Source organism: Nonomuraea sp. SBT364, assembly GCF_001083785.1.
In the GTDB taxonomy this organism is placed as follows: Bacteria; Actinomycetota; Actinomycetes; order Streptosporangiales; family Streptosporangiaceae; genus Nonomuraea.
In genome coordinates, this window is record NZ_LAVL01000058.1 from 1 (window position 1) to 48,529 (window position 48,529).

Annotated in this window: 42 protein-coding genes and 3 pseudogenes; 26 read left to right on the top strand and 19 right to left on the bottom strand. The window is 69.9% G+C overall.

Annotated features, from left to right (window positions below; translation table 11 throughout):
* Nucleotides 1-212 (bottom strand): hypothetical protein (locus tag ADY59_RS24475; RefSeq protein WP_156325703.1); only part of this gene is annotated, 212 nt, incomplete at its 3' end.
* A 222-nt stretch (nt 213-434) separates the two neighbouring features.
* Between ADY59_RS24475 and ADY59_RS24480 the strand changes: the two genes are divergently transcribed.
* Entirely contained in the window at nt 435-1,607 is a 1,173-nt protein-coding gene (locus ADY59_RS24480) for an alpha/beta hydrolase family protein (protein WP_049566068.1), read from the top strand.
* Between the two features lie 44 nt (nt 1,608-1,651).
* Here ADY59_RS24480 and ADY59_RS24485 read toward each other — a convergent pair whose 3' ends face one another.
* On the bottom strand, nt 1,652-2,965 hold the full coding sequence (locus ADY59_RS24485; protein WP_082310366.1) for a UDP-glucose dehydrogenase family protein: 1,314 nt from the start codon (nt 2,963-2,965) through the stop codon (nt 1,652-1,654).
* Nucleotides 2,966-3,091: 126 nt separating this feature from the next.
* Here ADY59_RS24485 and ADY59_RS24490 point away from each other — a divergent pair, with 126 nt between their 5' ends.
* Nucleotides 3,092-4,255 (top strand): acyl-CoA dehydrogenase family protein, encoded by a 1,164-nt coding sequence (locus tag ADY59_RS24490; RefSeq protein WP_049566071.1) that lies wholly within the window; start codon nt 3,092-3,094, stop codon nt 4,253-4,255.
* A 498-nt stretch (nt 4,256-4,753) separates the two neighbouring features.
* On the opposite strand, the gene ADY59_RS24495 is transcribed toward ADY59_RS24490, so the two are convergent.
* From ADY59_RS24495 to ADY59_RS54080, 3 genes and pseudogenes are all read right to left on the bottom strand, one after another.
* Nucleotides 4,754-5,083: a helix-turn-helix domain-containing protein gene (locus tag ADY59_RS24495; RefSeq protein WP_049566073.1), complete on the bottom strand. Its 330-nt coding sequence runs from the start codon at nt 5,081-5,083 to the stop codon at nt 4,754-4,756.
* Nucleotides 5,080-5,466: a type II toxin-antitoxin system RelE/ParE family toxin gene (locus ADY59_RS24500; RefSeq protein WP_049566076.1), complete on the bottom strand. Its 387-nt coding sequence runs from the start codon at nt 5,464-5,466 to the stop codon at nt 5,080-5,082. The genes ADY59_RS24495 and ADY59_RS24500 overlap by 4 nt, the downstream gene beginning before the upstream one ends.
* 715 nt (nt 5,467-6,181) lie before the next feature.
* Nucleotides 6,182-7,555: pseudogene (locus ADY59_RS54080) on the bottom strand (IS481 family transposase); the annotation flags it as partial.
* 170 nt (nt 7,556-7,725) lie between these two features.
* Here ADY59_RS54080 and ADY59_RS50235 point away from each other — a divergent pair.
* From ADY59_RS50235 to ADY59_RS54085, 4 genes are all read left to right on the top strand, one after another.
* On the top strand, nt 7,726-8,112 hold the full coding sequence (locus ADY59_RS50235; protein WP_156325704.1) for a hypothetical protein: 387 nt from the start codon (nt 7,726-7,728) through the stop codon (nt 8,110-8,112).
* Nucleotides 8,109-8,885, top strand: coding sequence for a hypothetical protein (locus ADY59_RS50240; protein WP_156325705.1), 777 nt, complete (start codon nt 8,109-8,111; stop codon nt 8,883-8,885). Before ADY59_RS50235 ends, ADY59_RS50240 begins: the two co-directional genes overlap by 4 nt.
* A gap of 600 nt (nt 8,886-9,485) precedes the next feature.
* Entirely contained in the window at nt 9,486-10,595 is a 1,110-nt protein-coding gene (locus ADY59_RS24510; RefSeq protein WP_049566081.1) for a DUF262 domain-containing protein, read from the top strand.
* 11 nt (nt 10,596-10,606) lie between these two features.
* Entirely contained in the window at nt 10,607-11,266 is a 660-nt protein-coding gene (locus ADY59_RS54085; protein WP_442937717.1) for an MAE_28990/MAE_18760 family HEPN-like nuclease, read from the top strand.
* A gap of 92 nt (nt 11,267-11,358) precedes the next feature.
* Here the strand turns inward: ADY59_RS54085 and ADY59_RS50245 are convergent, their stop codons facing one another.
* Entirely contained in the window at nt 11,359-12,189 is an 831-nt protein-coding gene (locus ADY59_RS50245) for a hypothetical protein (RefSeq protein ID WP_156325706.1), read from the bottom strand.
* Between the two features lie 539 nt (nt 12,190-12,728).
* Here ADY59_RS50245 and ADY59_RS54090 point away from each other — a divergent pair.
* From ADY59_RS54090 to ADY59_RS24530, 4 genes and pseudogenes are all read left to right on the top strand, one after another.
* A pseudogene (locus tag ADY59_RS54090) lies at nt 12,729-12,809 on the top strand (hypothetical protein); the annotation flags it as partial.
* Between the two features lie 495 nt (nt 12,810-13,304).
* Complete coding sequence (locus ADY59_RS24520) at nt 13,305-13,850, top strand: GNAT family N-acetyltransferase (RefSeq protein WP_049566086.1); 546 nt, start codon at nt 13,305-13,307, stop codon at nt 13,848-13,850.
* 122 nt (nt 13,851-13,972) lie between these two features.
* Nucleotides 13,973-17,005: an ABC transporter permease gene (locus tag ADY59_RS24525; RefSeq protein WP_049566088.1), complete on the top strand. Its 3,033-nt coding sequence runs from the start codon at nt 13,973-13,975 to the stop codon at nt 17,003-17,005.
* Nucleotides 17,002-19,584: an FtsX-like permease family protein gene (locus tag ADY59_RS24530; RefSeq protein WP_049566091.1), complete on the top strand. Its 2,583-nt coding sequence runs from the start codon at nt 17,002-17,004 to the stop codon at nt 19,582-19,584. Before ADY59_RS24525 ends, ADY59_RS24530 begins: the two co-directional genes overlap by 4 nt.
* Nucleotides 19,585-19,697: 113 nt before the next feature.
* On the opposite strand, the gene ADY59_RS24535 is transcribed toward ADY59_RS24530, so the two are convergent.
* Nucleotides 19,698-20,324 carry a hypothetical protein gene (locus tag ADY59_RS24535; protein WP_053175100.1) on the bottom strand — a complete coding sequence of 209 codons (627 nt, stop codon included), beginning with the start codon at nt 20,322-20,324 and terminating at the stop codon, nt 19,698-19,700.
* Between the two features lie 153 nt (nt 20,325-20,477).
* Here ADY59_RS24535 and ADY59_RS24540 point away from each other — a divergent pair, with 153 nt between their 5' ends.
* From ADY59_RS24540 to ADY59_RS24550, 3 genes are all read left to right on the top strand, one after another.
* Nucleotides 20,478-21,032: a hypothetical protein gene (locus tag ADY59_RS24540; protein WP_049566097.1), complete on the top strand. Its 555-nt coding sequence runs from the start codon at nt 20,478-20,480 to the stop codon at nt 21,030-21,032.
* A gap of 43 nt (nt 21,033-21,075) precedes the next feature.
* On the top strand, nt 21,076-21,726 hold the full coding sequence (locus ADY59_RS24545; protein ID WP_063780764.1) for an HNH endonuclease family protein: 651 nt from the start codon (nt 21,076-21,078) through the stop codon (nt 21,724-21,726).
* Nucleotides 21,727-21,787: 61 nt separating this feature from the next.
* Nucleotides 21,788-23,269: an AAA family ATPase gene (locus ADY59_RS24550; protein WP_049566102.1), complete on the top strand. Its 1,482-nt coding sequence runs from the start codon at nt 21,788-21,790 to the stop codon at nt 23,267-23,269.
* Between the two features lie 225 nt (nt 23,270-23,494).
* On the opposite strand, the gene ADY59_RS24555 is transcribed toward ADY59_RS24550, so the two are convergent.
* Nucleotides 23,495-24,160 (bottom strand): FadR/GntR family transcriptional regulator, encoded by a 666-nt coding sequence (locus tag ADY59_RS24555; RefSeq protein ID WP_231618860.1) that lies wholly within the window; start codon nt 24,158-24,160, stop codon nt 23,495-23,497.
* A gap of 66 nt (nt 24,161-24,226) precedes the next feature.
* Here ADY59_RS24555 and ADY59_RS24560 point away from each other — a divergent pair, with 66 nt between their 5' ends.
* The 5 genes from ADY59_RS24560 to ADY59_RS24575 all read left to right on the top strand — a co-directional run bounded on the left by ADY59_RS24560 (nt 24,227) and on the right by ADY59_RS24575 (nt 28,672).
* Complete coding sequence (locus tag ADY59_RS24560; RefSeq protein ID WP_049566108.1) at nt 24,227-25,087, top strand: dioxygenase family protein; 861 nt, start codon at nt 24,227-24,229, stop codon at nt 25,085-25,087.
* A complete protein-coding gene (locus ADY59_RS24565; RefSeq protein WP_053175106.1) occupies nt 25,084-25,914 on the top strand; it encodes a fumarylacetoacetate hydrolase family protein in 831 nt (276 codons plus the stop codon). Before ADY59_RS24560 ends, ADY59_RS24565 begins: the two co-directional genes overlap by 4 nt.
* Nucleotides 25,911-27,503, top strand: a complete 1,593-nt coding sequence (locus tag ADY59_RS24570) for an FAD-dependent monooxygenase (protein ID WP_049566111.1) — start codon at nt 25,911-25,913, stop codon at nt 27,501-27,503. Before ADY59_RS24565 ends, ADY59_RS24570 begins: the two co-directional genes overlap by 4 nt.
* Before the next feature lie 83 nt (nt 27,504-27,586).
* Nucleotides 27,587-27,745, top strand: a complete 159-nt coding sequence (locus tag ADY59_RS50255; RefSeq protein WP_156325707.1) for a hypothetical protein — start codon at nt 27,587-27,589, stop codon at nt 27,743-27,745.
* Between the two features lie 111 nt (nt 27,746-27,856).
* Nucleotides 27,857-28,672, top strand: coding sequence for a hypothetical protein (locus ADY59_RS24575; protein ID WP_049566116.1), 816 nt, complete (start codon nt 27,857-27,859; stop codon nt 28,670-28,672).
* Here ADY59_RS24575 and ADY59_RS24580 read toward each other — a convergent pair.
* The 5 genes from ADY59_RS24580 to ADY59_RS24600 form a co-directional block, all read right to left on the bottom strand.
* Nucleotides 28,662-29,381 (bottom strand): hypothetical protein, encoded by a 720-nt coding sequence (locus ADY59_RS24580; protein WP_049566118.1) that lies wholly within the window; start codon nt 29,379-29,381, stop codon nt 28,662-28,664. The two genes, ADY59_RS24575 and ADY59_RS24580, sit on opposite strands and share 11 nt — an antisense overlap.
* 60 nt (nt 29,382-29,441) lie before the next feature.
* Complete coding sequence (locus ADY59_RS24585; RefSeq protein ID WP_269433636.1) at nt 29,442-30,278, bottom strand: LLM class flavin-dependent oxidoreductase; 837 nt, start codon at nt 30,276-30,278, stop codon at nt 29,442-29,444.
* Nucleotides 30,275-31,105 carry a GNAT family N-acetyltransferase gene (locus ADY59_RS24590; protein WP_049566121.1) on the bottom strand — a complete coding sequence of 277 codons (831 nt, stop codon included), beginning with the start codon at nt 31,103-31,105 and terminating at the stop codon, nt 30,275-30,277. The genes ADY59_RS24585 and ADY59_RS24590 overlap by 4 nt, the downstream gene beginning before the upstream one ends.
* Before the next feature lie 62 nt (nt 31,106-31,167).
* Nucleotides 31,168-31,515: an STAS domain-containing protein gene (locus ADY59_RS24595; protein ID WP_049566124.1), complete on the bottom strand. Its 348-nt coding sequence runs from the start codon at nt 31,513-31,515 to the stop codon at nt 31,168-31,170.
* 34 nt (nt 31,516-31,549) lie between these two features.
* Nucleotides 31,550-32,995, bottom strand: a complete 1,446-nt coding sequence (locus tag ADY59_RS24600) for an LCP family protein (protein ID WP_049566126.1) — start codon at nt 32,993-32,995, stop codon at nt 31,550-31,552.
* A gap of 82 nt (nt 32,996-33,077) precedes the next feature.
* Here ADY59_RS24600 and ADY59_RS24605 point away from each other — a divergent pair, with 82 nt between their 5' ends.
* Complete coding sequence (locus tag ADY59_RS24605; protein WP_156325708.1) at nt 33,078-34,094, top strand: glycosyltransferase family 2 protein; 1,017 nt, start codon at nt 33,078-33,080, stop codon at nt 34,092-34,094.
* Between the two features lie 35 nt (nt 34,095-34,129).
* Here the strand turns inward: ADY59_RS24605 and ADY59_RS48940 are convergent, their stop codons facing one another.
* Nucleotides 34,130-35,308, bottom strand: coding sequence for a bifunctional cytidylyltransferase/SDR family oxidoreductase (locus ADY59_RS48940; protein ID WP_049566161.1), 1,179 nt, complete (start codon nt 35,306-35,308; stop codon nt 34,130-34,132).
* A 115-nt stretch (nt 35,309-35,423) separates the two neighbouring features.
* Here ADY59_RS48940 and ADY59_RS53435 point away from each other — a divergent pair, with 115 nt between their 5' ends.
* The 6 genes from ADY59_RS53435 to ADY59_RS24640 all read left to right on the top strand — a co-directional run bounded on the left by ADY59_RS53435 (nt 35,424) and on the right by ADY59_RS24640 (nt 41,173).
* Nucleotides 35,424-36,857, top strand: a complete 1,434-nt coding sequence (locus ADY59_RS53435) for a CDP-alcohol phosphatidyltransferase family protein (RefSeq protein ID WP_269433637.1) — start codon at nt 35,424-35,426, stop codon at nt 36,855-36,857.
* Nucleotides 36,858-36,868: 11 nt separating this feature from the next.
* Nucleotides 36,869-37,477: a DUF5941 domain-containing protein gene (locus ADY59_RS53440; RefSeq protein ID WP_269433638.1), complete on the top strand. Its 609-nt coding sequence runs from the start codon at nt 36,869-36,871 to the stop codon at nt 37,475-37,477.
* 76 nt (nt 37,478-37,553) lie between these two features.
* Complete coding sequence (locus ADY59_RS24625) at nt 37,554-38,288, top strand: phosphocholine cytidylyltransferase family protein (RefSeq protein WP_049566134.1); 735 nt, start codon at nt 37,554-37,556, stop codon at nt 38,286-38,288.
* Nucleotides 38,289-38,315: 27 nt separating this feature from the next.
* Complete coding sequence (locus ADY59_RS24630; protein ID WP_049566162.1) at nt 38,316-39,356, top strand: iron-containing alcohol dehydrogenase family protein; 1,041 nt, start codon at nt 38,316-38,318, stop codon at nt 39,354-39,356.
* Nucleotides 39,334-40,101 (top strand): CDP-alcohol phosphatidyltransferase family protein, encoded by a 768-nt coding sequence (locus ADY59_RS24635; RefSeq protein ID WP_049566137.1) that lies wholly within the window; start codon nt 39,334-39,336, stop codon nt 40,099-40,101. Before ADY59_RS24630 ends, ADY59_RS24635 begins: the two co-directional genes overlap by 23 nt.
* A 187-nt stretch (nt 40,102-40,288) precedes the next feature.
* Nucleotides 40,289-41,173: a glycosyltransferase family 2 protein gene (locus ADY59_RS24640; RefSeq protein ID WP_049566140.1), complete on the top strand. Its 885-nt coding sequence runs from the start codon at nt 40,289-40,291 to the stop codon at nt 41,171-41,173.
* A 6-nt stretch (nt 41,174-41,179) separates the two neighbouring features.
* Here the strand turns inward: ADY59_RS24640 and ADY59_RS24645 are convergent, their stop codons facing one another.
* From ADY59_RS24645 to ADY59_RS24665, 5 genes are all read right to left on the bottom strand, one after another.
* A complete protein-coding gene (locus ADY59_RS24645; RefSeq protein WP_049566142.1) occupies nt 41,180-41,866 on the bottom strand; it encodes an acetoacetate decarboxylase family protein in 687 nt (228 codons plus the stop codon).
* 51 nt (nt 41,867-41,917) lie between these two features.
* Nucleotides 41,918-42,913, bottom strand: a complete 996-nt coding sequence (locus ADY59_RS24650) for a glycosyltransferase (RefSeq protein ID WP_156325709.1) — start codon at nt 42,911-42,913, stop codon at nt 41,918-41,920.
* A 56-nt stretch (nt 42,914-42,969) separates the two neighbouring features.
* The gene (locus ADY59_RS24655; RefSeq protein ID WP_049566145.1) at nt 42,970-44,148 is read right to left on the bottom strand and encodes an acyltransferase family protein; all 1,179 of its coding nucleotides are present in this window, start codon (nt 44,146-44,148) and stop codon (nt 42,970-42,972) included.
* Between the two features lie 163 nt (nt 44,149-44,311).
* On the bottom strand, nt 44,312-45,955 hold the full coding sequence (locus tag ADY59_RS24660) for an LCP family protein (protein WP_049566146.1): 1,644 nt from the start codon (nt 45,953-45,955) through the stop codon (nt 44,312-44,314).
* A 157-nt stretch (nt 45,956-46,112) separates the two neighbouring features.
* On the bottom strand, nt 46,113-47,513 hold the full coding sequence (locus tag ADY59_RS24665) for an ArnT family glycosyltransferase (RefSeq protein WP_231618861.1): 1,401 nt from the start codon (nt 47,511-47,513) through the stop codon (nt 46,113-46,115).
* A gap of 65 nt (nt 47,514-47,578) precedes the next feature.
* Here ADY59_RS24665 and ADY59_RS24670 point away from each other — a divergent pair.
* Nucleotides 47,579-48,529 (top strand): annotated as a pseudogene (locus ADY59_RS24670) (glycosyltransferase family 39 protein); the annotation flags it as partial.

Genomic DNA, 48,529 nt, shown 5'->3' on the forward strand with positions numbered 1-48,529 from the left:
GTGGGAAGGGCGGGCGGCATCGGCAGATACAGGAGGCCCGGCACCGGGTGCGGCGTCTCGCCGTCCCCCGCGTACGCGCCGATCAGCGCGGCGATGGTCAGCACCGCGGCGAGCAGCGCGTCGCCGACGACGGCGCGGCGGGACGGCCGGTCGGTCCGCGCCCGTGGCCGCAGCAGATCGAGCAGGCGCTGCCATCGTGGATCCGCTGTCACCGGCCCATTGTCCCGTTCGGGCGATTCGTGGCGCATCGTGCTCAATGACCAGCCGGGTGACCGTCAGGAGTACATCGCAGGGATGACGTCGCGGCCGGTCGTCCCCGCGAAGCAGCAGATCTCGGCGCCACGGCCGACGCGCGGCGGGACCGGCCGCGCCTAGCTTCGTTCCCGCCAACAGGGCCGCCGAGGCGGCCGTGCCGAGCGAAGAACGGATGTTCCATGCGACGTGTGACAGAGCCGGCAGGTGTGGCCCGGCGGACCCTGATCGGGAGCGGCGGCCTGATAGCCGTCCTGGTAGCTGTGGCCCTCGTGCCCGCGCCCGCCGCCGCGCGGAGCGCCGCGCCCTACCTGCCCGAGCCCACCGGCTCCCACCCGGTCGGCACCACGTCCCTGTGGGTGAAGGACTCCTCGCGCCCCGACCCCTGGGTGCCCACCGTGAAGCACCGGGAGCTCATGGTCTCCCTGTGGTATCCGGCCAGGTCGCCGGGCCGGCTGCGGGCCCCGTACATGACGGCGAAGGAGTCCGGGCTGTTCCTCGGGGACGCGGGGATCACCGGCGTGCCGGCCGACGTGCTCAGCAGGACGCGCACCAACGCCTTCACGGACGCCAAGCCGGCGGGCCGCAAGCGCGGCCTGCCACTCGTGGTGCTCTCGCCCGGCTTCGGCAAGCCGCGCAGCACGCTGACCGCCCTGTCGGAGGAACTGGCGAGCAGGGGCTACGTCGTGGCCGCGATCGACCACACGTACGAGAGCGTCGCCACGACCTTCCCCGGCGGGCGGGTCACCACCTGCGTGCCCTGCGAGGGCGATCACGAGCCCAGCCTCTTCACGAAGGTGTCGAAGGTCCGGGCGGCCGACGTGTCCTTCGTGCTCGACCGGCTCACCGGGAAGCGCGCGGCGTGGAAGGGAGCCTCGCTGATCGACCCGTCGCGGATCGCGATGGCGGGCCACTCCGCGGGCGGCGCGAGCACGATCGCCGCCATGCTCGGCGACTCCCGGATCCGCGCCGGGATCGACGTCGACGGCACCACGCCCGACGGCATCCTCGACCGCGACCTGACGCGGCCGTTCATGTTCCTGGGCAAGCCCGAGACGTACACCCCGGGATCCGGCCATCCGGCGGCCGCCACCTGGGAGCGCGACTGGAAGCTCATGACCGGCTGGAAGCGCTGGCTGCTGGTGAAGGGCACGGTGCACGCGTCCTTCACCGACGTCCTGCCGCTGGCGGAGCAGCTCGGCATCGACGCCGGCGCGGAGCTGCCGGGAGCCCGCTCGCTGGCGATCACCCGCCGCTACGTGCGCGCCTTCCTCGACCTGCACCTGCTGAGGAAGCCGCAACCCCTGCTGGACCGGCCGTCACCGCGGTATCCCGAGGTCAGCCACCACGGATGAGGACCGCCGCCCGGTGCGCGCGCCGTCGCACCGGGCCCGCGGCCTCAGGGGCGCCCGAGCGCCCGGTAGTGCCACCCCGCCGAGCGCCACGCCTCGGCGTTGAGCGCGTTGCGCCCGTCGACGATCCGCCGCGTGGCCACGACCGCGCCGAGCTCCTCCGGGTCGAGCGCCACGAACTCCTCCCACTCGGTCAGCATCAGCACCACGTGCGCCCCGCGCACCGCCTCGACCGCCGACTCCCCGTAGTGGAGCTCCGGGTGCGCCTTGCGCGCGTTGTCCAGCGCGATCGGGTCGTAGACCGTGACCTGGCCGCCCTGGTGCCCGATCGTCACCGCGACGTCGAGCGCGGGGGAGTCGCGGATGTCGTCGGAGTTGGGCTTGAACGCCGCGCCGAGCACCCCGACGGTGCAGCCCCGGAACGACCCGCCGGCCAGTTCCCTGGCCAGGTCGACCATCCGGGCCCGGCGGCGCATGTTGATCGCGTCGACCTCGCGCAGGAACGTCAGCGCCTGGTCCGCGCCCAGCTCGCCGGCCCGCGCCATGAACGCCCTGATGTCCTTGGGCAGGCAGCCGCCGCCGAACCCGAGCCCCGGGTTGAGGTAGCGCCCGCCGATGCGGTCGTCGTAGGACAGCGCCAGGGAGAGCTGCTGCACGTCGGCGTGGGCGGCCTCGCACACCTCGGCCATGGCGTTGATGAAGGAGATCTTGGTGGCCAGGAACGAGTTGGCCGCGGTCTTGACGAGCTCGGCCGTCGGGAAGTCGGTGACGACCATCGGCACGTCGCCCAGCGGCTCGTACACCTCGCGCAGCACCTTCTCGGCACGCTCGCTGCGCACGCCGAGCACGATCCGGTCCGGGTTGAGGGTGTCCTGGACGGCGAACCCCTCGCGCAGGAACTCGGGGTTCCAGGCCAGCTCGGCCTGAGTCCCGGCCGGGGCCAGCAGAGCCAGCTTGTCGGCCAGCCGCTCCGCCGTGCCCACCGGCACGGTCGACTTGCCGACGACCATGCACTCACGGTCGAGGTAGGGGGCCAGGGATTCGATCGCGGCGTCCATGTAGGACACGTCCGCGGCGTACTCACCGCGTTTCTGCGGCGTCCCCACGCACACGAAGTGCACGTCGCCGAAAGCGCCCACCTCCTCGTAGGAGGTGGTGAACCGAAGCCGGCCGGATTCGAGCCCCCGGCGCAGCACGGGCTCCAGGCCCGGCTCGTGGATCGGGAGCTCACCGTTGTTGAGACGGCGGATCTTGTCGGCGTCGATGTCGAGGCCAAGGACGTCGAATCCGAGGTCAGCCATGCAGGCCGCATGGGTGATGCCCAGATATCCGGTCCCGATCACCGTGAGGCGATATGGCACGAGTGAACTCCTTTCGATCGCCGTGGCATGCTACCGGCTCTTGGCTACCTCCTTCGTGCCACCTGGGCATACCCCGCAAACCGTACCGACTAGTAACAAGATGCTCGGACGTCCTAGTATCTGAGCATGGACTTTCCTCTGTACGCGCCCGCCGAAGAGCACGACATGCTCAGGGACACGGTCAGGGCCCTCGCCGAAGAGAAGATCGCCCCGCGTGCCGCCGAGGCGGACGAGAACGAGGAGTTCCCCTGGGACGTCTACAAAGCCCTGGTCGCCGCCGACCTGCACGCCGTCCACGTCCCTGAGTCGTACGGGGGAGCGGGGGCCGACGCGCTCGCCGCGGTCATCGTCATCGAGGAGGTCGCCCGCGCGTGCGCCTCGTCCTCGCTGATCCCGGCCGTCAACAAACTGGGTACGGTGCCGCTGCTGCTGTCGGCGTCCGAGGAGCTGAAGTCGACCTACCTGCGGCCGGTCGCCACCGGCGAGGCGATGTTCTCCTACGCGCTCTCCGAGCCGGAGGCCGGATCGGACGCCGCCGCCATGAAGACGCGGGCGGTCAAGGACGGCGACCACTACGTCCTCAACGGGACGAAGATGTGGATCACCAACGCCGGCGTGTCCGAGTACTACACGGTCATGGCCGTGACCGACCCGTCGGCCGGAGGGCGGGGGATCTCCGCCTTCGTGGTGGAGAAGTCCGACGAAGGCGTCTCCTTCGGGCCCAAGGAGCGGAAGCTCGGCATCAAGGCGTCGCCGACCCGGCAGGTGATCCTGGAGAACGTCCGCATCCCCGAGTCCCGGATGATCGGCGAGCCGGGGACCGGGTTCAAGACCGCCCTCGCGACCCTCGACCACACCCGCGTCACGATCGCCGCCCAGGCGCTCGGCATCGCCCAGGGGGCGCTGGACTACGCCGTGGGGTACGTCAAGGAGCGCAAGCAGTTCGGCCGGCCGGTGGCGGACTTCCAGGGGCTGCAGTTCATGCTGGCCGACATGGCCATGAAGCTGGAGGCGGCCCGGCAGCTCACCTACCACGCGGCGGCCAAGTCGGAGCTGGCCATGCACGGACAGCCGCAGAAGGACCTCACGTTCCTGTCCAGCGCCGCCAAGTGCGCGGCCTCGGACGCCGCCATGGAGATCACCACGGACGCGGTGCAGATGCTGGGCGGGTACGGGTACACGAAGGACTTCCCGGTCGAGCGCATGATGCGCGACGCCAAGATCACCCAGATCTACGAAGGGACGAATCAGATCCAGCGCATGGTCATGGCCCGGCAGCTCCTCAAGTAGGCGTCCAAAGGCATCGCCTTCGCGGCCCCAGGCGCTTCGCGCCGACCGGCTCAGCCGTTCTCATTGGGGGGCACAGCCCCCCAAACCCCAGCTCACAAGCCGCTCTCGCCGATGTGTCACGCTTGAACGCGCCCTCGAACATCACGCAGAGTCATGGCCCGCCAGTTGTTGAAGTAGAGGCTAAGGCACGGAAACCTGGCTCTCCTGAAGTGGTGAGCCGGGTCCGCTGACGCACTGGCTGATCTTCGGTGTCCGACTGTTCCGTCCGTGTTCCGTGATCTTGAACTTCATAGTTGTCGGGACTGCTTCACATACCTTGCTGGCGCAGTGCTCCTGGAGGGTGCTGGGGCAACCTCCCGTGGTTCGCCCATGCCGAGTCCAGCGGAACGGTGGTCTAGGTGAAGCAGAGGGGCGAGTCCCGGGTGCTGAAGCACGGAGGGATCACCTGCAACGCCAGAAGTCGAAGGGACGTCGCATGTCCGACAGTCGGGTCCATGGTCAGGCGACCCGTACCGAGTGGGGTCCGACGCTGATGGTCACATCGACGTGGCCGCCGAGTGCAGCCGCGTAGGCGCGGATGGTCTCGAGTTCCATTGAGTCCATGTCGCCGTTCTCGATCTGGGAGACGCGTGCTTGTGAGATCCCAAGCGCAGCCGCCACCTCGGATTGCGTCTTGCCGACCGACTTGCGCAGCTCTTTCAGATGGTGGCCAGCGACATAGGCATCCAGGTGCGCATCGGCGGCGGCCTGCCGCTGCGGGTCGGCCAGTTCGGGGTACAGCCGGTGCGCTTCCGCCTTGACCTCACGCCAGTTGCGTCCCGGGCTCATCGCTTGTCCTCCCTCTTCGTGTCAGCCGACTTCGCGGCGCGGTACTCGGCGTAGCGTGCTTTGGCCAATGGGATCGCCTCCTCGTACCAGCGTGACCATCTGCCAGCCTTGTCGCCGGCGGCAAGGAAGATGGCTTCCCTGTCCGGATCGAAGACGAACACGATTCTAATCTCGGTTCGCTTCCGCGAGCCTGGGCGAAGCTCCTTGAGATTGCTCATGTCGCTATCTATGAGGGTGTCCACTAACGGACGTCCGAGAGCTGGGCCGATCTCTGCAAGCCGGTCGATGGCCTTCTCGATCAGCGTGGCGGATTCTGGGTCGCTCTCGCAGAGCTTGAGGAACCATGACTCGACAGGTTCCAGCAGCACTATCTCCCATGCCATGCAGGCACTATAACACCTGACTTATGTCAAAAGCAGGCAATTGGCCCAACCTCCTGGACGCGAGCCTTGGAAGCGCAAAGCCCGTGCGTGGGGTGCTGGGCTTCCGGGTGGACAGTCGGAGTCGTAGGTCCCTGATGCGTCAGTGGGGTTGCGTCGCATGGAGAGCACGATGTTGATCAAATGGCCAGTCCGCCAAGATTCATCAAGATGTCTAGTCCCATGAGATGCCTGACGTTTCTGTCCCACGACATCGGCGACAGGTGATCTAGGAAACATGGTCGACCTTGTAGGGCCGATGCACTTTGACGTTGCGGACCGGAAGGTCGGTGGTGCGGTGCACCGTGCGTGGCCCTTCCTCCAGGTCGATGGTCAGCGTGGTGTCGCTGACGTGCACGGTGACGACCTGGCCGGCGTGCAGGCGGCCGAGGGAGACGGCCTGCCGGGTGACCATGATCACGCCGAAGGCGTTCGCGCGCCGCTGCACCGTGACCGGTGACCGCTGCGGGATCGGCGGCGGCCCCGCCGGGCGGGCGCCACGCAGTTGCAGGCACTTGGCCCAGATCAGCGGGTTCGGGCGGGTGCGCAGCAGGTGGCGGGTGTCGGCGTCGAGGAACATCAGCGTGTTCTCCTCGATCCGGATGGTGACCCGGCGGCCACCCAGGATCTCCGCCGCCAGCAGATACCGGCCGGCCAGGCTGACCATGCCGTACTTGTTCACCGTCCGCTCCACCTCCACCACCGCATCGTTCTCCGCCTGCGGCAGTGGCGACGGCCCCGCCGCACGGCCTCCGTCGGCGAACAGCCGGGCCAGATCGGTGGTCGACAGATGCGAGCGCAGGCTCTTCAACCGGACCCCGCCGACCAGCAGATGGATCACGTTCACGTCCGCCCAGAAGGTGATCACCTGACCGGCGCGGGCCGGACCGAGCCAGAACTGCTTGCCCGCCACCCCCAGGTTGCCGCTGGCCGGCACCACCCGGTCGAACTCGACCGGCCCACCCGACCAGGGCGCCGCTGGACTCGCCGCCCGCTCAGCCCCGCGCTCGCCCTCGTCGCTGCTCTTGCTGTTGATTCGGCCCTTCGGCGCCGCAGGCGTGACGTCGGCCGCCACCTCCTCGGCGGCAGGCGGCAGGTCGGGCTGCGCGGTCAAGATGGCCGGCAGACGCAGCGGCAGCAGCTCCCGCTCGGCCTCGCCCACCGGCGTGAACCGGTCAGCCGGGACCGCCATGTCCAGGCTCTGATGCGGCCGGGCGGTGTTGTAATGCGCCACCCACCCATCCAGCGCCGCCTGCACCGCGGCCAGATCCTCAAACGGACCGGCGCCATCCAGCAGCTCGCGGCGCATGCTCTGGTGGAACCGCTCCACCTTGCCCGTGGTGGTCGGCGAGCGCGGCTGGGTCAGCCGGTGCACGATGGCGTTGTCCCGGCAGATCCGGTCGAACAGCACCTCACCGCCATGACCGAACCGCGCGGTGAACTGCTTGCCGTTGTCCGTCAGCACCTCACCCGGCGCTCCGAACGCCCGCAACGCCCCGGTGAAGGCCAGGCATACGGCCCGGCCGGTGGCCCGCACCACCGCCTTGGCGATCACACAGAACCGCGAATGGTCATCCACCCCGGTGACCACCTTCACCTCACGCCCGTCGGCCAGAAACACCCCGCCGACGATGTCCAGCTGCCATAACTCCATCGGCGCCTCCCGCTGCCAGCGCCGATAGACCCGCTTACGCCGCCCCGCACCAGGCTCGATCAGCCCATGACGCACCAGCGCCCGATACACCCCCATCCGCGACGGCGGTGGATCGACCCCCCGCCGCCCGATCTCGTGCACCAGCCGGACCGGACCCCACCGCGGATGCCGGCGCCGCAGCTCACACACCAGCACCTCCACCTCGGCCGCCATCTGCGACGGGGACGAATGGGGCCGCCGCGACCGATCCACCAGGCCGCCCAGTCCCGACTCCCGATAACGCGACACCCAACTCGACAACGTCTGCCGCGCCACCCCGACCTCGCGGGCTACCTCGGTCACCGAACCGCCAGCCAGCACCGCCAGCACAGCCCGATACCGCTGCTCCACCACGGACATATCCACCAGGGCCAATCCCGGCCTCCCGACGCACGACGCCGCAACGACGCACGACAGACTGACCGACGACAGCACCTGTCGCCCATGTCCTGGGACTCATCCGTCAAGCATGTCCCGGGACAGCACATGCAGCCATAGCAGTTGAGTCCGCAGATCGCTAAGCTGTGGCCGTGGTCGAGCTGCCGGATGAGCTACGTGTTCTGATAGAGGGCAGCTCCCAACTCCCCGAGCAGACGCGTAAGGCTCTTTGCGAGGCTCTTGCCGAACATGGCCAGGAAGTCCTCGCCGAAGCTTCGCGAGTCGCTGCCGGCCAGCATCTTGGGGGCGGCGATCCCATGATCACACCGGGAATGATAGTGAACATGGCCTACTGGGTGCGGAATGGTTATATACGTCGGGGACCAGACAAGAAGCAGATTATTGCAACAGTCGTTGGAGGGTCTTCGACGTTTGTTGGTGGTGTTTTTGTCAATAATATCACCACCCCCTGGGGTGCGATCGGCTTCGTTGTATGCGCGGTTCTTCTGCTGCTAAGCATACATTGGGGTTCCAAATGACCAATGATGATATGCGTCAACCGGAGTCGGAAAATCCAGTGATGACTAGAGATGCCGAGGAGCTTCTCAATCAGTCGGTGGCCGAATTCCGTAGCAATCTTCTCAATATTGCACGTAAGGAGCAAGTTTCTCGGGCCACACCGTCCAGAGAGATCACATCGCAAGAGGTAATCGCAGCTCTGGATCAAATTGGGTTTGCGATCGACCGGGAGGCGGCGGCGAGCCAGATCAGGTTCAACCGTCATCGATTTCGAAGAATTGCCATCGCGGTAGCTGTAGTTGCGCTCGCGGCTTTGGCTCTTGCTGCGGCGGTTCTCATAGCGGTTAATCGTGGCCTTAGCGGGATCGATCAACTGGCCTCATACTTGGGAGCGCTCGTTTCGGTCGCCGCGCTAGCGAGTGGGACCGCATCTGTGTGGGCGGCAATTTCGAGTCGACGTGCTGGCGAAGAAGCCTCGCATGCAACTGAACTAGCAGCGCTGGCCGGAAGGCAAGCCCAAGTGGTCCTCGGGTGGGCACATCTTGAAAAGGCGCTTGTTGAACGATATGGAAGCCAGTCCGACGACTCGCACAGACATGTTGGGCTCAGTCAATTGATTCAAACGTATTCGAAGCAAGCGCATTTGAGCGATAACGAAATCACGGAACTGCGAGAGATCCTCCAACTACGCAACAAGGTTGCGCATGTAACAGGAGAAAGGATCGATCGAGCTGAACTAGAGAGAATCATTCCGCTGATCCGACTTCACATTTCCCGACTTGAGGGACATTAGAGCAATATGCTCGGCCATATGGTTTGCATGACATGGTTCAACGGCTAATAGCTAAATTCGGACTTGGCGTCACTTTCAAAGTCTGGCCCATGTATCAATAATCCCTATCTGAATGTAGCAGCGTAGGTGAAAATATGCTGCCGCGCCGCTTCCGGTGCTCGGGCCTGGCGGCCCTGTGCTCCGGGTCGGCTTGCCACCGGATACGCGGGGTTTCTGTGGTCCGCTGTACAGCGGGAAAGCACAGCAACGCCCGCCTCGCCCCGCCCGACCATCCCACAAGGTGAGCCAGCACTGCTGCCGCGGTAGCCAGGGTGTACCTCCGCTATTGCACGTGCAGCTAGGAGGCATATTGGCGATGGCCTGCCGGCGCGTGTCACGGGTTACTCGGCCTGATCATGCTGGTTGTGGATGGTCGCCAGGCAGCGATGTCTTCCTTAGCCCCAACGGCGGGCTATTAGGTGTGAGGACAGTAGCGCCCGCAGACCTCCGAGGTTCTTGGAGGTCTGGTCATCCGCGCAACCGAAAGACTTGCTGCGAGGACCTCACAATGCGCCCGTTCAGTCGGTAAGATTGGATACGTCCGTCTCGTGAGGAGAACACATGGCACTCGAAGCAGAGATCGAACAGAATCGCAAGAACATTCGATCAGACTCCCTCACCATGTCAGTCGGCGAGGTAGTAAATATGTACCGGGACCGCGAGATTATCATACAACCCGAGTATCAGCGCCTATTCCGCTGGGACATAGAGAAGCAATCGCGACTTATCGAGTCCCTCTTGCTCGGAATTCCGTTGCCGCCGATTTTCGTATCCGCAAACGAAGATGGCGTGTGGGAAGTAATCGACGGCCTCCAGAGGATTTCGACGATTCTCAAGTTCATGGGTGAGCTCCGTGAGGAGCCTACAGAACAGCTTATGGACCCCGAACCGTTGGTAGGGACGAGGTATCTGCCGTCTTTGGATCGCATCACATGGGCAGAATCGAGCCGTGCCTTCAGCGGTAGCCAAAAGATCGAGTTCAAGCGCGCTCGACTCGATTTCCGCATTCTTCTCAAGGAGAGCGACAAAAAAGTCCGATACGACCTATTTGATCGGCTAAACAGCGGGGGTGCGATAACGTCAGCTCAGGAAGTGCGTACTGCAATACTCCTGATGGAGCATCCAGAGTTCTATCGTTGGCTGGACTCGCTACGAAATTTGGATGACTTCTCTTCATGTGTACCACTCACCACGCGTCAAAAGGAGGAGCAGTACGACATCGAATTGGTACTCCGATTCGTAGCCCTCTATTTCTCGGAGTCCACCAAGCTGCGGGCACTCTCCGACATGGACGCGATTCTGACCGAGCGAGCCCTGGAACTAGCTGGTGATTCCGACTTCGAACGGGCGGCAATCGGTCAGAATTTCTCGGCAGTCTTTCGAATCCTCAGCTCTCTTGGCCCTGATGCCTTCCGTAAATTCGACAACGCGAAGAAGAAGCCTGTGGGTGCCTTTTCTGTGTCCGCCTATGAGGCGGTAACTCAGGGTATCTATGAACACCTGGAGAGCTGGCTGGTAGTCCCGGAGCAAGATAGGGACCTTAAGCTTCTCGCATGTGTTAGTGAACTATGGGTGGACGATGTCTTCAAGAAGAACTCCGGAGCTGGCGTCAGGCCTACTCAGAGAATACCGCACATGAGGCTCGTCGGTTCTAGGATTTTTGCTCCTTAAGGTAGGTTGATATGAGCATCAGATCCGTGGATGAGCTTGGATCCCACCTTATCGAAGAGCTTAAATGGAGATCGGCGGAGCTAGATACGTGGGAAGGTTTGGCCAGTTCATGCCGACATCACCAGCGGACTGGTGTGCTTCGTGCAGGCGTTGCCTTACTGTACGCCCATTGGGAAGGATATATAAAGGAAGCTGCTCGCGCTTACCTTGAATACATCAGTCTGCAAGGGCTGCGTGTAGGTGATCTCAGGGATGAGTTGGCTGCAGTCGCGCTAAGAACAATGCTCGGAAGTGGCGAACAGTCAAAGAGGTCATCAGATCACACAAGTATAGTCTCGGCGCTCAGAACCGAGCTACAGCGTAAGGCGCACATCTCTCACGAACGCTCTATGATCAGAACTCGGTCGAATTTGAAGTTCGACGTCTTTGAGGACATAATGCACTCTATTGGGTGCGACTCCTCTCGGCATGAGCTGCAGCGAGCAATGATCAACAATCGCTTGGTGAAAAGCCGGAATGACATTGCTCATGGGCGCAGGCTTGTGATTGAAGTCGAAGACTGGATTGACATGCGTACAAGAGTCGGTGCGATCTTGAAGGACGTCCGGGATCAAATCAGAGTGGCAGCTGAGACTCAGGCATATAAGCGCGCAGATCCTGAGATTTTCTAGTCGTCAAGGTCGTCTTTATCTGTACAGGGACGAACTGGAGCAAGTTATCCTTCCCGGACTACCGAGATCGCCAAGTTGAAGAGCGGTGGAAGTTAGGTGTGTTCTGCCATGTTGATGTCTTCAACGGGCTGGTTCCTATAGTCAAAGAGGCCGAAGGCCATCCCCACGACTTCGATAACCTCGCTGGCTACTAAAACCAACGCAGGGATCGAGACCGTCAACTGCTGGGTGCTGACGCCGTCTGCTATATCCAGTGCCTGTCGCTCCTGCAAGCTGAGAACTGCCCATGCATCTCCATGGGCGGCACCGCTGCATGCGCGCCAGAGAAACTTAACGTGATCGCCCAAGTCTGCGATGAAGTTTCCCGCATACCCGACGATCTCGGCGTACCGGATAGGTTCTACAGCTTTCCCGGGTGATAGGCCAGCACCACTGGCGATGCCCTTGACGCGGGCTATGCGTTCGCCCTTTGGTCGTACGAGATTAGGATTCAAAAGCTTAGCCGCTGCGTCTGAGTTAGCCACATTGTCCGCCTGGACACGGAGGGCACGTAGCACGCGCTCTGATCTCTCGGCCGGACCAAGTAGCCAGATCGCGCGACAAGCGTTTTCCAATGCTGCACGTAGCAAGGTCCAATGAGCTGCTACCTGGAAAGTCATCAGGGTTGACTCGCAGGACGGGCAGCCATCAGTCATTCGCCGTATGGCCTGTAGATGGTCAACCGCGACCACCAGTGCGCTGGCTGCAGCGTGGGACCCGTGGAATGGATTTGACTGCTGATCATCTAGTGCCAAAACTGTCCCGGGTTCGGCTCTAAGGATCGTATCTCTTGAGCTGGTTCGACTAGAAAACTCGTCGATCATCACGAAGATTCTCGTGAGTTGCTGCAACGCTCTCTGATCTTCGTCCATAAGGTCAGGCACGCATCACAGCGTACGCCGCAGCGCACGGATCGTCTCCTAGATATCGCCTCCGTCTTCACGAAGCGCAGCGCAACTTCCTCGGCGCTAGAGTAAGCGCGCTTTAGCAACGTCTGCATTCGTGGGATCTCCTGCTCGTTGTTCGGCACATCGAGGTGATTCGGGTCTGCGATAGCTCGAAGCGTCGAGAGACCGAACCCTGCGGTTGAGGCGCTGGGGTGTGGCCGGCGAATCGTCAGACGGTGCTGGTGCTCCCGCGTGGTGCTGTACAGCAGCCCCGGATACAGCAACGCGGCCTCACATGGGCAGACGCCACCAGTTTCCAACTACCGCTTGAGCAGGACGAGGAAGCCTCTACGTGGTGACTGGTTCCCGTTTGCAAGCAGGCGCTCACCAAGGAGTTGCGCGGACTGCCCAATGCTCTGCCTTGTTCCGTCGCTGTTCCGTGGGAGCACCGGAACCAGCGAGAAGCGATGCGAGATGTCCGCAGGCGTAGCCGCTGCTCCACCGCGTGATCGCCATGTTTCCGCAGGTGATCGAATCGTGGGTCGGAGATCACCCAGATCTACGAGGGGACGAACCAGATCCAGCGCCTGGTGATGGCTCGGCAGCTTCTCAAGTAGGCGCCTCGCGCCCATGGGCTCAGCCGGTCACACGGGGGCACAGCCCCCCAAACCCCAGCTCACAAGCCGCTCTCGCCGATGCGTCACGCTTGAACGCGCCCACGGACATCACGCAGAGTCATGTGTTGAAGGAGACGCCAAGGTACGGAAACCCGGCTCTCCTGAAGTGGTGAGCCGGGTCCGCTGACGCACTGGCTGATCTTAGGTGTCCGCCTGTTTCGTGATCTTGAACTTCATCGTTGCCGGGACTGCTTCCCACACTTTGCCAGCGCAGTGCTCCTGGAGGGGGCTGGGGCAACCTCCCGGGGTTCGCCCATGCCGAGTCCAGCGGAACGGGCCGATCCAGGGATGTGTGGTCAAGGGGGTCCGCTGTTTCCGGGTCGCGTCCCAGATGATCGCCTTTCGTCCCTGTTTGTGAGAGCCGATGCGGGCCGAGGTGTTGTGGCGCTCACGCCGGGTTCGGGGCCCGCCGATGGCTCCCGTTAGGTTGGTCGGGTGGGGAGCTATGGGGATCTGCCGGCGGAGCTGGTGACCGAGCGGCTGCGGTTGCGGCGGTGGGTGCCGTCGGATGCCGAGGGATACCGAGGGTTGTGGCTTGAGCGGGACCCGCGGGTGCCGCCGGTGCGGCGGATCGACGCCGAAGGACGCCCAGCGGTCGAGGAGATCCGCGGCTGGCTCCTCGACAATCCGCTGGCGGCGGATCCGGGGCTCGGGCTGCTGCCGATCGAGCTGCGAGACACCGGTGAGTTCATCGGCTACTGCGGGTTGACCGTCGGCCATGGATCGTTCGACGAACCCGAGATCGCGTACGAGCTGGCACAGCGAGCGCACGGGCACGGTTACGCGACAGAAGCCGCTCGTGCGGTCGTCGAAGCGGCGGCCCGGACCGGACGCCGGCGACTCTGGGCGACCGTGTGGGAGTGGAACGCGCCCTCGCTGCGCGTCCTCGAGAAGCTCGGCTTCCACCGGAGCGACCGCATCACCGAGGACCCCGAACGCGGCCTCACGATCTGGATGACGCGCGTACTCGACCCGGCCTAGAAACGTGAGCACCGGCCGGGGATGAGTCCTCGGTCGATCACATGCGCGTATCAGGTGTGTCTTCACCCTTGCCTCAGTCCCGCGGGGCCCCGAACGTCTAATCATCGGGAAGGAGAGCACCGATGCGGGGACCGCTGGTCGTCAAGCGGGCGCTCGGCGAGCCGCTGCTCCTCCTGGCCGCCTTCGGCGCGATCCTGCTGACGACGACCACGCTGGTGGCGATGACGATGTACGCCTCCTCCATCGCCGGCGCGGGGGTGCGCAGGGCGATGGAGACGGCCTCGTACAGCCGGACGACCACCACGATCAGCGCCCAGATCGACGCCGGGACCTTCCCGAAGTACGACCGGGTGGTGCGCGGCGAGCTCGCCTCGGCTTACGGAGCGCCGCCGGCCGTCACCACCAGCCTGCGCTCGGACTCGTACGTCATGCCGGGGCAGGACGGCGAGAAGCAGCCCGAGCTGCTGCGATTCGGCAGCCACGACGGGCTCGACCGGCACGCCCGGCTGGTCGCGGGCAGGTGGCCGCGGACCGGCGGGCAGGCCGTCGAGGCGGTGATGGCGGCGTCGGCGGCCGGGGTGACCGGGTTCGATCTCGGCGGAGAGTTCGTCACGAAGCCGCGGCGCGACGGGCGCCCGGTCCAGGTCCGTGTCGTCGGCGTCTTCCAGCTCGACGACCCCGTGGGGGAGCGCTGGGCCGGCGAGGAGCTGCTGAGCAGGGGCGTGGAGCGCGGCGACTACACCACGTACGGGCCCCTGATGGTGACGCGGGAGACGTTCCTGGCGCGCTTCGCCACCGGAGTGAGGGCCGTCTGGGCGGCCGAGCCGGATCTCGGCGCGCTGACGCCCGAGCGGCTGCGCCCGCTGGCCGAGGCCGCCGGCCGGGTGGGCGAGCGGCTGTCGGCGGCCGGCTGCGTGTACTGCCTGACCGCCGGCGCTCTGCCCGAGCTCCTCACCCAGCTCGACACCGCGACCCTGGTGGCCCGCTCCATGGTGCTGACCCCGGTGCTCCAACTGCTGCTGCTGGCCGCGTACACGCTGATGCTCACCGCGCGGCTGCTGGCCGACCATCGCCGCATGGAGGTGGCGTTGCTGCGCTCGCGCGGCGCGGGCACGACGCGGCTGGCGGCGCTGGCGGGGGGCGAGGCGCTGCTGGTGGCGGTCCCGTGCGCGGTCGTGGCGCCGTTCCTCGGGCCGCCGCTGCTCGCGCTGATCAGCCTGCTGCCCTGGATCAGGGCCTCGGGAGTACGGCTGGCGCCGCAGGCGGACCTGGGCACCTTCGTCGTGTCGTTCGGGGTGGCGCTGGCCGCGGCCGTGCTGATGGCACTGCCTGCTGTGGCGGGCGCGCGGCGCACGTACGTGGAGGAGCAGTCGGCGCGCGGCCGAGGCGGCCGGCGCGGGCTGATCCAGGGGGCGGGTGCGGACCTGGCGCTGCTGACGGTGGCCGCGCTGGCGATCTGGCAGCTGCAGCGCTACGGCGCGCCGATCACCGCGACGGCGGCGGGCGGGCTCGGCATCGACCCGCTGATCATCTCCGGCCCGGCCCTGGCCCTGCTCACGGGCGGCCTGCTGGGGCTGCGGCTGGTGCCGCGCGTGTCGCGGCTGGCCGAGCGGCTGACCTCGCGCCGGCCCACGCTCGCCCCCGCGCTGGGCGCCTGGCAGGTCAGCAGGCGGCCGCTCAAGTACGCCGGCCCCGCGCTGCTGCTGACCCTGGCGGTCGCGATCGGCGTCGTCTCCATGGCCACCACCTCCACCTGGCAGGCTTCGCAGCTCGACCAGGCCGATCACCAGGCGGCGGCCGACCTGCGCCTGTCGGGGCCGTCCGAGGGGCCCGAGCTGGGGGCGCTCGGCCGGGGCACGGCGTTCACGGGACTGCCAGGCGTCGCCGCCGCCTCCCCCGCGTTCCGCGCGCCGACCGAGGTCGACGGCGAGAGCACGCTGCTTCTCGCCTTGGACGCGGGCAGGCTCGGCGAGCTGTTCCGCCTGCGCCCCGACCTGTCGGAGTCGACGGTCGCGCAACTGTCCGCGGCCCTCGCCGGAGATCGGGCGGGCCGGCTGGAGCTGCCCGGACGGCCCCGCGCCCTCACCGTGCGGGTCGAGTCGGACGCCGCCGTGCCGGCCCGGCTGGTGCTGTCCGACGCGCTCGGCGTGTGGCGCGACCTGCCGCTCGGCGACCTGCGGGAGGGCGGCAACCGGATCGAGCTCGACCTGGCCCCGCTGGCCGGCCGCGCCGGCGCGATCACCTACCCGCTGTCGGTACGCGGCGTCGTGGCGGGCGAGCGGGCAGACCTGAGACTGATCGGGCTGGGCGCGGACGGCCGGGACGTACCGGTGGCCGGGGCCGTCGCCCACCCGCAGGGTGTGATCGCCTTCGGGCCGTCGCGGGAGCCGGGGCCGCTGCCCGTGGTGCTCACCTCCGGCCTGGCCGCCACGCTCAAGCTGGACGTCGGGCAGAGCGGGCCCGTCCGCCTCGCCGGCCAGGTCCTGCGGGTCGAGGTCGCCGGCATCGTGACGAGCATGCCCACGAGCGCCCCGGACCAGCAGGCCGTGCTCGCCGACTGGGAGACGCTGCAGGCGTACGAGCTGGCCGAGGCGCGCCCGTCCCGGCCCGCCACCGAATGGTGGCTCGCCGCCGCCGACACCGCGCCCGCGCGGGAGATCCTCCGCCGCAACCCGCAATGGGACGTGGCCGCGGTCGACCGGCGGGAGCTGGTGGCCAAGCTGCGCGACGATCCGCTGGCCGGTGCGCTGCAGGGCGCGCTGATCCTGGGGTTCGCCGCGGCGCTGGGCTTCGCGGTGCTCGGGTTCCTGGTGAACGCGGTGGTCGCGGCGCGGGAGCGGCGGGCCGAGTTCGCCGTGCTGCGGGCGCTGGGCACCAGCTCCCGCCAGGCGCTCGGGATGCTGGCCACGGAACAGGCGTTCGTCGTCGGGTTGTCGCTCGCGGTCGGCACCGGGCTCGCCGTGGTCGTCGGGAACCTGGTGGTCCCGCGCGTCGTACTGACCGGGCAGGCGTCGGCGGTCACGCCCGGTGCGCTGTTCCACGTCCCGTGGGCGGCCGTCGCCGCGATGCTGGCCCTGGTGACGGCCGTGCTGGTCGCCATCGTCGCCGGGCTGGCCCGGCGCGCGTGGCGGGGACAGACCTTGGAGGAGCGGTGAGAATCCCGCTGGGCGTCCGGGCGCACGCGGGCACGGCGGCGCTGCTCGTCGTGCTGACGGTGGTCGCCTGCCTGCTCGTCGCCGGGCTGCCCAGGACGATGCAGGCGTCGTTCGACGACGCGCTGCGCCGGTCGCTGGCCGAGGCCGCCGCGGTGCGGGCCGACCTGACCGTCACCGGGCCCCCGTCCTCGCCCGCCCGTGAACTGCACTCACGCGCGGAGTTCGAGACCGGTGACCGCGACTGGCGCCGGCTCCTCCCGGCGACGCTGCGGCCCCTGATCGGGCCCGGCGGGCACATCAGCGCCAAGACCTACCGCACCCCCGTCAACGAGACGAGCGGGACGCGCATGTTCGTCAACCTCGGCTGGCTGTCCGACGCCGGCCGGCGTGTGGACTGGGTGCGGGGCCGCGCGCCCGGCAAGCCGTCCACCATGCGCTACCTGGGATCGACGATCCCGGTCATCGAGGTGGGCGTCGTGGAGGAGGCCGTGGCCCGGATGGGGCTGCGCGTCGGCCAGACGAAGATGCTCGGCGGCAGCGTGCACACCGCCGCGAAGGTCGTCGGCGTCTTCAGGGCCAAGGACCCGGCCGATCGCTCCTGGAGCCACGACGCCGAGGTCCTGCACGTCACCAGGGTCCTGCCGGTGGACGGGCCGGAGGAGCTCCACACGACGACGCTGATGTCGGACGACGGGCTGAACGCGCTGACGAGCAAGGCCACCACCCTGACCTACCGCTGGGTCCTGCCCCTCGACGGGCGGGCCGCGAGCGCCCGGGGCATGCCGGACGTCGAGGCCGCGGTCGCCGAGTACCGGCGGCAGGTGGACGTCCGGGGAGCGGGCACCAGCAGCTACCGCCTGGTCACCGGGCTGCCCCAGCTGCTCGCCGGTTTCCGGACCGTGCTGGCCGCCGCGCAGACCGTCATGTACCTGGTGCTCGGCGGCCTGTTGGCGGTCGCGCTCGGCGTGATCGCGCTGGGCGTGCGGCTGCTGATCGACCGGATGGAGCCCACGATGGCCCTGGCGCGGGCGCGCGGCGCCTCGCTGGGGCAGGTGGCGGCGGCCGGGGCCACGCTGACCGCGCTCACGGTGGCGCCCGCGGCGCTGGCCGGGTACGCCCTGTCGTTCCTCCTGCCGGGGCCCGTGCTGCCGATCGTGCACCTCGGACCGGCGGTCGTGCTCGTCACCGCCGTGGCCTTCGCCGTGGCGCGCCTGATGCTCACGCATCGCACGCCGCTGCGGGAGCGCCGTGCCGACCTGGTCGCCGTCCGGCCGTCCGTGCGGCGGGTGACCGTGGAGGCGCTGGTCGTCGTGCTCGCGCTGGCGGGGGCGTACCTGCTGAGGGCCCGGGAGCCGTCCGGCACCGCCCAGCAGGATCCGTTCCTGCTGCTGATCCCGGTCGCGCTGACGCTCGCGGTCGCGCTGATCACCTTGCGGTGCTACCCGTACCCGCTGCGGCTGCTCGTCCGGCTGGCCGCGCGGGGGCGGCAGGCCCTGCCGTTCCTGGGACTGACCACGGCGGCCAGGGGGCGGTCCACGGGCGCGCTGCCGGTGCTGATCCTGCTGCCCGCGCTGAGTCTGTCGGTGTTCGCCGCGGTGGTGCACGACGGGATCACCACCACGCAGCGGCTCGCGTCCTGGCAGAAGGTGGGCGCGCCGATCAAGCTGACGTCGGACGCGAACATCCCGTCCGACGCCATCGAGCGGGTACGCCGCGCTCCCGGGGTCGAGCAGGTGGCGCCCGCGCTGACGGGCCGCATACAGATCACGGCCACCGGCGAGCGGCCCTACGCCGTCGCCGTGGACCTCCCACGGTGGCGGCAGGTCGTCGAGGACGCGCCCATCACCCTGCCCGCCCTGTCCGGCGGCACGTCCGCGCTGCTCTCGCCCGCGCTGGGCAGCCGGGACGCCTTCGACATCATGTGGCTGTCGCCGGTGCGGCTGAACCCGCAGGGCGTGATCGACGCGGTGCCCGGTTTCCAGTTCAGCGGGCAGTTCCTCCTCATGTCGCGGGAGGTGCTGCCCTGGCCCTCGGCCGACACGCTGCTGATCAAGGGTGACATCTCGCCCGCCGAGCTGGCGCGGCTGGTCCCGTCGGCCACCGTGGAGACGCAGGAGGCGGCGCTGGCGGCCATCCAGGCAGACCCGCTCACCGGTACGGTCCGCGCGACGATGGTCGTGGTGAGCGTGGCGTTGGGGGCGTACGCGCTGGTCGCGATCGTCCTGTCGCTGGTCGTCGGGGCGGCCGGGCGGGCCAGGGCGGTGTCGTTCCTGCGTACGCTCGGGCTGTCCGACCGGCAGGCCCGGCGGCTGACCCTGCTGGAACTGCTGCCCGTCGTCCTCGTCACGGCGCCGGTGGGCCTGGCTCTGGGCCTGGCACTGCCGCCCGCGCTCGGGCCGGGCGTGGACATGTCCGCGTTCGCCGGTGGCCTGCCGGTCGCCGATCACACGCCGGGCCTGCTCACGCCCGTGGCGCTGGCGGCCGGGCTGGGGCTGTGCGCCGTGCTCGGTGCGTACGCGCACACCGCCATGAGCCGCCGCCGCAACCTCGACGCCGCCCTCCGCGTCGGCGACCCCTGACACGGCCCGGCAGCCGGGGCCAGGCGGCCGACGAGGTCGTCGGCCATCGTGCACGCTGCCGTGGCCGCGCGTTCTGCGCATAACCCGGACGGCGCTGTCCCCCGACCAAGGGATCACGGCGCGGGCAGGGGCCGCCTCATGCCGATGAAGCGGATGACCAGGAAGCCGATGCAGGCGGCGGCCACCGTCCACACGAGGACCTGGCCGACGGTCGCGATCACCTCGTTCCTGCCCGGCGGAAGCACGGCCATCTGGACCGAGGCGCCGACCGGGACGGTGAGCCGGGCGAGCAGCCCGATCACCCCGGAGCGCCCGACGCAGGCGCCGATCGCGCCCAGCGGCGCGCCGAGGACGACGGCGGCGACCCACCACACCACGGACTCGGACAGATACCAGGTGGCCGGCGGCTCACCTCTGACGACGGTGTCCATGACGCTGTAGGCCGCCGTGGCCGCGAGGAGCGTCAGCGCGCCGCCGGTGAGAGCCGACGGCAGGCTCCCCGTCGTACGGGTGACCAGCCATCCCACGGCCACCGCCCAGCCCGCCCAGGCCCAGCCGGAGTCCAGCAGGACGGTCACGATCTCCAGGGGCGACACCCCGCTGACGGTGGCGGCCCGGCTGTCAAGATCGGCGAAGTGGTGCGAGACGGCGTTGACCAGCGAGGTCGCCGCGCCGAACGCGGCCCCGAGCAGCACGGCGATCCACGCGGCCCTCAAGAGGCGGGGGAGCTCATCGGCCATGCACGCCTTCATACCGCACCCGCATGACAGATGTCACAAGCGCGGGTGACATCCCCACGTCTCGACCTGCGGTTCCGGCACTACTCGCGGCCTCGCGGCTCCTTCAGAGTGGTGCCCATGGATACCCCCACTCCGTACCGAAGGAGATCTCCCATGAACAGCCGGACCTGGCTCACCTGGTTGACGGGCCGCTGGCCGACCGCGCTGGCCCTGGCGGCGACCGGCCTGACGTTCGGCGGCGCGGGGTCCGCCGAGGGCGTCGCCGGCCTTGCCCAGGCCCTGCCCCTGCTGCCGCTGCTGTATCTGGTGATGGCCAAGCTGCGGCGGCGGGCGGCGACCTGGCCGGGGGTCGGCATCGGGCTCGCCGTCGTCGTCGGGCTGCGGATGCTGGACGTGGTCCAGCCCGCCACCGTACTCACCGCGATCGCGCTGGTCGTCCTGGTCTGGGCCGGCGTCGACGGGCAGCTCCGCCGGGACGGCACTTTCCGGGTCCAGGCGCTGGGCATGCTGCTGTTCGGCGGGCTCGCCCTGGCCGGGCTGGCCGTCGATCCGGAGCTGGCCCGATACCTGGTGGCCGCGGGCTGGTTCTTCCACGGGGTCTGGGACTTCGTGCACCTGAAGCTGGACAAGGTCGTGGCGCGCTCGTTCGCCGAGTGGTGCGGCGTCGTGGACATCATGATCGCGGCCCAACTCGTTCTCATGTTGTAGCCTGGCCGGAATATCGCAGCGGTGAACGGGGATGCCACGGGGCATGGGTCAGACTTTGATCTTCCTGAGGCGGGCTGCCTGCGTCGCCGTACTCACCCTCCTGGTCATCCCGATCTTGGCCGCGCTGCCGGCCTCGGCCGAACCCCGCAAGCGATCACACGCCGAGGCCTCGGCCCGGCGCATGCTGACCCAGCTCAAGGTCGCCCGGCCGTTATCCGGCCGCGGCTACAGCCGCAAGCGGTTCCAGCCCCTGTGGGCGCGGCACAAGGGCGCGTGCAGCGTACGGGAGACGGTCCTGGCCCGCGACGGGCGCAACGTCCGCCGGAACGCGGCCTGCCACCCGGTCAAGGGCCGCTGGTACAGCCCGTACGACGGCAAGTGGCTCAAGAGCGAGAAGTACGTGGACGTCGACCACGTGGTGCCGCTCTCCTACGCCTGGCGCTCGGGCGCCAAGCGGTGGAGCCAGGCCAAGAGGCGCGCCTTCGCCAACGACCTCACCCGCCCCGAACTGCTCACGGTCAGCCACTCGGCCAACATCGCCAAGGGCGGCCAGGGGCCGCAGAGCTGGCGTCCGCAGCGCCGCGCGTACTGGTGCCGCTACGCGACCTCGTGGATCACCGTCAAGCGCCACTACCGGCTGTTCGTGACCCGCAACGAGCGGGCGGCATTGCTCAACATGCTCCGCACCTGCTGAAGACAGCTCACAGAAGTATACTTCTGGGAAACGTACTTCTGTATGGTGGGCGGGGGCGGAGATGCTGGCGAAGCCTGATCATGTCTTCGGCAGGAGCCGTGAGTGGCAAGGGCTGGTCAGGTTCGTTTCCGCCGGTGGCGGCCCCGTCGCGCATGGCGGGGCGGCGCTCGGCGTGGTCTCGGGTCGCCGGAGACAGGGAAAGAGCTTCCTGCTGCAGGCGCTGGCCGAGGAGACGAACGGGCTGTACTTCGCGGCGACCGAGGCGACCGAGGCCGAATCTCTCCGGTTGTTTGCCGATGCCATGACCCGATACACCCGCCACGTACCGGAGTTTCCCTTCCGCGACTGGAACGACGCGATCGCGCACCTGTTCCGGTCCATCCGTGATCGCCAGGTGCCGGTCATCATCGACGAGTTCCCGTTCCTGACCAGGACGTCTCTTGCGCTGCCCTCCATCATTCAGCGCGAGCTCGGGCCCGGAGGCAGCGGAAGAAAGAGCGTCGCGCGACTGGTGCTGTGCGGCTCGGCCATGACCGTCATGGGAAACCTGCTGGCCGGCCAGGCGCCTCTGCGGGGCAGAGCCGGGCTCGAACTCGTGGTTCAGCCGTTCCGCTACCGTGAGGCGGCGACGTTCTGGGGCATCGCCGATCCACGGCTGGCCGTGCTCGTGAATGCGGTGGTCGGCGGGACGCCGGCCTATCGTCACGAGTTCACCCAGGGCGACGTACCGGTCGATGTGGCCGACTTCGACTCCTGGATCTGCCGGACCGTGCTCAACCCGCAGACGCCGCTCTTTCGTGAGGCGCGTTACCTATTGGCAGAAGAGTCCGAGATCCGGGATCCCGCCATTTATCACTCAGTACTGGCGGCTATCGCCAGCGGGAACACCACGAATGGCGGCATCGCCAACTATGTCGGCCGAAAATCCGATCAGATCACTCATCCCCTCAACGTTCTGGAGGATTGCGCGCTGATTGTTCGCGAACCGGACCTGTTCCGTTCGGGGCGCGCCCGCTATCGCATCGTCGAGCCTCTGATCACCTTCTATGAGGCGATCATGCGTCGCCGCTGGCCGGAGCTGGAGATCCATCGTGCGGAAAGCGTGTGGGGATCGCTCCGGCACACCTTCCTCGCACAAGTGGTGGGTCCGCACTTCGAAGCGGTGTGCCGGGACTTCGCCCTCCACGCGGAAGAGGGAGTCTACGGCGACTTCCCTGCCGAGGTCGGCTCCGGTGTCGTGGCCGATCCGGCCAATCGGACGCAGATCGAGATCGACGTGGCAGTACTCGCCGCCCAGGAGTCCGGCCGTCCCAAGCGGATCCTGTCGCTCGGCGAAGCCAAATGGGGCGAGACAATGAGTCACCACCACCTTTCCCGCCTGGGCAGGGCCCGGGACCTGCTTCAAGCGAAGGGCTACGACACCAGTGAGACAGTTCTGGCCTGCTATGGGGGAGCCGGTTTCACCGAGGAGTTGCGTGTCGCGGCCCAGGGCGATCCGGGCATCCTCCTCGTGGACCTGGACAGGCTCTACGAGCCCGGATGACCCGGCCCGCAGGAACGGCAGCACCCGGGCAGCACCTCGGCGGAGCGGTCCCACGAACCCCCGAGCGGACGATCTCCCTGCGTGGATGCTCTCGGGACGTCCGCCGGTGTTCGGCTCGGGCAGTAAGGGCTCGATCGGCTCCCCACTGGGCGTTGGTCGTCACACCGCCACACCGAACGTGAATGATCTTCTCAAACGCACTACGTGTGAAAGGCCCGCCCGCAGCTAGGGGCCGCGGTGGCGGGTGACGGCGGCGGCGGTGCGCTCGACGTCCCCGGCGGCGATCGCCTCGACCAGCTCGGCGTGGATCTCGACCCGTTCGTCCAGATAGCCGGCCGGGTGGGCGGACCCGGCGCCGGTGGACAGGTCGGCGATGCACCGGGTCATGCTCTGGTAGACGGCCTTGGCCAGCGGGTTCGGCGTGATTTCGGCGATGCGTTCGTGCAGCTCCCAGTTGGCCCGCAGGAAGCGTCCGGCGTCGCCCGACGCCTTCCTCAGCCGTGTCACCAGCCGGCGCAGCGCCGCCACGTCCCCGGTCGTGCGATGCCGCGCGGCGTCGGCGGCGATCAGCGGCTCCAGCGATTCGCGTACGGCGATCGCGTCGGCGACCGTGGTGGGCTGGCGGCGGACGGTGAGCAGGGTGTGCCGGAGCCGGACGACGGGGTTGGGGTCGGCGACGAACAGGCCGCCGCCCCGCCCGGGGCGGATCTGCACGGTGCCGCGGTCGCTGAGGAGGCGCGCGGCCTCGCTGATCGTGGCGCGGCCGAACCCGGAACGGTCGCGGAACTCCTCCATGGTGCCGATCGGATCGCCGGGCCCGAGGCCCCGTTCGGTGATCATGGCTTCGATGTCGGCGGCGAGTGCCTCGGCCCGCGTCAGTGGGGAAACCACCGGACAAAAGTAGCAGATCACGCTACGCTCCTGCGTTGACAAACCTTCGAAAGGTACGGGTGTTTTATGTCGAGCGATCCGTTACTCCGGCAGGTGCTGAGCGGCGTCGACGGGTCCGATGAGAGGCTGAACGAGATCGTCTCGTCGCTGATCACCCACCTGCACGCCTTCGTCTCCGAAGTGCGCCCCACCGAGCGGGAATGGCTCGCCGGGCTGGACTTCCTGACCGAGACCGGGCAGCGGTGGTGCGGGCCGCATCGCAACGAGTTCATCCTGCTGTCGGACATGCTGGGCCTGACCACCGCCGTCGACGACGTCAACCATGTCGGCGCGGCGGGCATGACGCCCTCGTCGGTCCAGGGGCCGTTCCACTCGCCGGCGCCGGTCCGGGAGCTCGGCGACTGGATCGCTACCGGCCCCGAGCGGGAGCGCGGCACCCCGGCGGTGGTGCACGGCCGGGTGCTCGGCACCGACGGCACGCCCGTGCCGGGCGCGCTCGTCGACGTGTGGCAGGCCGACGACACCGGCCTGTACGACAGCCAGGACGAGCAGCAGGACCTGGGCAACCTGCGGGCCCTGCTGACCACCGGGCACGACGGCGGCTACTGGTTCCGCACCATCCGGCCCAGCAGCTACCCGGTGCCCGTCGACGGCACCGCCGGCCGGCTGCTCAAGGCGATCGGACGGCACCCGATGCGCCCCGCGCACGTGCACGTCCAGGTGTCGGCGCCCGGCTACCGGCCGCTGACCACGCACGTGTTCCTCGCGGGGGACCCCTACCTCGGCTCCGACGCCGCCTACGCGGTCAAGCCGGAGCTGGTCCGCGAGCCCGTGCGCAGGGAGGCTCCGGACGAGCGGTGGGGGATGGAGACGCCGTTCGAGGAGCTGGAGTTCGATCTGCGGCTGGTCCGCGAGGAGGAGCGGTGAAGCTCGCCGGAATGGTCCTGGACGGGCAGGCGTGGGTCGCCAGGCTCGACGGCGACGAGGTGCGGCCGATCGCGGAGGTCGGCGCGTTCTGGGCGGACCCCGCGCGCTCCCTCGACGCCGGGCCCGGCGCTCCCGTGCCGGTTGATGCGGTGGAGTTCGTCCCGCCGGTGCCGCCGGCCGCCCGGGTGATCTGCGTCGGGCTGAACTACCGGGCCCACGCCGCCGAGGGCGCGTTCGCCGTACCGGATCATCCGACGCTGTTCGGGCGGTGGACGGCGTCACTGAGCGTCGGCGGGGTGCCCGCGCCGGTGCCCGCCGACGAGGCCGGACTCGACTGGGAAGGCGAGATCGCCGCGTACGTCGGCGCGCCGCTGCGCGAGGTCTCCGCCGACGCCGCGCGGGCCGCCGTACTCGGCTATTCGACGTTCAACGACCTGACCGCCCGCCGCGCCCAGAAGCTGACCACGCAGTGGACGCTCGGCAAGAACGGCGACCGCACCGGCCCGCTCGGCCCGCTCGTCACCGCCGACGAGGTCGGCGACCTGCGTGACGGGCTGCGGCTGCGCACCCGCGTCAACGGCACGCTGGTGCAGGACGGCAACACCAAGGACATGATCTTCGAGGTGGGCGAGGTGCTGTCGCTGATCAGCCGCACCCTCACCCTCCGCCCCGGCGACGTGCTCGCGACCGGCACCCCCGAGGGCGTCGGTTACGTACGCACGCCGCCCTGGCTGCTCGGACCCGGCGACGTCGTCGAGGTCGACGTCGAGCGCCTGGGCGTCCTGCGCACCCCCATCGTCGGCCCCCCAGCGAAGGAAACCCCGTGACGGACACCGAAGTCGTCATCGCCGGCGGCGGGCTCGTCGGCCTGACCCTCGCCCACGAGCTCGGCTCGCGCGGCATCGACTGCGTGCTCGTGGAGCCGCGTACGGAGGCCGGGGACGGGTCACCGCGCTGCAAGCAGATCAACCCGAGGTCGATGGAGATCTTCCGCAGGCTCGGCGTCGCCCAGGACATCCGCGACAACGCGCGGCTGCCGTTCGGCTGGTCGGACTCGGCGGTGTTCTGCGCCAGCCTGACCGGGCACCGCATCGAACGCTTCGACGGCATCTTCGGCCTGACCGACGTGCGGCGCGACGAACTGGCCGAGCCCGCCCAGTGGTGCGGCCAGAACCGGGTGGAGGAGGCGCTGCGCGGCTGCCTGGACCGCCGCCCCACGGTGTCGGCCCGCTGGGGACGGCGCTTGCTGGGCGTCGAGCAGGACGGCGACGGCGACGGCGAGCAGACCGTCGACCAGCAGGGGCGGCGCGAGCCGATCCGGGCCCGCTACCTGGTCGGCGCCGACGGCGGGCGCGGCGTGGTCCGCGGCGAGCTGGGCATCCGGCTCTCCGGCGAGACCCACGCCGCCCGCAACGTGCAGGTGGTCTTCCACGCGCCGGGCCTGTCCGAGGCGCACCCGCACGGCCGCGCCGTCCAGTACTGGGTCGTCAACCCCGAGGTCAACGGCCTGATGGGCCCGCTCGACACCGAAGGCACCTGGTGGGCGATCATCATCGGCGCCCCCGAGGACCCCGGCGCCGCATGGGTGGAACGGGCGCTGCACACCATGATCGGCCGCAACCATCCGGTGGACGTGCGCCTCCTGGACCCCTGGACGGCCCGCATGCTGGTGGCCGACCGCTACCGGGAGGGCCGCTGCTTCCTGGCCGGCGACGCCGCCCACCTGAACCCGCCGTGGGGCGGCTTCGGCGCCAACACCGGCATCGGCGACGCCGTCGACCTCGGCTGGAAGCTCGCCGCGGAGCTGCGCGGCTGGGCCGGCGACGGGCTGCTCGACAGCTACGAGGCCGAGCGGCGCCCGATGGCCCGGCGCACCATCGCCGAGGCGGCCGCGAACATGCGCGTCCTCACCGGCGAGCTGGCCCGCCCCGGCCTCGGCGACGACACCGACGAGGGCGTCCAGGCCCGGCTCAAGGCCGCCGACCTCATCAGGCAGACCAAGTCCAACGAGACGTACACGCTCGGCTTCGTGCTCGGCGCCAGGTACGAGGACTCGCCGCTGATCGCCGCCGACGACGGCCCCGCCCCCGTGTCGCGGACCTCCGTCTACCGCCCCTCCGGCGCGCCCGGCTCCCGCCTGCCGCACTTCTGGCCGGCCCGTGACCGTTCGCTCTACGACGCCCTGGGGCCCGGCTTCACCCTCCTGGAGATCGCCACCGACCCCGCCGACGCCACCTGGGAGGCGGCCGCCGCCGCCCGCGGCATCCCGTTCACCCGCTGCCACCTGCACCGCCCCGACCTTCAGGAGCTGTACGGCGCCCGCTACGTCCTGGTCCGGCCGGATCAGCACATCGCCTGGCGCGGCGACACCCACCCCGACCCAGGCGCCCTCCTGGACCACGCCCGGGGCGCATGAGGGGATGGCCGTTCGGCCTCGGGACGTTAGATCGTCTTCGCTGAGGATAAAGGGAACGCGCGAATACCGGCATGGAGGTGTACATGAGGAGCAGAAGCAAGGCGGTGGCGGCCGCGGCTCTGGTCGCCGTCGTGGCCCTGACCGGCGCGTGCGGCGGCGGTGACGGCGACGGCGACGACGATCCGGACATCGTCAACACGCAGAATCCGGACGGCGAGGACCAGGACGGCGACGGCGACTAGAGCCTCATGACCGCAGGGTTCTCCGAAGCGGGGTTCGGGGCGTTTGGGGATGGCTGTTATGGTCGATCCCCATCCCCCATGAACGCGTAAAGAATCCTGCATTGGAGAGTCATGAGGACCGTAGGAAAGGCCGCCGTCGTGGTGTCCGCCCTGGCCACGGCGGTGGCGCTCGCGCCCGCGGCGCAGGCCGGGGCCGCCCCCGCGTTCGTCGCCTATCACGGGGTGACGTCGAGCCAGCAGACGGCCAACTTCGACAAGCTGCGTGCCCAGGGCTATCACCCGATCACGATGAACGTCTCCGAGGGCCCCCGTTACGCGGCCGTGTGGCAGAAGGGTTCGTCGCCGGGCTGGCTGATGTACCAGGGGATGTCCGGCAGCGGGTTGCAGTCGCGCTTCGACGCGGCGCTGAAGAAGGGCTACCAGCCGATCTCGATCTCCGGCACCGGGCCGGGGAGCGACGCGGTGTTCGCCGCCGTCTTCGAGAAGAAGAGCGGCAAGTTCTTCGCCAGGCACGGGCTGGACGACTCGCAGTTCGCCGCGGCCAACCGCAAGGCCGCCGCCGACGGCTACGTGCTGTCGTCCGTCGACGTCTACGGCACCGCGGGCGATCGCCGTTACGTGGCTGTGTGGACCCTCAACGACGGCGGAAGCTGGTACTTCAGCTACGGCAAGTCCGCTTCGGCGCACAAGGCCGAGTTCGCCAAGCGGGTCAAGGCCGGCTACCGGCCGACCACCGTGTCCGTGGGCCCCGACGGAACCTACGCCGCCGCGTGGCGCAAGGACGGGCTGAAGTCGTGGGCGCACTACATCGGGATGACCGGCTCCGGCTACCAGAAGCGGTTCGACCAGCTCAACGCCAAGGGCCTCTACCCTGCCCAGGTCAACGCCGAGAACGGCGTCTACACGGCCATCTGGGTCACGGACTGACCAGCCGCACGTCGCCGGTCGTGCTCCTGGCCACGATGGTGCGGGAGCCGCCGGTGTCCTTGAGCTGGGAGCGGACGCGGCCGTGGGTGCTGCGGGCGGTCACGGCGTAGTCGCCGCGCGGCACGGTCGCGGTCACCCGCCCGTCGCGTGAGCGGGCGTCCAGCCCGTCCGGCCGCACGGCGAACGACAGGCTGATCGGGCCCGTGGAGGTGCGCGCCCTGACGCTCGCCGAGCGGAGGCGCGAGCCGGCGATCAGGCTGTCGCCGGTCCGCAGCCGCAGCCGCCCGGAGGTGTCGTAGGCCCTGATCGGTCCCGAGGTGGACACGTCCACGTCCTGCGGCAGGTCCCGCAGGACGACGCCGTCGTCACCGCCGTCGACGACCAGCCGCACGCCCGGCGGCACCCGTACGTGATAGCGGGCGCCGCAGTCGCCGAAGACGACCGTGCAGTCGGCGCCGAGGCGCAGCCTGCCGTCCTGGAGGCTCCAGGAGTTGTCGTCGGCGGCCTTGCCGCGCAGCCACCGGTCCACCTGGATGCCGGGGCCGGTGGCGGGCATGATCCGCAGGCCGCCCAGCGCCGATTCGATGGTCAGCGTGGTCCCGGAGTAGGGGAAGGCCCGGGCGGAGTGGACCTCGTCCGCGTCCAGGTCCACGCCGCAGCCGGCCAGACCGGTGATCAGGAGCGCCGCCGCTGCCGTGATTCGCTTCATGGCTCGATCGTGGCGCGGATCCCCGGCCGGGAGATCGTCCGTTCGGCCGATGCCCTTCGGTCAAAGGGCCGAAAGCAGCCCGGTGACGTGGGGGAGCGGATCGGTGCCGATCGGGCGGACCGTCACCGTGCCCGCGCCGGCCGCCCACAGGTCCTTGACGTGGGCCGCGGCCTCCGCCGCCGAGCCGGTCGCCATCGCCACCTCGTCCGGCGCCACCCCCAGGAACGGGGCGAACTCCTCCCTGATCTCCCGGGTGCGGCTGTCATCGCCGATGCCGAGGTGGGTGAAGCAGACCAGTTCGTGGTCGCCGTCCGCGGCGATCAGCTTCAGGGCCTCGGCGACGCGGGCCGGGCCGAAGCCCTCGGGAAGGATGGTGCCCTGGGCCACGCGGCCCGACAGAGCCAGCGAGCGAGGCCGCAGGACGCCCGCGAGCACCGGTGGCGGCACCGGGGGCGGGTGGACGAGCGAGAGGCCGTCCAGGTGGACGGCGCGGCCGCGCAGGGTCACCGTCTCGCCGCGCAGCAGCGCGCGGACGGACGTGATCGTCTCCTCCAGCAGGGTCAGCGGTGACGGGACGGCGGCGCCGGCCTGGGCCATCCACGCGGGGACGCCGTGGCCGATCCCGGCGGCGAGACGGCCCGGGTGCAGCCTGGCGAGGTTGGCCAGCTCCATGGCCAGCAGCATCGGGTTGCGCAGCGGGGCCGGGGTGATGCCGAGGCCGACGCGCAGCCGCGAGGTGGCGGCCAGGGCCGTGGCCGCGGCGGAGATGCCGCCCGTCCAGCCAAGGTCCTCGACCACCCACAGGTCGTGGACGCCGGGCAGGGCGTCGAGCTCCCGCGCGACCGGCACCAGCCGCTCCGGCGGCAGGTCGCGGTCGAACATCACACCCAGCCTCACGGGGCCCTCCAGTAGTAGCGGTGCAGCCGGCCGACCTCGGCGTAACCGGCCCGGCGGAACGCGGCGGCCGTCGGGACGTTGGCGACGTCGGTGGCCGCCACGACGCGTTCGACGCCGGCCTCGGCCAGCGTGCGGGTGCCCCGGGCGAGCAGGTCGTCGACGTAGCCGCGGCCGCGGTGCTCGGGCACCACGCCGATGTAGGCGATGGAGTGGTCGTCCGGCGCCACCAGCCCCACGGGCGAGTCGCCCGCGTAGCCGACCACGAACCAGCCGGGCTTGGCCTTGCGGTTGAGCAGGTCGTCGTACATCCAGCGGGCCTCGTGCTCGGCGCCGGACGTGGCCACCTCGACCTGGGTGTCGTGATCGAGCGAGCCCTCGGAGATGCGGACGAGCACGTCCAGGACCTCGGCGGCGTCGAGGTCGCGCGCCGGGCGATAGGTAAGCCTGCCCGGGTCGTCCGGCAGGTCGCTGCCGGCCCGCCATTCGAGCAGCAGCCGCTCGACCTCCAGCGCGAACCCGGCCCCGAGCAGCGCCTCGTGCTCGACCGCCCGGTCGACCAGCGGGGTCAGGCCGGGCGGGAGCGAGATGTCGTGAATGATCTTGGTCAGCCCCATGGCCGCCAGCCCGTGCCTGAGCAGCCGCGCCGCGGCCGCCGGATCGGGGCCGGGCTCGAACTGCCAGGTGATCACCGGCTCGGCGCCGGGGAACGGCGCCCAGAACGCCAGCCGTGCGCGCCCGTCCACGAAACACCACTCCGGCCTGGTCCGGCCCTCCTCGGAAGCGGCGACGAGTTGGGAACGCGCGGGCTCGGGGAACTGATCGAACAACGTGCAAGCCTCCACACCGCGGGAACGATGCGGACATCGTCTCGCACCGGCGGACCCGATCGTCACGCGGCGGTGCTCAACGCCGCCTGTGCCTCTTCCCGGGACGGGCTCGTCTCGAAGTGCCGGTCCAGATTCGTGATCGTCAGCAGGTGGCTGATCATCCCGGGAGCCAGCACCAGGATCATCCGCCCCCGGGTGCGACGTACGTGGTTGTGCGTGGCCACCAGCACGCCCAGCCCGACGGAGTCGCAGAACGGGACCGACGTCAGGTCGATGACCAGCTTGACCGGGTCGGAGCCGGCCAGCGCCTGTTCGAGCTCCGCCCGCACGCGTGGAGCGCCGTAGACGTCTAGGTCACCGGCGATGTGCAGAACAGTGCAGGGTTCCTCCCGCCAACACCTGACCACCATGGGGCTAGCGTGCCCGAATTAGAGATGGTTATTACTATTTCTTGCATATGTTCTGCGTAGCGGTTTCGGTCACCGGCGTGGCGCTGGGTTTCGCCGACGGGGTGGACGTCGATTTCGGCTTGGCCACTTTCAGCTGATCGCTTCCGAGAATCACTTCGACGCCCTTGATGTCCACCTGACGGAGCTTCGCTCCGGGAATGGCCGCCGCCACCGTGCGCGCGGCGTCCTCCCGGTCCTTGCCGTAGCGCACGACGGTCTCCTTGTGGTCCTTGCGGGCCGTGTTGCCGGCCGCGTCGGGGACCTGGAAGCCGTACGCGATCAGCGCCGACCTGGTGCGCGCGCCGATGCCGGTGATGAGTGTGCCGTTGAGCACCTTGAGCGAGATCTGCTGCGGCGGGACCGTCGGCTTGGCGCCGGGCTTGGCCGTCGACGGCTTGGCCGACGGGGTGGGCTCGCCCGGGTCGCGGTCGGCCTCGATGCTCCGGAACAGGTCGCGGGCCGCCGCCTTGTCCCACAGCACCGCCGACTCACCGGTGGGCGTCTTGAAGTCGACGTCGGCCAGCGGCACGTCCACGAACTGGACGTTGTCCAGCTTGACGTCGCGGAGCTGGGTGGCCAGCCCGAGCAGGCCGTCGTCGGGGTCGACCTTGATGGTGCCGAGCGTGGTGTTGACGAACGTGGCGAGCTTGGCCGGGTTGGCCAGCGTGCCCGCGCTCAGCGCCCGGTCCAGCAGGGCGGAGATCACCTGCTGCTGGCGGTCGATGCGGTCGAGGTCGGAGCGGGCGGTGGCGCGGGTGCGGGCGTAGCCGAGCGCCTGCGTGCCCTTGAGCTCGTGGGTGCCGGCCGCCAGGTTGAGGCCGGTCTTCGGGTCGTTGATCGCCACCGGGGTGCACACGGTGACGCCCCCGAGCGAGTCGACCACGTCGACGAAGCCGAGGACGTTGACCTCGATGTAGCGGTGGATCTCCAGCCCGGTGGCCTGCCGGACGGTCTGCAGCGCGAGCTTCGGGCCGCCGAACTGGTAGGCCGAGTTGATCTTGTGCTCGCCCTGTCCCGGCACGGTCGTCCAGGTGTCGCGCGGCAGGCTCACCACAGTGATCTTGCTGTGGTCCTCCGACAGGTGGATGACCATCATCGTGTCGGTGCGCTGCCCGGACTCGCGGCCCAGCTTGAGCTCGTTCTGCTTCTTGCGCGTCAGGTCGTCGCGCTTGTCGACGCCGACCAGCAGGATGTTCTCGGCGCCGCGGGGCGCGGCCGGCGCGACGCCGGCGTCGACCGAGCCGATCGTGCGCGGGGTCGCCCACACCACCCCGGTGCCGACCAGCACACCCGTCGACAGCAGCCCGGCGATGATCGCGTTGCGCCGCCGCGCCCTGGCGCTCTTGCGTGGCCTGCGCGGACGGCCGGGGGCGAGCTTGACGCCACCGTAGGCGTCGCCGCCCACGTGCACACCGGCGTCCTCCTCGCTCGGGTCGCGCATTGCCGTCCCCCTCTGTGGCGCACGGAGGATCGGGCCATCGATTGCCCTCCTCCCCTGCTCGTACAGTAGCGTGAGCCCCGCCATGAAGCAGTTCCCCGACTCGCCGCACGCGCCAGCGGAGACGCGCGGCTGGCCGCCCATCTCCGTCGTCATGCCTGTCCTCAACGAGGAACGGCACCTACGCGAAGCCGTCGACCAGGTGCTCGCCCAGCACTATCCGGGTGAGATCGAGGTCGTCCTCGCCGTAGGCCCCTCCCACGACCGCACCCAGGAGGTCGCCGACGCCATCGCCGCGTCCGACCGACGGGTGACCGTCGTGCCCAACCCCACAGGTCGCACCCCCAACGCGCTCAACGCCGCCATCGGCGCGTCGCGCAACGGCATCATCGCCAGAGTCGACGGGCACGCCATGCTGCCGCCCGACTACCTGCGCGTGGCCGTCGAGACGCTGGCCGAGACCGGCGCCGACAACGTCGGCGGCGTCATGGCCGCCGAGGGCGTCACCCCGTTCGAGCAGGCGGTCGCCTGCGCCATGACCTCCAAGATCGGTGTCGGCGCCGCCGCCTTCCACGTGGGCGGCACGGCGGGCCCGGCCGACACCGTCTACCTGGGAGTCTTCCGGCGCACGGCGCTCGACCGGGTCGGCGGCTACGACGAGCACTTCCAGCGGGCCCAGGACTGGGAGATGAACCACCGCATCCGCCAGACCGGCGGGCTGGTGTGGTTCCAGCCGCGGATGCGCGTCTCCTACCGGCCGAGGCCCAACGTCAAGGCGCTGGCCAAGCAGTACTTCCATTACGGCAGGTGGCGGCGGGTCGTCGCGCGCACCCACGAGGGCACGATCAACCTGCGCTACCTGGCGCCGCCGGCCGCCGTGCTGGCGATGCTGCTCGGGCTCGTGGTCGCGCCGTTCTTCCCGCTCGGGCTCGTCATCCCGGGAGGTTACGCGGTGGCGATCGCGGCCGGGTCGGTGCTGACCGGAAGCGGGCTGCCGGCGGCGGCCAAGCTCAGGCTGCCGGTCGTCTACGCCGCCATGCACCTGTCGTGGGGCTGGGGCTTCCTCACCAGCCCGCGCAAACTGGCCCGGGCACCTCGCTGACCGTTCCCGCCCGCCCTCTCCGGGGGCGGGCGGGCCTACACCAGCGCGTCCAGCAGGGCCCGCTCGTCCTGGGCGCTCACGCAGCTGACCCGGACCCCCGCCCAGTCGGCGGCCAGCGACCTGGCCAGCTCGGTGGTGGCCGCGCGCACCGGGGCGTGCAGGGGCCCCGCACCCGGGGCGGTCCGCAGCACCAGGCGGCCGCCGCTCTCCCGCAGCGCCGGATAAGCGGCCCGCGCCACGTTCCACGGCCCCAGGTAGGCGGCGGCCTCGTCGCCGTCGCGCGCCGGCATGCCGAGGTGCACGACGGCGTCCACGGTGCCGACGTCGGCCAGCGCCTTGGCGACCGCCTCGGCGTCGGCGACCCGTACCTCCTCGCGCGCGAAGGCCCGCACCCGCGCGCCGTACTCGGCGGCCAGCGGCAGCCCGCCGCCGAAGACCACCACCGACAGCCCCACCAGCTCCTCGCGCCGGCCGGGCCCGGCCGCGGGCGCCCCGGCCGGGGACAGCAGCCGCTCGGCGATGGCCAGGTCGATCGGGTGGGTGACCTTCATGTTCCGCTCGCTGCCCGGCACCAGGAAGATCGGCACGTCCGGCAGGTAGCGCAGCACCACCCCGCAGTCGTCGGTCGCCGGCCGGTCGCCGAAGCCCGGATCGGCGAACGCCAGCTCGTACGCCTTCCTGATCACCGACAGCCGGAACCCCTGAGGCGTCTGCGCCCGCCGCAGCCGCGACCGGTCCAGCACGTCGCCCACGACCTCGCCGCCCGCGCCGGGCACGGTCACGAACACCGTGTCGGAGCTCGGGATGGCCACTTCCACGGCCTCGCGCGTCTCCAGCGCCCTGACACACTCGGTGATGATCCGGGGCTCCAGGAGCGGGCGTACGGCGTCGTGCAGGAGCACGTTGCACTCCTCGCTCCCCAGCGCCCGCAGCGCCCGCCAGGTGCTCTCGGTGCGGCTCGCCCCGCCGTCGACGATCCGGGTCACCTTGCCGAACCCGGCCCGCCGCACGAGCTCGCGCACCTGCCCGCCGAACCCGGGCGTCATCAGCACCACGACCTCGTCGACCTCGGGCGACCCGTCGAACACGGCGATCGTGTGCTCCAGGATCGTCCGCCCGGCGAGCTCGATGAGCTGCTTGGGCGTGTCGCGCCCGACCCGCTGTCCGACGCCGCCCGCCAGCACCACCGCGACAGTGCGCAGCCGAGAATTCATACTTCGAGGGTAACGGTCCTGTTCCGTGATATCGCGTTGCGCTGTCGCTACGCTGAGTCCACGCACTCCCTCTGAGAACGGGAGGACCTGCGCTTTGCCCGACTCACTGACCCGAGTGAGCACCACCACCTCCGTGGTGCTGCTCGCCACGACACCGGCGTGCAGGCTCTCCTGCGCCGCCGGCACGCTGCTCGACCGGCTGCACGACCAGCTCGCCACGCTTCCCGTGCGCGAGGTCCAGGTGGTCACCGCCGGCGGCGGGCTCGGCGCCGACCTGCGCGGCGTCGCCAAGATCGCCCGCGTCTCGTCCGGCGCCATCGCCGTGGTGCCCGCCGACCTGGTGGCCCACACCGAGTCGCTGGCCCTGCTGCTGGAGCATCCCGCGCACGACACGCGCGCGCTGGTCTCCCACGGCGCCGCCGGCGGCCCGATGCGGCCTCCCGTGCGGATGGACGGCGGCCGGATCGTGGCCGCCGGCAGCTCCTTCCACACGGTGCCCGAGGCGAACGCCACGTTCGCCGGCGTGCTCCAGGCCGGTGAGGCCGACCTGGCCACGCTCGCCGACCTGGCCGAGGAACTGGCCGAGCTGGCCGACGCCGGCCGGCTCGGCCCCGTCACCCCGGTGGAGGCGGTCGACCTGCTGCTGGTCGGGCTGGTCAGGTCGGGGGTCGCCGTACGCGCGGCCACGCTCGGCGAGCTGCACTGCAACCGGGTGACCGGCCAGGGGTCCGCCGACGCCGCGGTCAAGCGGCTGGCCGAGGTGGACGAGGCCAAGGTCCGGCTCGACACCTCGGTCAAGGCCGACGACGGCTTCTTCAGCACGTTCTTCGTCTCCTCGTGGACCCGTCACCTGATCAGGCCCGCGGCCGCCGCCAAGCTCACGCCCAACGCGGTCACCGGCATCTCGGTCGGGCTGGCGGTGCTGTCGGCGATCTGGTTCTCGGCGGGCACGACCGGCGGGCGGCTGGCCGGGGCGGTGCTGCTCTACCTGTCGTTCGCGCTCGACTGCCTCGACGGGCAGCTCGCCCGCTACACGCGCGGCTTCACGCCGCTCGGCGCGTGGGCCGACGGCATGGCCGACCGGCTCAAGGAGTACGTGGTCTACGTCGGCCTGGCCGTCGGCTACGTCGCCGCCCAGCCGTACCCGAGCGGCAACCCCGGCGGGATCTGGTTCCTCGCGGCGGGGGCGATGATCCTGCAGTCGGTACGGCACGCCATCCACTACTCCTACGCCGGGGCGGTGTCCGACGCCCGCCGGGTCGGCGCGCTGTGGGCCAGGCCGGTGCGCTCGCTGCTGGAGCCCGCCGACGCGGGCCGCCGCCGAGAGCCCCGCCAGGGCGTGCTCAAGATGGCCCAGCGGATGGAACGCGAGAGCGTCGTCCACTGGCTCAGGAAGATGTTCGTGCTGCCGATCGGCGAGCGGATGGCGCTGATCGCCGTCACCGCGGCGCTGTTCGACGCCCGGGTGACGTTCGTGGCGCTGCTCGGCTGGGGAGGCGCCGCGGCGCTCTACCAGCTGGCCGGCCGGATGGTGAGGTCGGCGGAATGATCGCGGTGCACATGACCCCGGTACCGGGCAGCAAGGTCGTCACCTATCGCGACGACGGGCCGCTCTCGCGCGGCATGGGCCTGCTCGTGGCCGGGCAGCTCCCGCCGCTGCCGCCGCTGATCGCCGGGGCGTTCGTCACCGGCGTGCTGCTGCTCATCGGCGTGGCCGCCTCCGACGGGCTGGCGGTGTTCGCGCCCGCCGTGACGCTGCTGCTGGCGGGACCGGGCAGCTCCCATCCGCACGACGGCCGGCTCGACTGGCTCGCGCCGCCCATCCTGCGGGCGATCGAGTACTCCTTCATCGCCGCCTGCGGGTTCACCCACGCGGTGCCCCCGGTGCTGATCTTCCTGCTGCTCGGCGCCATCGTCTTCCACCACTACGACCTGGTCTACCGGCTGCGGCAGCACGTCTACCCGCCGCCGTGGCTGTCGAGCCTGGGGCTGGGCTGGGAGGGCCGCTCGCTGCTGATCGGGCTGGCCGCGCTGGCCGGCTGGGTGCCCGGCGGATTCGCCCTGCTCGCGCTCTATCTGTGGGGGGCGTTCGGGTGGGAGAGTCTCACGTGCTGGCTGGCGGCGCCCCGTTCCGGGGTGGAAGCCGCCGATATGGGAACGCAAGACTAACGGCGGATTACCCGCACAGGGCCCAAAGCCAACTAACCTTTGGGCCTAGTAGTCATGCTCGACTGAGGAGTGCACGTTGCTGGGAATGGTGCTGGCCGCTGGAGCCGGACGTCGCCTGCGGCCGTACACCGACACGCTGCCGAAGGCGCTCGTGCCGGTCGACGGTGAGACCACGATCATGGACATCTCGCTGCGCAACCTCGCCGAGGTCGGGCTGCGCGAGGTCGTGGTCGTCATCGGTTACGCCGCGCAGGCCGTACACGATCGCAAGCGGGAGCTCGAGGAGCGCCACGGCGTCGAGCTCACCCTCGTGCACAACGACAAGGCCGAGGAGTGGAACAACGCCTACTCCCTGTGGTGCGCCCGCGATTACTTCAAGCAGGGCGCGCTGCTGGTCAACGGCGACACCGTGCACCCGGTGTCGGTCGAGAAGACGCTGCTGGCAGCGCCGGAGACCAGCGAGATCCTGCTGGCCGTCGACGACGTCAAGAAGCTCGCCGACGAGGAGATGAAGGTGACGCTCTCCCCGGAGGGCTCGCTGCGCCGCATCACCAAGCTGATGGACCCGGCCGACGCCTACGGCGAGTACATCGGCGCCACGCTCATCCGTCCCGGCGCCGCCGGCAAGCTGGCCGACGCCCTCAAGTCCACCTTCGAGCGCGACCCGCAGCTCTACTACGAGGACGGCTACCAGGAGATGGTCGAGCGGGGCGAGCACATCCACGTCGCCCCCATCGGCGAGGTCGACTGGGTCGAGGTGGACAACCACGACGACCTGGCCAAGGCCCGCTCCATCGCGACCCGCTACTGAGGGGGCCGGATGCCGCTTCTCGCGAGGATGCTGCCCGCGCCGCTGACCATGGACGTCCGGCGCGGCGCCGTGGCGCAGCTCGGCGCGCTGCTCGCCGACAGCCGGGTGGCCACCTCCGGCCGGGTCGCGGTGGCCGTCGGCCCCGGCCAGGGCGACCACATCGAGAGCCTGATCGCGCCGACGCTGGACGAGGCCGAGGTGTTCCGGGTCTCCGACGGCAGCGTGGACGCCGCCGTCTCGCTCGGCGCCGACCTGCGCAAGGGCGCCTACGAGGTGGTGGTGGGCGTCGGCGGCGGCAAGACCATCGACACGACCAAGTACGCCGCCTCGCTGGCCGGCATCCCGATGGTCGCGGTCGCCACCAACCTGTCCCACGACGGCATCTGCTCGCCGACCGCGTCGCTGCTGTACGAGGGCGGCAAGGGCACGTTCGGCGTGCCGATGCCGCTGGCGATCCTGGTCGACCTGGACTTCGTGCACAGCGCGCCGAAGTCGCTGGTGCGGGCGGGCGTGGGCGACGTGGTGAGCAACCTGTCGGCCATCGAGGACTGGCAGCTCGGCAACGTCGAGCGCGGCGAGCCCCTCGACGGGCTGGCGTGCTCGATGGCCCGCACCGCCGCCGAGGCCCTGATCGGCCGGACGGACTCCATCGAGTCGGACGCGTTCCTGACCGTTCTGGCCGAATCGCTAATTTTGTCAGGCATGTCGATGGTGGTAGCGGGCTCATCTCGGCCCGCGAGCGGTGGAGACCATGAAATCATGCATGCCGTGGACCAGCTCTTCCCCGGCACCTCCAACCACGGCGAGCTCGCCGGGATCGGCACCGCCTTCTGTTACTTCCTGAGGGAGGACGAGGCGCGGCTCCGGCAGGTAACCGACTGCCTGCGGCGGCACGAGCTGCCGGTCTCGCCCGGCGACATCGGGCTGAGCAACGAGCAGTTCGCCCAGGCCGTGGTGCTGGCCCCGGCCACCCGGCCCGGCCGCTACACGATCCTGGAGCACCTGCGTCTTCCCGAGTCCGAGATTCGCGATCGAGTGGAGGACTATGTCCGGGCCTTCGGTCGCTGAGCTGCGGCGGGTCGCTCAGCCCGCGGGCCATCTGGAGCGCCGTAACGGCGAGCACTGGGCCGGCGTGCTCTACATGCGCCGGCTGTCGATCTACGCCACCTGGGCGCTGAGCAAGACGCCGGTCACGCCCAACCAGCTCACCTGGGTGATGACGGTGGCCGGGGTGGTGGCCGGGGTGGTGCTGGCCCTGCCCGGCCTGTGGGCGGCCGTGCTCGCCGCCCTGCTCGTGCAGGTCTACCTGCTGCTCGACTGCTCCGACGGCGAGCTGGCCCGCTGGACCGGCAAGACCTCGCTGGCCGGCGTCTACCTCGACCGGGTCGGCGCCTACTTCACCGAGGCCGCGCTGCTGGCGGGGCTGGGCTGGCGGGCGTCGCAGGTGCTGCCCGACTGGTACACGGTGATGGGGTTCGCGGCCGCGCTGGGCGCGATCCTCATCAAGGCCGAGAGCGACCTGGTGGAGGTGGCGCGGGCCAAGGGCGGGCTGCCGGCCGCGAGCGACGCGTCCGGCACGCAGTTCCGCTCCGGGCTGCTGGGGCTGGGGCGGCGGATCCTGTCGGCGACGCAGTTCCACCGGATCGTGCAGCCGATCGAGCTGTCGCTGCTCGCGCTGGCCACCGCGGTCATCGACGTGGTGACCGGAGATCTGACCGCCACCCGGGTGCTCGTCGTGGCCTGCGTGGTCGCCGCCGCGCTCCAGACCGTGCTCCATCTGGTCAGCATCATGGCGTCGAGGCGGCTTGCGTGACCCCATCCCGGAACCGGCAGAGCTCCCCGTCCGTCGTATTGATCGGACGTCCGCGGTTCGGTGGGGGTTCACTATCGGTTCCGATACGCTTAGCTCCACCAATATCAGGAAATATGCAGACCAGCAGACTCGGTGATCATGAAAGAATGCTCCGCCCGTGCTCTCAACGCGTCAGGACGATGATTCGTTGAAGATCTCGTGCGTCATCCTCACCATGGGCAACCGGGTCGCGGAGCTGAACCGGGCGGTCGAGTCCGCGTTCAACCAGGTCGACGGCGACGTCGAAGTGGTGATCGTGGGCAACGGCGCCGACGTGCCCGACGTCTCGGCGACGCCACCCGTCGGCTCGTCCGCGACCGTGAAAACGATCCGGCTCGACCACAACACCGGAATTCCGGCAGGCCGCAACCGCGGCGTCGAGGAGTGCTCCGGTGATGTGGTGCTGTTCCTCGACGACGACGGCTGGTATGCGAGCCAGAAGGTCGTCTCGCACGTGCGCGACCGGTTCGCCACCGAGCCCGACCTGGCCGTGATCTCCTTCCGGGTGATGGACCCGGAGGGCGGCATCGGCCAGCGCCGCCACGTGCCGCGGCTGCGGGCCGGCGACCCCGAGCGGTCCTCGCCGGTCACCACGTTCCTGGGCGGCGCCTCGGCGATCAGACGCTCGGCCTTCCTCCAGGTGGGCGGGCTGCCCGAGCGGTTCTTCTACGCGCACGAGGAGACCGACCTGGCCTGGCGGCTGCTGGGCGAGGGCTACCGGATCGAGTACGACGCCGAGACGGTCATGTATCACCCGCAGGTGCCGCCGACGCGCCATGCCGACTTCTACCGGCTCAACGCGCGCAACCGGGTGTGGCTGGCCCGGCGCAACCTGCCGTGGCCGCTGGCGGTGCTCTACCTGCTCGACTGGATCGTGCTGACGCTGATCCGCGAGCGGCGCTCGGGCGTGGCGATCAAGGCCTGGTTCACCGGTTTCTTCGAGGGGCTGCGCACCTCGGCGGGCGAGCGCCGGCCGATGGCCTGGCGCACCGCCTGGCGCATGGTCAAGCTGGGCCGCCCGCCGATCGTCTGATGCCGGTCACGACACCACCTCGGCCTCGTCCAGGCTCACCGAGGCGTGCGCGACCGTCAGCGTCAGCAGCGGCCGCCTGGGCAGCCCCAGCTCGCTGAGCTCCTTGGCGATGGGATGGTTGCCGAGCCGGATGAGCGCCCCGCCCGGCCGGGCCCGGACGCCCCGCGCCCGGAACGTCCACGGGACCCGCCGGGTGACGCCGTCGCGGTGCGTGAAGGCGTCCAGCGTGTAGGCGGGGCCTGGCACCGGGACGCCCGGCCTGACGAGCAGGTCGAGCACCAGCCGGCCGTCCCTGCGCAGGATGCAGCGCTTGTAGGGGGAGCTCAGGCGCAGGTCGATGTCGGCCAGCTCCTTCGGGAAGCCCCACAGCGTGCGCCCGGCCTCCAGCGTGAAGCGCGCGTCGACCGGCAGCCAGTGCACGAACAGGCCGAGCTGCCCGCCCGGGTCCGGTCGCCGGATCAGGAACGCCATGCCGAACTCGTGGTAGGCGTCGAGATCCCCGTCACGGTAGTCGGCGAACAGCAGCACGCACACGGCCTTGCCGGGGAAGACCTCGGCCACCTCCAGCCCCGCGTACGCGATGACCGCCCGGGCCGCGTCGGCCCGCACGGCGTAGGCGGCGGCGCACACCGCCACGTCCCGCACCCGGACAGGCATGCCCACCGTCCGGCCCTGGATCAGATGCGATGCCATGTCCCCAGTCAATCAACAGCCGCCTGCCGGCACCATTCGGCGTACGCCTTTCTAGACGGCGGGAGAGGGCTTCTCCCCGGCGGCGGCGGCCAGCGGGCGGGGGCGCACGGCCACGCCCGCCCAGCCCTCCATCCGCGCCACGAACGCCCCCGCGTGGTCGGGCCAGTGGTGGCGCGCCAGCGCCCGCGCGTGCCCGCGCGCGCCGAGGGCGAGCCGCCGCGCGGGATCCTCCTTGAGGTCCAGCACGGCCTCCAGGACGGACTCCACGTCCAGCGGCACGACGAGCCCGCACCCGGTCTCCTCGACCGGCACGGCCCCCGGCCGGGTCGTGACGACGGGCAGCCCCCGGCCCATGTAGTCGAGGATCTTCGTCGGCGTCACGCCGGGCCCGTCCGACAGGGACAGCCCGGCCAGGGCGCCCTCGGTCATCCGCAGGGCGTGCCGGTTGGGCACGTACCCGAACCAGTCGAGCAGCCCGACCCGCTGCGCGTCACGCAGCAGCGGCCGCACGCCCGGCGCGGCGGCGCCGATCAGGTCCATCCGGACGCCGTGCGGGACGAGCCGCTCGGCCAGCGCGATGAGCTCGCTCACGCCCCGGTCCCCGGCCAGCCGGCCGAGGTGCACCACCCTGGTGTCGCCGGGAGGGGGAGGGCTGGGCGACACCAGGGTGGCCTCGGGCACCACGGCGGAGGTGACGACGTGGTGCCGGCGTCCGGCCCGCGCGAGCCGCGCGCCGGACGCCTCCTCGCGCACGTCCCAGACGACGGGCGGGCGGCGGTACGGCAGCGCGCGCAGCAGCCGGTGCTCGTGCGCGATCAGCAGGTCCGCGCCCTTGACGCCGCGCCGGAGCGCCGTACGCGCCCTGCCGTACGCGGCGTGCCGGGGCACGTCGATCGCGGCGAGGCCGGCGGCCGGCGTCACGTTGTAGTACGTGAAGGGCGCGACGTAGGTCACCTCGTGGCCCGCGTCGAGCAGCGCCCGGATCTGCCGATGCATGATCCGGGCGTCCTCGGGATGGTGGACGGTCGTGGCAACGCAAACCCGCATGCGTCGATGGTCAATGCTTACCAGGGCATTGGCGTAAATGCGGGTGAAACTATCGCTTAACTCCTGGACCTGGATGGGCGCCGGTAGAGCCAGGTGAGGCGCGGCTCCAGCACCCACTTGAAGACCGTGCGCGTCTCGGGCAGGCACAGCACGATCGCCAGCGCGAAGCAGCTGAAGCTGATCGCCATCACGCCCAGCGGCCCGTGCAGCCACGGGAACTCCAGCCAGCCCATCTCCTTGGCGATGAGCACCGGGATGCCGTGCAGCAGGTAGCAGTAGAGGGTGCGGGTGCCGAGGTCGGTGTACCAGGTCTCGCGGCGCGGCACGAGCGCCAGCACCGCCAGGCACAGCGCCAGCGCGCACAGCAGCAGCCCGGTGCGCAGCCCCAGCCCCATGTACCAGGACAGGTCCATCTTCTCGTAGCTGTTCTTGTAGTAGAACGGCGCGAGCGGGGCCCTCGGCGCGATGTAGATGGCCACGGCGGCGGCGGCCGCGATCACGAACCCGGACACGATCTTGATCCAGCGGCGGTTGAGCAGCTCGAAGTGCTCCGGCTGCATGACCAGCCCGATGACGAAGAACGGCATCAGGCCGAAGAACCGGTCCATGCTGAAGTCACCGGAGATCTCCGAGAACCCGGCGAACAGGTAGATCGCGATCGCCACCGGCACCGGGTACTTCATCCGCTTCCACACCGGTGTGGACAGCCGCCAGAACAGCAGCGCCAGCAGATACCAGTTGAGCCAGGCCGGATCGATGATCGTCAGGCTCCACTTCTGGCCCAGCGCGAAGCGCAGCGCGGCATAGCCGACCTCGACGATCACGTACGGCACCAGGAAGGTGTCGACGAGCTTGTTCGTCTTCGCGTTGGAGTTCCAGAAGTTTCTGGACAGGTAGCCGCTGATGATCACGAACAGCGGCATGTGGAAGGTGTAGACGAAGATGTACGCGGCCCTGGCCGAGTCGGCGCTCAGCGTCGGCACCAGCGAGTGCCCGATGGGCACCAGCGCGATCAGGATGAACTTGACGTTGTCGAGATAGGGATCGCGCTTGCGCTTCGGCTGCTCCTCCGGAGCGGGCTCCCCGGCGGCCTCCCGGCGGCCCTCAGGGCCTTCGCCGCGGGGGTCGCTCCGCTCACTCCAGAAGGACTCCTCCGGCAGCGGCCATCTGGCGCCTGTGTTGGCGGGCCCGTCGTTCGCAGCCGTGACCGGGGGAGAGTGCTTGGTGTCAGACACAGGGGAGTCGCTCAGCTTCGCTCGGGGCCGGGGAACACGACAGACGACACGCGTGACGCACCTTCACCGGCGCGGGCGAGCCCAGTCGCCGACCCGATCCACGATATCCCGGTCCGGCCGGTCCTGTCCCCCGGCCGGCCGGGTACACAGCGAACTTGGAGGCTCACACGCAGACGTTCTTCTGCTCCGATGCCTTGATCGTGGAGTTCTCCACGCTCTCCGAAAGCTTGGTCACCTTGACCGACTTGAAGTCGGCGCCCACGATCAGCTGGACGACCGGGGCCTGCTTGGCCGTGGTCGTCGCCGCGCCGGTGGTCTGCGCCGCGTTGTAGGGCTCGGTGGTGGTCGCCTTGACCTTGCCCGCCTCCGGCTGGGGCTCGGGCGAGAGCTCCTCGGCCAGCTTGCCGGCGTAGTCGGCGCCGGTGGTCGCCGTCTTCGGGTAGTGGACCTCCGTCTTGGCCAGGCTCTGGCCGCCGGGGGACTGGTAGTTGCCGAGCGCGGTGACCTTGAAGCCCTGCTTGGTGAGCTGGTCGGCGACCTCGCGGGCCTTGCCCGGGGTGGTGGTGCCGTTGAGCACCTGGACCTGGACCTGCTCCGGCTTGAGCGCCAGCTTGGGCTTGCTGCTGGCGGACGCCTTCGGCGTGGGCTCGGTCTCCTTGATCTCGGTGTCGTTGATGATCGCCTGGAACAGCTCGGTGGCGTCGGGCTGCTTCCAGACCACGCGGTTCTCGTCCTCGGGGTCGGGGACCCACGGGATCGTGGTGAACTTGACGTCCTTGGCGGTCAGTTCCCTGGCGCTCATCGCGATGTCGATGAGCTTCTGCGGGTTGTTGGCCAGCTCGGGGTCCATGGTGACCGATTGGGCCGCCGCCGTGACGAACGAGGTGAGCTTGCCCGGGTCGGTGAGCAGATCGCCGCTGGTGGCCTTGGCGACGACCTTGCTGAGGAAGATCTGCTGACGCTTGATGCGCTGGATGTCGCTGTTGTCGCCGTACTTGCGCAGCCGCACGTAGCCGAGCGCCTGCTCGCCCAGGAGCACGCTCCTGCCGGGCGGCAGTTTCAGCTTGGAGTCCTTGTCGTCGACGCCGGACTTCAGGCAGATCTCGATGCCGCCGAGCGCGTCGACGATGTTCTTGAAGCCGCTGAAGTCGACCTCGACGAAGTGGTTGATGCGGATGCCGGTGAGCGTCTCCAGCGTCGAGATCGTGCAGGCGATGCCGCCCGAGTTGTAAGCGGAGTTGATCATCGCCCGCTGGGGCGGCATCTCCTGCTTGGTGGTCTCGTTCTTGCACTTGGGGATCGTCACCATCGAGTCACGCGGGAAGCTGATCAGCCGCGCGCTGTCCCGGTTGGGGGAGATGTGCATGACGATGATGGTGTCGGTGCGCTTGCCGCCCGCGTCGGCGGTGCGGGCCAGCTCCTGGCCGTACTTGGCGTTGCCCTCGCCGGCCCGGGTGTCGGAGCCGACGAGCAGGACGTTGAGCGCGCCGGTGTCGCGGGGGCGTTCGGTGAGGATGTCGTCCTTGACGGCCTTCTGGTTGATGCTGCCGAAGGCGTCGCGGTAGACGGTGTAGCCGGTCAGGGATCCGGCCACCATGACCGTGGTGGCGGCGATGCTCACCCAGGCGAGCACCCGCATCTTGTTGCCGCCGTTGCCGCGCCCCCTGCCCCGATGCCCGCGCGGCGGCTCGTCGGGCGGTGGCGGCGGCGGTGGGCCGGCCGCGGCCTGCCTGCGGGCCATGCGGCTTCCGGGCTGCGTCGAGGCGACCCTGCGGTCCTGCGTGGACGCGCTCCTGTAGTCACTCATGCGCCCCCTAGCCTCGTCCTGGCTTGGTCGTACTGCGCCACGAGACTAGGTCACGTACGGCGTGCCCGGTGCCATGACTGCGCGAATCGGCCGTGACAAGGGCGTGATGTTTACCGGCAAGAGCATACTCAGACGGGGACATATGGGGGAATATTCTTTAGGAACTCTGAGGATTTCTACAGGTTAGCGCCGCCGCGAGACAGGCCAGCGGCACCACCGGCAGCACGTAGCGGTAGTCGAACTCGGCCACGGCGGGCGGCGTGACCAACAGCACAACGGCCGCCGCCCACGGTGCCGCCCAGGGTGCCGGCCACACGGCCGGCCCTTGCGCCGCGCGGATCCCGTACAGCCTTCTGCGCGCCGCGACGACGGGCGGGACGAGCAGGACGGCCAGGAGCGCGGTGCCGGGCAGCCGGGCCACGTCCTGGTAGGCGCGCATCCAGCCGGCGTACGGCTCGGCGACGCGGGTGCCGATCTCGCCCCGCTCGTAGCGCCGGGCGAGCTCGGCGCCGTGCCGGGCCGGGTAGCGGCCCGGCGGTGGCGGCGACGTCGACGGGAACTGGTAGTAGCCGTAGATCTCCTGGTCGGGGTATACCGGGCGGCCCCACACGAACGAGCGGGCCAGCTCCGACAGCACCGAGCCGGCGTAGTCGAGCGGCTGCGCGCTGATGGCCAGCACCGCGAACCTGGCCGCCAGCGCGTCCGTCTCCCGGGTGAACGTGATGCCCGGCAGCTTGACCAGCGGCGCGTCCTTGGCCCAGATGTACTCCTGCGAGGGCGGCCGCTGCTCCGGCGGCCGGGGATCGCAGAGCACCCGCAGGTCGGGCGGCGGGTCCATGCGCTCGCAGTCGGCGAACGACATCGTCTTGGCGTACAGGAAGACGCCGTTCGCGCCGACGATCCCGACCCGCTGGTAGGTGGCGTAGAACCAGGCGCCGTACGCCACGACGGGCACCAGCGCCGCCGCCAGCATCACCACGGCCGGCCGGACCTGCCGGCGCAGCAGGAACCACCCGGCCAGCAGCGCGATCAGCGGCAGCCCGACCGTCCTGGTGAGCGTGGCGGCCGCCAGCAGCAGCCCGATCGTGACGACCCTGGGCCGGTCGGCCAGAGCCAGCGTGACGGCCAGCACGACGAGGAACATGAACAGCGTGTCGGAGACCAGCAGGTGCTCCAGCTCCACCTGGTAGGCGTCGAGCAGCACCGGCACCGCGGCCAGCACCGCCACCCACCGGCGGATGCGCCGCGCGGCCGCCCAGTAGACCAGCGCGCCCGTCGCCAGCCCCAGCAGGTGCTGCACCGCGATCACCACGCCGAAGGAGTGGAACGGCTCCAGCAGCTTGACGAACATCGAGTAACCGGCGGGACGCACCAGGTCGGGGCGCGGATGGAAGACGGTGACGATGTAGGTGTAGGAGTCGGGGAACCACAGCGCCGGGCGGTAGCCCAGCATCGCGACCACCCTGAGCAGCGCCCCGGCGGCCAGCACCCCGAGGAACCATCGGTGCCGCCGCGCGAGGCGCCCCGCCACCCGTACGACCTCCCGCTTGTCCGGCACGCCGGTACGCTACCGGGCTTCCGCCCGCGAGCCGTCATCGTGATGTTGGATACGCTCGCTGACCGATGGAACTCGCCCGGATGCGCAGGCCGGCGGCGGGCCGGGTGCTCGCCGTGGTCACCGTGCTGCCCGCGCTCGCCGTGGCCGGGTGGCTGCTGGCCGGGCTGGGGCTGCTCCTCGCCGGGGCCTACCGGCCGCTGCCCGCGTTCCTGGTCGGGCTGCCCGCCGCCGCGTTGCTGTGCTGGGCGGGGACGCGCCGGCCGGTGCCGGTGCACGCCACCGCCGGGCAGGCGGCGTCGGTGCTCGCCGTGGCGCTCGCCTCCGGGGTGTTCAACGCCGTCCTGCACAGCGAGCAGTTGCTCGTCCGGCGCGATCCGGCGACGTACGCGCAGTACGCCGTGTGGCTGGCCCGGCACGGGTCGCTGCCGATCGACGTGCGGGCGGAGGCGTTCGGCGGGCCGGATCGGGCGCTCGTTTTTGACAGCGTGGGCTTCTACCCGGGCGACGGGGCGGTGGTGCCGCAGTTCATGCCGGGGCCGCCGATGCTGTTCGCGCTGGGGGAGTGGCTCGGCGGGCTGCTCCTGACGCCCGCCGTGCTGGGCGCGCTGGCGGTGCTGACGGTCGGCGGGCTGGCGGCGCGGCTGGTTGACGGCCGCTGGGCGCCGCTTGCCGCGCTGGCGTTCGCGGTCAGCATGCCGGTGCTCTACACGTCGCGGACCACCTTCAGCGAGATCCCGTCGGTGATCCTGCTGTTCGGCGGGCTGGCGCTGGTGCACGACGCGCTGGCGCGGCGCCGCCGGGCACTCCCGGCGGCGCTGGCCGGGCTGGTGTTCGGGCTGTGCCTGCTGGTCCGGATCGACGGGCTGCGGGACGTGCTGCCCGCGCTGGCCTTCGCGGGCCTGCTGATCGCGCTGCGCCGCCTGGCCGGGCGGTCCTCGTCCTCCGGGGCGGCAGGGGCGGCCCGGACGGTCCTCGCGGCCGGGGGCGGGCTGCCGCTGCTCGGTGGGCTGGTGGCC

Coding starts and splice junctions, on each gene's coding strand:
- ADY59_RS24480 (WP_049566068.1), top strand. CDS start 435: ATGCGACGTGTGACAGAGCCGGCAGGTGTGGCCCGGCGGACCCTGATC.
- ADY59_RS24490 (WP_049566071.1), top strand. CDS start 3,092: ATGGACTTTCCTCTGTACGCGCCCGCCGAAGAGCACGACATGCTCAGG.
- ADY59_RS24495 (WP_049566073.1), bottom strand. CDS start 5,083: ATGAGCCCGGGACGCAACTGGCGTGAGGTCAAGGCGGAAGCGCACCGG.
- ADY59_RS24500 (WP_049566076.1), bottom strand. CDS start 5,466: ATGGCATGGGAGATAGTGCTGCTGGAACCTGTCGAGTCATGGTTCCTC.
- ADY59_RS50240 (WP_156325705.1), top strand. CDS start 8,109: ATGACCAATGATGATATGCGTCAACCGGAGTCGGAAAATCCAGTGATG.
- ADY59_RS24510 (WP_049566081.1), top strand. CDS start 9,486: ATGGCACTCGAAGCAGAGATCGAACAGAATCGCAAGAACATTCGATCA.
- ADY59_RS54085 (WP_442937717.1), top strand. CDS start 10,607: ATGAGCATCAGATCCGTGGATGAGCTTGGATCCCACCTTATCGAAGAG.
- ADY59_RS24525 (WP_049566088.1), top strand. CDS start 13,973: ATGCGGGGACCGCTGGTCGTCAAGCGGGCGCTCGGCGAGCCGCTGCTC.
- ADY59_RS24535 (WP_053175100.1), bottom strand. CDS start 20,324: ATGGCCGATGAGCTCCCCCGCCTCTTGAGGGCCGCGTGGATCGCCGTG.
- ADY59_RS24540 (WP_049566097.1), top strand. CDS start 20,478: ATGAACAGCCGGACCTGGCTCACCTGGTTGACGGGCCGCTGGCCGACC.
- ADY59_RS24545 (WP_063780764.1), top strand. CDS start 21,076: ATGGGTCAGACTTTGATCTTCCTGAGGCGGGCTGCCTGCGTCGCCGTA.
- ADY59_RS24550 (WP_049566102.1), top strand. CDS start 21,788: ATGCTGGCGAAGCCTGATCATGTCTTCGGCAGGAGCCGTGAGTGGCAA.
- ADY59_RS24560 (WP_049566108.1), top strand. CDS start 24,227: ATGTCGAGCGATCCGTTACTCCGGCAGGTGCTGAGCGGCGTCGACGGG.
- ADY59_RS50255 (WP_156325707.1), top strand. CDS start 27,587: ATGAGGAGCAGAAGCAAGGCGGTGGCGGCCGCGGCTCTGGTCGCCGTC.
- ADY59_RS24575 (WP_049566116.1), top strand. CDS start 27,857: ATGAGGACCGTAGGAAAGGCCGCCGTCGTGGTGTCCGCCCTGGCCACG.
- ADY59_RS24580 (WP_049566118.1), bottom strand. CDS start 29,381: ATGAAGCGAATCACGGCAGCGGCGGCGCTCCTGATCACCGGTCTGGCC.
- ADY59_RS24595 (WP_049566124.1), bottom strand. CDS start 31,515: ATGGTGGTCAGGTGTTGGCGGGAGGAACCCTGCACTGTTCTGCACATC.
- ADY59_RS24600 (WP_049566126.1), bottom strand. CDS start 32,995: ATGCGCGACCCGAGCGAGGAGGACGCCGGTGTGCACGTGGGCGGCGAC.
- ADY59_RS24605 (WP_156325708.1), top strand. CDS start 33,078: ATGAAGCAGTTCCCCGACTCGCCGCACGCGCCAGCGGAGACGCGCGGC.
- ADY59_RS48940 (WP_049566161.1), bottom strand. CDS start 35,308: ATGAATTCTCGGCTGCGCACTGTCGCGGTGGTGCTGGCGGGCGGCGTC.
- ADY59_RS53440 (WP_269433638.1), top strand. CDS start 36,869: ATGACCCCGGTACCGGGCAGCAAGGTCGTCACCTATCGCGACGACGGG.
- ADY59_RS24630 (WP_049566162.1), top strand. CDS start 38,316: ATGCTGCCCGCGCCGCTGACCATGGACGTCCGGCGCGGCGCCGTGGCG.
- ADY59_RS24635 (WP_049566137.1), top strand. CDS start 39,334: ATGTCCGGGCCTTCGGTCGCTGAGCTGCGGCGGGTCGCTCAGCCCGCG.
- ADY59_RS24645 (WP_049566142.1), bottom strand. CDS start 41,866: ATGGCATCGCATCTGATCCAGGGCCGGACGGTGGGCATGCCTGTCCGG.
- ADY59_RS24650 (WP_156325709.1), bottom strand. CDS start 42,913: ATGCGGGTTTGCGTTGCCACGACCGTCCACCATCCCGAGGACGCCCGG.
- ADY59_RS24660 (WP_049566146.1), bottom strand. CDS start 45,955: ATGAGTGACTACAGGAGCGCGTCCACGCAGGACCGCAGGGTCGCCTCG.